Origin of the sequence: Bacillus sp. USDA818B3_A, assembly GCF_009928415.1 — a bacterium.
Taxonomy (GTDB): Bacteria; Bacillota; Bacilli; order Bacillales; family Cytobacillaceae; genus Neobacillus.
In genome coordinates, this window is the sequence record NZ_JAABNN010000002.1 from 634,386 (window position 1) to 687,907 (window position 53,522).

Annotated in this window: 49 protein-coding genes and 1 tRNA gene (1 of these 50 only partly in view); 14 read left to right on the forward strand and 36 right to left on the reverse strand. The window is 39.1% G+C overall.

Going from position 1 to position 53,522, the window contains the following annotated elements; genetic code table 11:
• The 9 genes from GXK58_RS05955 to GXK58_RS05995 form a co-directional block, all read right to left on the reverse strand.
• On the reverse strand, positions 1-552 hold the 5' portion of the coding sequence (locus GXK58_RS05955) for a rhamnogalacturonan acetylesterase (protein WP_160720752.1). It extends 129 nt beyond the left edge of the window; 552 of the gene's 681 nt are visible here — the first part of the coding sequence; the start codon lies at positions 550-552; the stop codon falls past the left edge of the window.
• A 15-nt stretch (positions 553-567) separates the two neighbouring features.
• On the reverse strand, positions 568-2,430 hold the full coding sequence (locus GXK58_RS05960) for a rhamnogalacturonan lyase (RefSeq protein ID WP_237389577.1): 1,863 nt from the start codon (positions 2,428-2,430) through the stop codon (positions 568-570).
• Between the two features lie 170 nt (positions 2,431-2,600).
• Entirely contained in the window at positions 2,601-4,688 is a 2,088-nt protein-coding gene (locus GXK58_RS05965; RefSeq protein WP_160720753.1) for a glycosyl hydrolase 115 family protein, read from the reverse strand.
• Positions 4,689-4,766: 78 nt separating this feature from the next.
• Positions 4,767-5,795: a glycoside hydrolase family 88/105 protein gene (locus GXK58_RS05970; protein WP_160720755.1), complete on the reverse strand. Its 1,029-nt coding sequence runs from the start codon at positions 5,793-5,795 to the stop codon at positions 4,767-4,769.
• 187 nt (positions 5,796-5,982) lie between these two features.
• A complete protein-coding gene (locus tag GXK58_RS05975) occupies positions 5,983-7,290 on the reverse strand; it encodes a Gfo/Idh/MocA family protein (RefSeq protein ID WP_160720756.1) in 1,308 nt (435 codons plus the stop codon).
• A gap of 122 nt (positions 7,291-7,412) precedes the next feature.
• Complete coding sequence (gene kduD, locus GXK58_RS05980; RefSeq protein WP_160720758.1) at positions 7,413-8,168, reverse strand: 2-dehydro-3-deoxy-D-gluconate 5-dehydrogenase KduD; 756 nt, start codon at positions 8,166-8,168, stop codon at positions 7,413-7,415.
• 98 nt (positions 8,169-8,266) lie between these two features.
• On the reverse strand, positions 8,267-9,097 hold the full coding sequence (gene kduI / locus GXK58_RS05985; protein ID WP_160720759.1) for a 5-dehydro-4-deoxy-D-glucuronate isomerase: 831 nt from the start codon (positions 9,095-9,097) through the stop codon (positions 8,267-8,269).
• Positions 9,098-9,132: 35 nt separating this feature from the next.
• Positions 9,133-10,218, reverse strand: coding sequence for a beta-galactosidase BglB (gene bglB / locus GXK58_RS05990; protein WP_160720760.1), 1,086 nt, complete (start codon positions 10,216-10,218; stop codon positions 9,133-9,135).
• Positions 10,219-10,369: 151 nt separating this feature from the next.
• Positions 10,370-11,029, reverse strand: a complete 660-nt coding sequence (locus GXK58_RS05995) for a rhamnogalacturonan acetylesterase (protein WP_160720762.1) — start codon at positions 11,027-11,029, stop codon at positions 10,370-10,372.
• A gap of 389 nt (positions 11,030-11,418) precedes the next feature.
• On the opposite strand from GXK58_RS05995, the gene GXK58_RS06000 reads away from it, so the two are divergent.
• Positions 11,419-14,022, forward strand: a complete 2,604-nt coding sequence (locus GXK58_RS06000) for a rhamnogalacturonan lyase (RefSeq protein WP_160720763.1) — start codon at positions 11,419-11,421, stop codon at positions 14,020-14,022.
• A 203-nt stretch (positions 14,023-14,225) separates the two neighbouring features.
• Here GXK58_RS06000 and GXK58_RS06005 read toward each other — a convergent pair whose 3' ends face one another.
• Positions 14,226-14,744, reverse strand: a complete 519-nt coding sequence (locus tag GXK58_RS06005) for a methylated-DNA--[protein]-cysteine S-methyltransferase (protein WP_160720765.1) — start codon at positions 14,742-14,744, stop codon at positions 14,226-14,228.
• 212 nt (positions 14,745-14,956) lie between these two features.
• Between GXK58_RS06005 and GXK58_RS06010 the strand changes: the two genes are divergently transcribed.
• Positions 14,957-15,835: a DNA-3-methyladenine glycosylase 2 gene (locus GXK58_RS06010; protein WP_160720906.1), complete on the forward strand. Its 879-nt coding sequence runs from the start codon at positions 14,957-14,959 to the stop codon at positions 15,833-15,835.
• Positions 15,836-15,958: 123 nt separating this feature from the next.
• On the forward strand, positions 15,959-16,390 hold the full coding sequence (locus GXK58_RS06015; protein ID WP_160720767.1) for a hypothetical protein: 432 nt from the start codon (positions 15,959-15,961) through the stop codon (positions 16,388-16,390).
• Between the two features lie 156 nt (positions 16,391-16,546).
• Here the strand turns inward: GXK58_RS06015 and GXK58_RS06020 are convergent, their stop codons facing one another.
• Positions 16,547-19,639 (reverse strand): glycoside hydrolase family 2 TIM barrel-domain containing protein, encoded by a 3,093-nt coding sequence (locus GXK58_RS06020; protein ID WP_160720768.1) that lies wholly within the window; start codon positions 19,637-19,639, stop codon positions 16,547-16,549.
• Between the two features lie 160 nt (positions 19,640-19,799).
• On the opposite strand from GXK58_RS06020, the gene GXK58_RS06025 reads away from it, so the two are divergent.
• Positions 19,800-20,648 carry a helix-turn-helix domain-containing protein gene (locus tag GXK58_RS06025; protein ID WP_160720770.1) on the forward strand — a complete coding sequence of 283 codons (849 nt, stop codon included), beginning with the start codon at positions 19,800-19,802 and terminating at the stop codon, positions 20,646-20,648.
• A gap of 57 nt (positions 20,649-20,705) precedes the next feature.
• Here the strand turns inward: GXK58_RS06025 and GXK58_RS06030 are convergent, their stop codons facing one another.
• The 7 genes from GXK58_RS06030 to GXK58_RS06060 all read right to left on the reverse strand — a co-directional run bounded on the left by GXK58_RS06030 (position 20,706) and on the right by GXK58_RS06060 (position 28,630).
• The gene (locus GXK58_RS06030) at positions 20,706-22,298 is read right to left on the reverse strand and encodes a glycoside hydrolase family 5 protein (RefSeq protein ID WP_160720771.1); all 1,593 of its coding nucleotides are present in this window, start codon (positions 22,296-22,298) and stop codon (positions 20,706-20,708) included.
• Positions 22,299-22,303: 5 nt separating this feature from the next.
• Positions 22,304-23,134, reverse strand: a complete 831-nt coding sequence (locus GXK58_RS06035; protein ID WP_160720773.1) for a carbohydrate ABC transporter permease — start codon at positions 23,132-23,134, stop codon at positions 22,304-22,306.
• Positions 23,131-24,012, reverse strand: a complete 882-nt coding sequence (locus GXK58_RS06040; protein WP_442862454.1) for a carbohydrate ABC transporter permease — start codon at positions 24,010-24,012, stop codon at positions 23,131-23,133. The genes GXK58_RS06035 and GXK58_RS06040 overlap by 4 nt, the downstream gene beginning before the upstream one ends.
• A gap of 94 nt (positions 24,013-24,106) precedes the next feature.
• On the reverse strand, positions 24,107-25,366 hold the full coding sequence (locus tag GXK58_RS06045) for an ABC transporter substrate-binding protein (protein WP_160720777.1): 1,260 nt from the start codon (positions 25,364-25,366) through the stop codon (positions 24,107-24,109).
• 76 nt (positions 25,367-25,442) lie between these two features.
• A complete protein-coding gene (locus tag GXK58_RS06050) occupies positions 25,443-26,567 on the reverse strand; it encodes a response regulator transcription factor (RefSeq protein WP_160720779.1) in 1,125 nt (374 codons plus the stop codon).
• Positions 26,542-28,329: a sensor histidine kinase gene (locus GXK58_RS06055; protein WP_237389581.1), complete on the reverse strand. Its 1,788-nt coding sequence runs from the start codon at positions 28,327-28,329 to the stop codon at positions 26,542-26,544. Before GXK58_RS06055 ends, GXK58_RS06050 begins: the two co-directional genes overlap by 26 nt.
• Before the next feature lie 228 nt (positions 28,330-28,557).
• Positions 28,558-28,630 (reverse strand) — tRNA-Val (locus tag GXK58_RS06060).
• A 170-nt stretch (positions 28,631-28,800) separates the two neighbouring features.
• On the opposite strand from GXK58_RS06060, the gene GXK58_RS06065 reads away from it, so the two are divergent.
• The 5 genes from GXK58_RS06065 to GXK58_RS06085 all read left to right on the forward strand — a co-directional run bounded on the left by GXK58_RS06065 (position 28,801) and on the right by GXK58_RS06085 (position 33,337).
• Positions 28,801-29,025, forward strand: coding sequence for a hypothetical protein (locus GXK58_RS06065; RefSeq protein ID WP_160720783.1), 225 nt, complete (start codon positions 28,801-28,803; stop codon positions 29,023-29,025).
• 102 nt (positions 29,026-29,127) lie between these two features.
• Positions 29,128-29,850 (forward strand): alpha/beta hydrolase, encoded by a 723-nt coding sequence (locus GXK58_RS06070; RefSeq protein WP_160720785.1) that lies wholly within the window; start codon positions 29,128-29,130, stop codon positions 29,848-29,850.
• Positions 29,851-29,952: 102 nt separating this feature from the next.
• Positions 29,953-30,462: a YjcG family protein gene (locus tag GXK58_RS06075; protein WP_160720787.1), complete on the forward strand. Its 510-nt coding sequence runs from the start codon at positions 29,953-29,955 to the stop codon at positions 30,460-30,462.
• Between the two features lie 9 nt (positions 30,463-30,471).
• Positions 30,472-30,918: a GNAT family N-acetyltransferase gene (locus GXK58_RS06080; RefSeq protein WP_160720789.1), complete on the forward strand. Its 447-nt coding sequence runs from the start codon at positions 30,472-30,474 to the stop codon at positions 30,916-30,918.
• Between the two features lie 112 nt (positions 30,919-31,030).
• The gene (locus GXK58_RS06085; RefSeq protein WP_160720791.1) at positions 31,031-33,337 is read left to right on the forward strand and encodes a UvrD-helicase domain-containing protein; all 2,307 of its coding nucleotides are present in this window, start codon (positions 31,031-31,033) and stop codon (positions 33,335-33,337) included.
• A 23-nt stretch (positions 33,338-33,360) separates the two neighbouring features.
• Here the strand turns inward: GXK58_RS06085 and GXK58_RS06090 are convergent, their stop codons facing one another.
• The 7 genes from GXK58_RS06090 to GXK58_RS06120 form a co-directional block, all read right to left on the reverse strand.
• Positions 33,361-33,615 (reverse strand): stage VI sporulation protein F, encoded by a 255-nt coding sequence (locus tag GXK58_RS06090; RefSeq protein WP_160720793.1) that lies wholly within the window; start codon positions 33,613-33,615, stop codon positions 33,361-33,363.
• Between the two features lie 152 nt (positions 33,616-33,767).
• Positions 33,768-33,887 carry a YjcZ family sporulation protein gene (locus GXK58_RS06095; RefSeq protein ID WP_160720795.1) on the reverse strand — a complete coding sequence of 40 codons (120 nt, stop codon included), beginning with the start codon at positions 33,885-33,887 and terminating at the stop codon, positions 33,768-33,770.
• Between the two features lie 108 nt (positions 33,888-33,995).
• Positions 33,996-34,352, reverse strand: a complete 357-nt coding sequence (spoVAE, locus tag GXK58_RS06100; RefSeq protein WP_160720797.1) for a stage V sporulation protein AE — start codon at positions 34,350-34,352, stop codon at positions 33,996-33,998.
• Between the two features lie 4 nt (positions 34,353-34,356).
• Positions 34,357-35,382 (reverse strand): stage V sporulation protein AD, encoded by a 1,026-nt coding sequence (gene spoVAD / locus GXK58_RS06105; RefSeq protein ID WP_160720799.1) that lies wholly within the window; start codon positions 35,380-35,382, stop codon positions 34,357-34,359.
• A complete protein-coding gene (spoVAC, locus tag GXK58_RS06110; protein ID WP_160720801.1) occupies positions 35,383-35,859 on the reverse strand; it encodes a stage V sporulation protein AC in 477 nt (158 codons plus the stop codon).
• 16 nt (positions 35,860-35,875) lie between these two features.
• Positions 35,876-36,343: a sporulation protein gene (locus tag GXK58_RS06115; protein ID WP_160720803.1), complete on the reverse strand. Its 468-nt coding sequence runs from the start codon at positions 36,341-36,343 to the stop codon at positions 35,876-35,878.
• A gap of 312 nt (positions 36,344-36,655) precedes the next feature.
• The gene (locus GXK58_RS06120) at positions 36,656-37,009 is read right to left on the reverse strand and encodes a DUF1360 domain-containing protein (protein ID WP_160720805.1); all 354 of its coding nucleotides are present in this window, start codon (positions 37,007-37,009) and stop codon (positions 36,656-36,658) included.
• Between the two features lie 140 nt (positions 37,010-37,149).
• On the opposite strand from GXK58_RS06120, the gene GXK58_RS06125 reads away from it, so the two are divergent.
• Positions 37,150-37,668, forward strand: coding sequence for a CotY/CotZ family spore coat protein (locus GXK58_RS06125; protein ID WP_160720807.1), 519 nt, complete (start codon positions 37,150-37,152; stop codon positions 37,666-37,668).
• Positions 37,669-37,783: 115 nt separating this feature from the next.
• On the opposite strand, the gene GXK58_RS06130 is transcribed toward GXK58_RS06125, so the two are convergent.
• The 3 genes from GXK58_RS06130 to GXK58_RS06140 all read right to left on the reverse strand — a co-directional run bounded on the left by GXK58_RS06130 (position 37,784) and on the right by GXK58_RS06140 (position 41,297).
• On the reverse strand, positions 37,784-38,446 hold the full coding sequence (locus tag GXK58_RS06130; RefSeq protein ID WP_160720809.1) for a CotO family spore coat protein: 663 nt from the start codon (positions 38,444-38,446) through the stop codon (positions 37,784-37,786).
• 116 nt (positions 38,447-38,562) lie between these two features.
• Entirely contained in the window at positions 38,563-39,327 is a 765-nt protein-coding gene (fabI, locus tag GXK58_RS06135; protein ID WP_160720811.1) for an enoyl-ACP reductase FabI, read from the reverse strand.
• Positions 39,328-39,446: 119 nt separating this feature from the next.
• Positions 39,447-41,297, reverse strand: coding sequence for a monovalent cation:proton antiporter family protein (locus GXK58_RS06140; protein ID WP_160720813.1), 1,851 nt, complete (start codon positions 41,295-41,297; stop codon positions 39,447-39,449).
• 65 nt (positions 41,298-41,362) lie between these two features.
• Between GXK58_RS06140 and prpE the strand changes: the two genes are divergently transcribed.
• The gene (prpE, locus tag GXK58_RS06145) at positions 41,363-42,103 is read left to right on the forward strand and encodes a bis(5'-nucleosyl)-tetraphosphatase PrpE (RefSeq protein ID WP_160720815.1); all 741 of its coding nucleotides are present in this window, start codon (positions 41,363-41,365) and stop codon (positions 42,101-42,103) included.
• Positions 42,104-42,160: 57 nt separating this feature from the next.
• Here prpE and GXK58_RS06150 read toward each other — a convergent pair whose 3' ends face one another.
• The 4 genes from GXK58_RS06150 to GXK58_RS06165 all read right to left on the reverse strand — a co-directional run bounded on the left by GXK58_RS06150 (position 42,161) and on the right by GXK58_RS06165 (position 44,980).
• Complete coding sequence (locus GXK58_RS06150) at positions 42,161-43,057, reverse strand: RluA family pseudouridine synthase (protein WP_160720817.1); 897 nt, start codon at positions 43,055-43,057, stop codon at positions 42,161-42,163.
• A gap of 15 nt (positions 43,058-43,072) precedes the next feature.
• Entirely contained in the window at positions 43,073-43,867 is a 795-nt protein-coding gene (locus GXK58_RS06155) for an NAD kinase (RefSeq protein WP_160720819.1), read from the reverse strand.
• A gap of 45 nt (positions 43,868-43,912) precedes the next feature.
• A complete protein-coding gene (locus GXK58_RS06160; protein ID WP_160720821.1) occupies positions 43,913-44,551 on the reverse strand; it encodes a GTP pyrophosphokinase in 639 nt (212 codons plus the stop codon).
• Positions 44,552-44,620: 69 nt separating this feature from the next.
• The gene (locus tag GXK58_RS06165; protein ID WP_160720823.1) at positions 44,621-44,980 is read right to left on the reverse strand and encodes a hypothetical protein; all 360 of its coding nucleotides are present in this window, start codon (positions 44,978-44,980) and stop codon (positions 44,621-44,623) included.
• A 157-nt stretch (positions 44,981-45,137) separates the two neighbouring features.
• Between GXK58_RS06165 and GXK58_RS06170 the strand changes: the two genes are divergently transcribed.
• The 3 genes from GXK58_RS06170 to GXK58_RS06180 all read left to right on the forward strand — a co-directional run bounded on the left by GXK58_RS06170 (position 45,138) and on the right by GXK58_RS06180 (position 47,114).
• A complete protein-coding gene (locus GXK58_RS06170) occupies positions 45,138-45,719 on the forward strand; it encodes a CYTH domain-containing protein (RefSeq protein ID WP_160720825.1) in 582 nt (193 codons plus the stop codon).
• 122 nt (positions 45,720-45,841) lie between these two features.
• A complete protein-coding gene (locus GXK58_RS06175) occupies positions 45,842-46,252 on the forward strand; it encodes a globin domain-containing protein (protein ID WP_160720827.1) in 411 nt (136 codons plus the stop codon).
• Between the two features lie 28 nt (positions 46,253-46,280).
• Positions 46,281-47,114, forward strand: coding sequence for a ClpXP adapter SpxH family protein (locus tag GXK58_RS06180; RefSeq protein ID WP_160720908.1), 834 nt, complete (start codon positions 46,281-46,283; stop codon positions 47,112-47,114).
• Positions 47,115-47,628: 514 nt separating this feature from the next.
• Here GXK58_RS06180 and pepF read toward each other — a convergent pair.
• The 4 genes from pepF to mecA form a co-directional block, all read right to left on the reverse strand.
• On the reverse strand, positions 47,629-49,449 hold the full coding sequence (gene pepF / locus GXK58_RS06185; protein WP_160720829.1) for an oligoendopeptidase F: 1,821 nt from the start codon (positions 49,447-49,449) through the stop codon (positions 47,629-47,631).
• Between the two features lie 143 nt (positions 49,450-49,592).
• On the reverse strand, positions 49,593-50,789 hold the full coding sequence (locus GXK58_RS06190) for a competence protein CoiA (RefSeq protein ID WP_160720831.1): 1,197 nt from the start codon (positions 50,787-50,789) through the stop codon (positions 49,593-49,595).
• 108 nt (positions 50,790-50,897) lie between these two features.
• Entirely contained in the window at positions 50,898-52,409 is a 1,512-nt protein-coding gene (gene cls / locus GXK58_RS06195) for a cardiolipin synthase (RefSeq protein WP_160720833.1), read from the reverse strand.
• A 63-nt stretch (positions 52,410-52,472) separates the two neighbouring features.
• The gene (gene mecA / locus GXK58_RS06200) at positions 52,473-53,141 is read right to left on the reverse strand and encodes an adaptor protein MecA (RefSeq protein ID WP_160720909.1); all 669 of its coding nucleotides are present in this window, start codon (positions 53,139-53,141) and stop codon (positions 52,473-52,475) included.
• Positions 53,142-53,522: the final 381 nt, after the last annotated feature.

Consider the following 53,522-nt stretch of genomic DNA (forward strand, 5'->3'; position numbering starts at 1 on the left):
ATGTACAGAGGGTTCAAACCATGTAAATAATTGCTTAGAACCCTCTGCACCTAATGATTCATATAGCGTTCTTGTCTTTGATAGTAAATCAATTAGCTGTACTTCCAGCCTTTCTGATAGTTGAATCATTGATAAAGGATAGTCCCCAAGTGAGTGGACTAAGTTATCCTTTTCGTCAAAATGTCTGCGATTTACGGATGTAATCAAGATTGGAGTAGCTCCTTTTTCCCTAGCACCTTTAATATATTCTTTCAGGTAAGACTGATACGTTGTAAAGGCCTCTGTTCCATACGGTTTTTGGTCATTATGCCCAAATTGAATGAACAAATAATCTTCCGGTTGAATCGATTCCAGAATCGTTTCTAACCGGCCTTCTGCAATAAAACTGTTTGTACTGGCTCCACCCTTTGCATGATTATGGACTTTTACCTCATCCGTGAAAAAGGATTGAAAGACCTGCCCCCATCCTGCCATGGGTGCTTCATGAGGCGGGCAGTTGGCTACTGTTGAATCTCCTGCTAAAAAAATTTGGACTGGCCTCTTCGAAACCATTTAGAACCCCTCCTATTACTTAATCACCTTTGATTTTTGTCCAGGCTTTACCTCATAAATCTGTGGTACCGGCGGCTTTTCCATGTTATGTCCTAGAAAAAATCCTGGATGCGGCGGTTGATTATAGGCCACATTCTGCCAGGCAATCGCTAATCGATAATTGGGGTCATGCATGAGTGTGTATATCCGATGATCTGTTATTTCAGTTGTAGTATAAATTCTAAGTGCTGTACTATCATCAGTCCGCCAAATGACTTCCTCGCGCCAGTCCCCCAGAATATCGGCCTGTAAACACGGATTCCCCTTTGTTCCATTATTTGATCTAGTTCCATTCGCTGTAAGTAAATTGACTAGTCTGCCATTTTCATAGTCCCATTTATCAATTTTCCCTACGCCAATTCCAGTTCCCATATCATAATCATGGTCGAGGAGTTCCCTTAACAGATCCCCATCCCACCAGATGGCGAAATTAAACGATTGTGGGTTTGCATCCGATATTTTTTCTCCAGAGCTGCTATATAGACCTGCCCCTCCTGTCTTCCAATGAGTGGACGACCAGACCTCAACTCCCTCGTACCTTGGATCAATATCGGCAGCCATTCCTCTGCCAACATCTTCAGCTGATGGAATTCCCCATAAAATCTCTCCCGTTCTTGCATCATGAATTTCCGTACCGTTTTCTTGTGGGTTCTCATGCACTTGGAAGATTTCTAAACCGGGCCTGCTAGGGATAAAGTTCCCGACGTGGATGGCATCTCCATGTCCTAAGCCAGTGGTATAGAGTCCTGTCCCGTCGTGGTCAATGACACAGGAGCCATAGATAATTTCATCTTTCCCATCATCATCCACGTCTGCAACGCTTACACTATGGTTTCCTTGACCGGAATATCCCCCATTACCAGGTTCAAGACTATCAAACTTCCAAATTTTCGTCAGTTCTGCCTCGCGCCAATTATAGGCGACTAATACTGCTCTGGTGTAATAGCCACGGCACATTACTAGACTTGGTCTTTCACCGTCAAGATAGGCAATGCAGGCGAGAAACCGGTCGACACGGTTACCTTCGTCATCTCCCCAATCAGAACCTTTTCCTCTTGGCGGGTCATACTCTGTTGTTACTAGCTCTTTTCCTGTGGTTCCCTCAAAAATAGTCAAATACTCTGGGCCTTCAAGAATGAAACCATCACGATTACGATAATCGGCATCAGCATCTCCAATTACGTTTCCTGCTCCGTCAATCGTGCCGTCAGCTGTTTTACAGACAATTTCCGCTTTCCCATCACCATCAAGGTCATACACCAGAAATTGAGTATAATGCGCACCGGCGCGGATATTTTTGCCTAAATCAATTCGCCATAAATGGTAACCATTTAGCTTATAGGCATCTAAGTAGACGTTTCCTGTATATCCCTTGTGGGCATTATCATGAGAATTAGTGGGGTCCCATTTTAAAATAAGCTCATATTCCCCATCCCCGTCCACATCACCGACACTAGCATCATTTGCATTGTACGAATAGGAGACACCATCCGGGGAGATTCCTCCATGTGGTTTATTTAGTGGAATGGTCAAATAATTGGTATCCCATACCTCTGCTTGTTCTGAAGGAGGCTGTTCCACACCATTCATTATGGGACAAACCGTATAAATTGCATTGCTTTCACCGTTAGTGTCCAAGTAATTGGTACTTGTGGTAATGGGTGAAGGATTCACTCTCCTGCCATTGCAGTAGAGATTAAAGGAAATATCTTCTGGATCCGTTCCGAACAAGCGCCACCCTACATAAACACCATTCTTAACCTTGACTGCGATTAGCCCCCTATTTAAGCTTTCCATTTGACGTAAAGGGAGAGATTGTTTTTTACAGTTATCTGTCATCCATTTGATCCTCCTGAATTGTTTATCATTGGATACCATAAGGGTATAGGAAGCAAGATTAATCCTTCAATTACATTTTTTTGGAATGTAACGTTTTAAGACGGTTTTAACATTTGGACTTTCTTGTTTTTTTGTACTTTTTTGTTATATCTCTCAACATAGTAAAACAATTATATTGTCTGTCTCTGGATAAACAATTCTTCCAGCCTAGTAGAAAGCTCATCATCGGATAATGGATTGCGATGAGTATTTTCCAAATAAATATATTTTTCTGTTTCCGGCATCAAATATTCTTTATACCATAAGAAGAAATCCGGGCTGTCTTCTTGCATTCTAATAAACTTACGTAATGCTTCTAGTGAATATAGAGTACTTTTTACATTGGTTAACCAATCTGCCCGATAAAAATTTTCCCACTTCCCGTGTTCCGCCCGTTTTAGTGCGAGAATACTTTCGTTATAATCGCGTATCGACTGTGATAATCGCACAAATGCAAGCGCGTACTCTTGCTTTTTAAAATGGAAATAGGCGTTACATAAGGCTATAAACCCTTTACATCCAGAAACGTGAAGTTCAACCTGCATAGTGAACTGGTCGTAAAAACGCTTCTGATCCTCTAAACTAAGTTCGTTACTGAAGTTCCGGCATTTCTGTAATAATCCTTCCCATCCCTTCAGCCCCGCTTCGCATTTGTTCTTAAACCAAAGGACTTGCTCATCAAAAGGGATTTCACCTGTTGCCCAAAATAGTTTAGGCAGAGGGATATCCGCTTTTCCTTGAAGCCAGTGCCCGATGATTTTCCTTGCGGGATGATGGTAAAATTCCTCTCCCGCTCTATCATCTTGATTCTCACCATATGGAATGGATTGGTCGAAATAGCTTTGATAGAGCTGTTCGATCTGTTTGCTGCCTGATTTATACAGACGCTTTATAAAACGCTCTAAGTGTAGTTCCTTATTCACTGTTCCTTTATTCCATAATTCACTCACAAGATCTAACGGATAAAGATGGGGCCGAATATTTCCGCTGTTTAATAATAGATAGGAATCTGCTCTAGCTTCAAAGGCTTTCTCCACTTCCTCAATAATCATTTCTGGCGGTGAAGGGAACATCGTTAAATGATTGGAGGCCTGCAGGTCATGAAAGGTGATATGATAGTAAATCCCATGTTCACCTGGATCGTTTGCAGTCGGTAAGGAAGGAATTCTGAGGTTTTCATTCCCTTGTCTGCGTGAAACCATTTTTCCGTATCCATTATCAGCCCATATGTAGATGACACCTTTAGGCACTCTAATATGCCCTTCTTTATACAGCTCAGCAATTTCACCATATAGGGCCATAGAACACACCGGCTGTTCGACCGATTGCTTAATCAATTCATATTGTCGTTCCACAACCTTTGAAATCATGTCTCCCCTTTTTTCTGGAGTGTCAAATTCCGGAGCATACTGCCAAAAGGGTGCGTCTCCTTGTCCGCGGAAAGAGAGGACCCAAATGGTTTTTTGATTTTTTTGTTTTTCAATCGCTTCTTTCCAAAGATTCTCAAAGAGCTCTGGATTTTCTTGATAGTTTGGTTTTTGGCCAGGATAGGCACGTAAAAACATTTCGGCTCCTAAGGGTTCTGCATGGTGATGGGTAACCCATAGCCCCATTTCTGACGCTAAATCGGTGTGAATCCCATGTTTTGGAAGATCTGTACCCGGAATTACCATATTCCCTCCACTGCGTAATAGAGCTTCAAATACTGGGTACCATACTTCTTTTGTTGGTGGATATTCTTCCTTCCAGCCTATTAAACATACCTCATCATTCACGAACCAGCCTCGATATCTAACCTTTGGTTTTTGAGAATCATAATCTTGAACAGGGATTCGGACCTCGGCTTTTTGCTCAATTGGCAGATCTGCCCAGAACCAAAATGGATCCACCCCTAAGTAGTGCTTGCTGTAATGTAGAAGTCCATATATAATCCCCAAATCATCATTCCCAATGATGTGCATGACCAGTTTCCCATTATAAAGATTGAACCGGAAACAATAACCTTCCGGCCACTCGGGACCATCATCGTCCTTTGAGGCATACCGAATAATCAGATCTGGAGACTCATTTAGTGATGCTGCTAATTTAGGAGGCTTGCCAAATACCTTTTTATGATCCCTTATGATCATATCGAGTGCATATTGGACTGGAGTCGTTATGTTTTCTGGCAGAAATATAACTGTACCTTCATCAATAAGAACATAAGAGTGATTAAACATATTTCTCCCCTAACTTTTTGATTATGTAAAAATACCTGTGGAAGGAAAGCCCCTCCCGCAGGTTGATTTTGTATAATCCTAATTTTTCAATTGCCGTTTTAATAATAAGGATAAATAGGCAAGCACCAGACCCTGCCCCCAACCTTGGACCCTCTTATATGGAACGCCTCTATAGCCTTCGGCGTCATCCATGACCGCGGTTCCGGCTGACACATTCATAATGGAACCGTCCTCCTTAATTTGCTTGAGGATCCCGTCAATTGACTTTTGAACATATTTATTGTAAAGCTTTCCTCTTGTAAGTAACGCAGCAGCAATCCCCGCCGAACCTGACGTTTCTAAATAGGATTCAGAATCAGTCACAATCGTATGCCATAGCCCTGAATCATCTTGAAGGCGAACTAATGCACTTAGTTGATCTCTGAGTGACCCATCAATAATCATAAAGGATGGGTGCTGCACCTTCACGAGTTCTAAAGCCCTTGCCATCGTATAGGCCGCCCAGCTGTTTCCACGCGCCCAAAAAATTCCGGACATATGGTTTTGAGCGATATTGTCCCAGCCATGATAATAAAGATTAGTCAGCTCATCCTGAAGAAACTGCTCATGACCATGATATTGCTTCAATCCGAAATCAAAGTAATCCTTCCGATCAAGCAAATGTCCGATTCTTAATAGAAAGTAACCAGCCATAAACATCGTATCGACCCATGCTTGTTCGGGGAATACACTCTTTTCACCGTTTACCGTATGCTGCAGGACACCATCTGCGAATCTTTCAGCATCATGTAATAGAAAATCTGCCATCTGGGTGGCATATTCTAAATATTTTTCCTCGTCTGTTGCTTTATATAATGTCAGGAGAGTATGTCCGATGGATGAGGCGTTGACGGTAAGCTTCGGCAGTCCATCCTCCAGTTCCTCATCGACCCATTCCTTAATAAACTGCAAATATTTTTTCTCACCTGTTGCTTCATAGGCTTCAGCCACACCGTAAAAGGCCACCCCTCCCGGCCAATCCCAGCTGAAATCCATTTTTGAGGTCCTATCCACGATGAGTTCTATAGCTTCTTTTACTTTTTCTTGATCAAATATCAGTTGAGGCATTTATATCCCACCCAAATCATTGATTTCTTCTTTTAAATAAACGTAAATTTATCTGTTATCAGCGGTTTTCAGAGACTTATCAGCGGTTTTGGCAATTTATCGGCGATTTTCTGAGTTTATCAGCGATTTTTAACTTTTATCGGCGAAAACGAAAAACCCCAATCTCAGCCCCATGAAATTCCACTAACTAAACTAATTGCGATGAATCACTCGTTTCCCTCAGCAATTCCTTTATACTAAATGGTCGATTCTCCTTACTCGAACGCCATACTCCCTCACCAACGGCGATAGAATAAGCTCCGGCTTCGGCTCCTGCAAGAATCTCATAAGGCCTGCTAGGATCTACGCCTAGAAAGAGATCTTCCTGAAGCACTGGGTCGCCCCCGCCATGCCCCCCTTCATTTTGCAAGACATGTATAATCTCCTTTGAACCGAATAGCGGATAATATTCGATGGTCTGTTCCGGGAATGGGAAAGGGATTCTGCTTGGCTCATGATATTCAGTTGTTTCAATTCTCCCTTTCGTTCCATTAATAGCCAGGCGATAACCCTCATAAGGAAGGGAAAAATTGACCGAGTAGCTTAAAAAAGCCCCCTTATCATACTTAACTGTGACCGCATATGTATCTTCAATTTCAATTTCATGGTCGAAGATACAGGAATCCGGCCGGTAATTCGTATAGCTTTGTGCTGATTTTTCAATCCCTTCCGATTTAATGTGATCGTCTTTCACCGCAAGGTTATTTCGGCGATTGGACCATCGCATGAAGTATTGGCAATTTTGTTTTTCCTGACAAGTACTGCAATAACGATGATCTGCCGGACTTGGATTTAATTCCCCATCCTTGCCATAATAATTTAAGGCACCATAGGCAAAGACTTGCTCTGGCTGTTGATCGATCCACCAATTGACCAAATCGAAATGGTGGGTGGATTTATGAATCGATAATCCGCCTGAACGATTGCGGTCGCGATTCCATCTTTTGAAGTAACTGGCCCCATGATAGGTGTCAATATACCAGTTCAAATCAACAGAAGTCACCCTGCCAATCTTCCCTTCTGAAATCATCTCTTTAATTTTTCGGTGAAATGGATTGTAACGATAATTGAAGGCTACAATAACTTTCCCATTACTTCTTGCTTCCGCCTCCATCACTCTTTTAGCATCTTGAGCATTGGTAACCATTGGTTTTTCCGTGATAACTGTTAAATCATTCTCTAAACCTTTTAATATGTAATCGATATGGGTATCATCACGGCTTGTGACAATAACGGTATCCGGATGGGTATCTTGAATCATTTGTTGAAATTGATCTGGATGATAAGCAGGAATTGAACTTAATTCAGGAAAACTTTCTTTTGTGATTTCCAATCGCCGTCCATCTGGATCAAGTAAGCCTACAATCTCGTTTTGCTGTGAAAATTGTGTCAGCACCGGTTGAATAAACATCCCTAAAGCTCTATTACTTAGGCCGCAAACTACGATTCTATTCATTATTTTCCCCTCCATTGCCTTTGGAAAATTTGTTTTTCAGCTAATCCCTATAAAAATTCCCATTATAATTTTGTTAGAAATCAAAATTATAATGGGTTTCCAAATGAATCATTCTTACGAGATTAAGAGCTTAACCATCCGCCATCTACTGCCAATATGTGACCATTCACATAATTAGAGGCATCTGATGCAAGGAAGATAACTGCTCCCTTTAAATCTTCTGGAGTACCCCAGCGCCCTTGTGGAATTCTAGAGGTAATCGATGCATTTCTATTTTCATCGCCGCGAATGGGTGCTGTATTATCTGTCGCCATATAGCCGGGAGCAATTGCGTTGACATTGACACCCTTCCCCGCCCACTCATTGGCAAACGATTTCGTCAAACCTGCCACCGCATGTTTACTAGCTGTATAAGCAGGTACACGTAATCCTCCTTGGAAAGATAGCATCGAGGCAATATTAATGATTTTTCCTGAACCTTTTTCAATCATGTGTTTGCCTGCTTCACGGCATAATTGGAAGACGGCATGCTGATTAACATTAATCACTTCATACCAATCCTCATCTGAGAAATTCTCCGCTTCAGCACGGCGGATAATACCTGCATTGTTTACTAAGATATCAATCTGACCAGCAGCGGATAATGCATCCATAACAAGCTGACTTGGTGCTCCTTGTTTTGATAAATCGATTTTAAGTTCATGAAAGGTACCGCCGATGGCTTCAATTTGCTCACGCGTTGAAGTCATATCACTCATTCCGGCACCAATAACAGTGGCCCCCGCTTCTGCAAGGCCAACTGCCATCCCCTGGCCAAGACCACGGCTCGCACCCGTGATCAGGGCCACTTTGCCTTCTAATGAAAATAATGATTTCACGTTTTGTCCTCCTTATTCTGTTTTTCGAGAGTAATCCTGTCTTATCCGAGAGTAATTCCCTCTCATCCGAGAGTAACTTTCCTTCATCCGAAAGTTACCTACCTTAAGTCTTCCATTTTGACGTGGTCCATGTCATCATAAGTGATGTTTTCGCCGCACATCCCCCAAATGAATGTGTAATTGCTTGTAGCTGTTCCAGTATGGATCGACCAGCTTGGTGAAATCGCCGCTTGTTCATTTTTCATTACTAAATGTCTTGTTTCATCCGGTTTACCCATGAAGTGGAACACACGAGTGTCTGGTTCCATATCAAAATATAAATAGACTTCCATCCGGCGTTCATGTGTATGACATGGCATCGTATTCCATACACTTCCTGGTGATAACATCGTTAAGCCCATTTGAAGCTGGCAGGATTCACATACATTTGGATGAATATATTGGTGGATTTTCCGTTCATTTAATGTTGATGGGCTGCCCGCTTCAAGCGGCTTGATTTCATTAATATCAATTTTCACTGTAGGATATTTATGGTGAGCAGGAGTGGAATTGATATAAAATTTAGCCGGATTATTAGCATCAATGGATCTAAATAAAACCTCTTTGGTACCTTTTCCTACATACAAGCCGTCATAGCGCTGCATATCATATTCTTCACCGTCAAGAATAACAAGGCCGTCTCCGCCAATATTGATAATTCCCATCTCACGGCGCTCCAAGAAATAACTTACTCCAAGTTCTTTATCCAGCTTGATCGTCAGTTCTTTTTCTGCCGGTGTAACACCGCCAAAAATCATTCGGTCTACGTGGGTATAAGTTAGATGTACCTGACCTTCCTCGAAAAGTGTTTCTACTAAAAACTCTCTTCTTAGTTCATCAGTCGTATATTTTTTCATTTCCTCCGGATGATGTGCATATCGAGTTTCCATTATTCATACTCCCTTTCTATTTTTCGATTTATTTACTAGATTCTGAAATACAAGTATTCTACTAATGCAAGAATTGCCATGGACTGGCCATAAGGCATTCCCGTTACAGGGATATCTTTATAAAACTGTTGCGTTTCTCCCATAGCCGTTCCAGCAGAAACATGCTGTAATTCTCCGTTTTCATCAATATTCTCAATTACTGCCTGTATGGCTTTCAGTCCCATGTCTACATACTTTTTATCGGTATAGCGCTTCCGGACAGCCTTTAATGAGCCAAAGGCAAAGCCAGCTGTACAAGATGCTTCCACATAAGAAGTTGGGTCATTCAAAACCGTATGCCATAAACCGCTTTCATTTTGAAGTGTTTCAAGAGCTTCAATTTGTCTGTTTAAGGTGTCTATTAATACCTGACGAACAGGGTCGTTTTCTGGTAAATCTACTAAATCCAGAAACTCAGGAATGGCAATTGTTATCCATGAATTCCCGCGGCCCCAAAGTGCTTCTGCAAAATTATGGTTTCCTTCAAAAGTCCAGCCGTGAAACCATAATCCAGTTTTCTTATCAAACAGATATTTAATATGTACCAAGAATTGTTTCTTCGCTTCTTCGATATATTCCTGCTTGTTCAGTAATAAACCTATTTTGGTTAATGGCAGGACACTCATCATTAACGTGTCGTCCCACAATTGTTGATAGTTTTCTGAGCCAAACACAACATGCTGAATTCCGCCATCCTTTGTTCGTGGCATGTCGTGATACAGCCAATCCCCCCAAGTTTCTAAATACGGAAGATAAGCAGGATTGTTTGTTTCTTCATACAAGTAGGCAAGTGTTAACATTTGCACCATTGTATTCACGTTTTTCTCGACCGGCGGTTCTTTAAACTGATCGTCGAACCATTTTACGATGATATGTAATACGTTTTCATTTTTTGTGAGTTTATAGTATTTCATCATTCCATATAGTCCAACGCCCGCTGTCCATTCCCAATAATTAAAGCTCTTATTATCTATTTTTCTGCCATCCGCAAGAGGAATGGCATACTTCCCGTCCGGGTCACTCAAGTTCACAAGATTATCAATGAGCAATTCAATTTTCCGTTCAATTTCAAGTCTGTGCATTTAACTACCTCCACTTATCGAATGTTATTTCAAAGGCTATCGGATAAAAGTGTTAAGGATTCACTTTTTATTATATGGGAACCTTATTTTCTGAAAAATTTAAAAATCAGGTTTCTTTTATTAAAAAACAGTGTTTCTTAAAACTATTTTTCTAATAATACACAAACTTTGAAATTGGTAACTCTGTCTCCTTAATGCATTCAGCGACAAGTTTCGCCATTTGTTTCGCACCTTTTTTCGTGAAATGAGTAAAATCTGTTTCATTAACCGATACCATAAAGAAAGGCAGGGTTTTGTCATAACCAATGGCCTCGAACAATCTAAGACTTTTTGTCATTAAGTCAATTAAAACGACATTCTCTTCTTCAGCAACTTCCTTCATTGCTTGGCAGTAATCTGGAAAATCGTTTATAAACCTTCCATTCTCTTTATGCAGTCTGGCAACCGGGGTAATCAATACTGGGTTAGCCTGACAGTTCCTAGCAGCCTCAATGTACATTTTTAGATAATCTTTATAGGTTGTAAATGGATCAGTATAACGTTCAGGTTTGCTTGCAGTGGCGTCATTATGCCCCATTTGAATAAATAAATAGTCACCTTCCTTCATTTTTTCTACTATTTTATTTAATCTTCCTTCCTCGACAAAAGTTTTAGAACTTCTCCCACCAATTGCATGATTGACGACATGAATATCTTCTGTTAGGTAATCCTGCAGAAATTCTCCCCATCCACCTTGTTCTTTTTCGCTGATCTCATAGGTTTGTACAGTTGAATCGGCAGCTAAAAATACTCTAATTTGATTTTCAGTCATAGAACACTCCTCATTCAGTAAGCTAAAGATTGTACTCTTAATAGTTACCATAACTAAAAACTGCCTGCCATTAGACATTTTTGCTTCTTTAGAATACCATATTGCACTTTTTTGCTAGATTCGTACCTTTTTGTAACCATACAATAATAGTTCATTTATACTGTGATATTAGGCACGAATCCTATTTTTCATTCCTTGACTTCACTGTATTTTCATCAAAATTAACTGAATTTTTTATTAGATTAACAGAATAATTAAAATATAATGAAGGTGGTTTTTTCATCATTCTTTATTTAAATGCATCGATACTTTGTTAGGAGGTAGATAGTTTTTTGTAAGCGTAAACATATTGACTGTCATTTCAAAGTAAATTTGGGAGGGGTAAAATTTTGAAAAAAAATTCCATTACTAAAAAGATCTTATCAAGTACAATCGCTATTCCACTCTTATTAACCAGTGTCTCAACTGTAACTGCAGCAGGAGTTCAGAACAACGCATTTCCCAGCACGTTTAAAGGCAAAGGGGTCCAATTAGAATACCTTGATCGAGGTTTAGTAGCGGCAGCAACGTCCGAGGGGGTATTTTTAAGCTGGCGTCTTTTGGCCAATGAGGTCAAAGGTCATTCTACTACCGGCTTAACGGGGGTTGATTTCAATGTCTATCGGGATGGCAAAAAAATAGCCACGGTAAACGACAGTACAAACTTTTTAGATAAAGAAGGTAAGGCAACTTCGAAATATTATGTTAGCTCGGTCCTAAATGGAAAAGAAATGGACCAAAGCTCATCAGTGAAAGCCTGGGAAAATTCTTACTATGATTTAGCTCTAAAAAAACCCGCTGATGGCGTCACACCAGCAGGTGAAAAGTACACTTATTCAGCCAATGATATGAGTGTTGGAGACGTTGATGGAGACGGGCAATATGAATTTTTTGTCAAATGGTACCCTTCCAATGCCAAGGATGTCTCACAGGTTGGCTATACAGGAAATACCTATATTGATTGCTATAAGTATGACGGCACTCTCCTCTATCGAATTGATATGGGTGTGAATATTCGTTCCGGTGCCCATTATACTCAATTCCTAGTATACGATTTTGATGGAGACGGCAAAGCTGAGATCATGTTTAAAACTGCACCGGGGACAAAGATTCTTAGATTCGATCAATCAGGTAACGTTACCTCGAAAAAATACATCACGATGCCGAAAAAAGACATTGATGCCGGATACAGTAATACCGATGATTATCGTATGAGCAAAGAAGATTATTATAATCATGTCGTAAAAATGTTCATGGACTGGGATAAGCAAGAAGAGGTAGTCAATGGTCATTGGCCAAAGACACTTGAAGAGTGTTTTGGAATTGAAAAGAAATATAACTACCCACTTTCCAAAGAAGATGCGGAAAGTTTGGCAGATTATTTCATGGATGTATATGCCCCAAGCAGAAGCGCCAATAACAAGCTAAGAAACTTTGAAGGATTTATTCTTGAAGGGCCAGAGTATTTATCCGTATTTAATGGGGAAACAGGTGCTGAAATGGATACCATCGACTATAAGCCTGGACGTCATGACGATGGTCTGATGTGGGGAGACTATGCGATGGCAAGGATTGAGCCGGGTAACCGTGTGGACCGATTCCTAGCAAGTGTTGCTTACCTTGATGGTGAAAAGCCTTATGCCGTTTTTGGCCGTGGTTATTATACAAGGACCAATCTTGTTACATATAGCTGGGATGGGAAAAAGATAAAAGAAAACTGGGCCGTTAACAGCGGATGGACACCAATGAGTAATCCCTTTAAAGACAGTCCACATGGTAAAGACGGTACGGATCCACAATTTGGATCAATTACTACACAGGGGGCTCACTCGTTAAGTGCTGCAGATGTTGATGGCGATGGAAAGCAAGAAATCGTTTATGGAGGAGCTACCATTGACCATGACGGGTCTCTGTTATACAGTTCAAAGGATACCTTGCCGCCACAAAGCTCATCACCTGGAACACTTGCCAGATTGGGACACGGGGATGCACTTCATGTAACAGACATTGATCCAAACAGACCTGGTTTGGAAACCTTTATGGTTCATGAGGGAGCAACAGGGGCTCCATATGGTTATTCACTCCGTGATGCTAAAACAGGTCAAACGATTTATGGTGGTTATACTGGTAAAGATACGGGTCGAGGTATGGCTGGGGATGTTGATCCATCGCATCCTGGTTTAGAAACATGGGCCGTTGGTTTATGGACAGCGGATGGGCAAAAAATTAGCAACACTGCACCAGGAACTAATATGAATATTAAGTGGGCCGCAGATATGACTACACAGATTGTGGACGGATCACGGGAAGTCACTCCTACAATTAAAGATTGGCAAAAGGGTATTGTGCTTACTGCAGAGGGGACAAGAACGAATAATGATACAAAGGGAAATCCTGGTTTAGTAGCGGATATATTCGGTGACTGGCGTGAGGAACTCCTTGTCCGAACTGCCGATAGCTCGGCCATCCGGGTTTACCTTAGCACGGAAGTTACAAATCATAAATTGTATACATTAATGCACGACCCGCAATATCGTGCGGAAGTGGCCAGACAAAATACAGCCTATAACCAGCCATCTTATACAAGCTTTTATTTGGCGAGTGATACGAATTGGGCCAATGTTCCTTTAAATGTTTATTGGACCCCGGGTGTCTTGTCAGTAATAGATAAGAAGGTGGAGGAATACAAGGTGACTGGAGAGTTAACAGGACCGATTGTTCCACAATTAGAAAACTCTCTAAAAATGGCGCAATTCCACTTGGAAAAAGGGTCAGTAGATATGGCACTGACTTTCATGGATAAGTTTGCTTCTGAGTTAAACAAGAAAGCGAATCAATCCTATCTATCATCCAATGCAAAGTTGAATCTAAGCCATGATGCAGGGGAAATGATTGACATGTTGGAAAAGGTGGATAAAAAAAATTCCAATATGGAGGAAAGTAATTCGCATTAAAGGATAGCCTGCTCAATTTGCGGAAACACGGCTCTTACTTGCGGATACTGTGTTTCAATTTGCGGATAAGCGGCTTTTACTTGCGGATACTGCGTTTCGATTTGCGGATACCCAGCCCTTACTTGCGATATATATGAAGCTTTAACTTGTTAAGGTGCTAAACAACTCATAATTTTAAGTTGTTTAGCACCTTTTTTAATGCATTATCCTTGTCGTTCTAATTCCAAAAGCCGGGTTTTCATCTCCAAGCCACCGCGATAACCAGTTAAAGCCCCATTCTTCCCTACCACACGATGACAAGGTACGGTTATTAATACAGGGTTCTTTCCGATTGCCGCGCCAACAGCCCTAACGGCAGCAGGCTTATTTATCGCATTCGCAATTTCGGAATAGGACCTAGTCTCTCCGAACGGTATCTCACATAATGCCTTCCACACAGCTAGCTGAAAAACGGTACCATTATAATCAAACGGAATGGTAAAGGACTTCCGTTTACCATCAAGGTACTCAGTCAATTCCTTCTCATACGCGATGAGCTTTTCCTGATCCTCAATAAGAGGGCTGCCAGGCAAATGTTTCTCTGCCCATGCTGTTAATTCATCAAAAGGTCCATTTTGCGAACCTACAAAGCAAAGACCCTTTGAGGTTGCCGCAATGTAAATTTTCCAATTACTATAATCGAACAATGACCAATAAATAATCGACTTAGTCTGAGATTTCACTTTCCCATTCCTCCGATAGATAATTATGTTAAAGTGTTATAATTCTATTATTCAAGCCCTAATAATGTTTAGGAACACTTATTTCGTATTATATCGCATCAATATCAAAAGAGTAGGGATAATCCTCTGAAATCGGGATATTAACATAAACTGTCACGGAGGTGATTTTTTTGACAAGTGTAAACCACTGGTTAAGTGTTGACGAAAAAATAATGATTAATTTACCGCCAGACTTTAATATAACTGCAAATCTAGGTTATCTAGCACGAAGCAAAAATGAATGTATGTTTGAAATTGACAATGGAACCATTACAAGAGTAATTAGAACATGTACAACCCATAGACTTGTCCAATTACATGTTAATGAGAAAAATCAGATGATTGTTCAATTTATTACCTCTTCCCCTCCTACTCCAGCTGAAGAGGTTGAGATTGTCCAATTCATTTATGAATGGTTTGATTTAGATCGGGATTTAATGCCGTTTTATAATATGGCAAAAGTTGATCCGCTCTTGAAGATACCTGTACAAGAATTTAAAGGATTAAGAGTAATAGGCGTGCCAGATTTGTTTGAGGCGCTCTGCTGGGGAATCCTAGGACAGCAAATTAACTTAGCATTTGCTTATACATTAAAAAGGCAGTTTGTTGAAAGATTCGGTTCATCCATTGACATAGATGGTAAAAAACATTGGATTTTTCCCTCTTTTAAACAAGTGGCGGGATTAACTCCAGCAGATTTAAAGGATATTAAAATGACAGTAAAAAAGAGTGAATATATTATTGGGATTGCCCAGTTAATGGACAGCGGAGAACTATCAAAAGAAAAATTAATGGAGATGAATTTTAAAGATGCAGAAAAAAGTTTAATTAAGATCCGTGGAATTGGTCCTTGGACAGCCAATTACGTTTTAATGCGCTGCTTACGTTTTCCTGAAGCTTTTCCGATTGATGATGTAGGGTTACATAACGCTATCAAGTTCTTAACAGGCTCTGAGAAAAAGCCCACAAAAGATGAGCTTAATGAGCTTTCATTAAAATGGACAGGCTGGCAGGCATATGCCACTTTTTATTTATGGAGAGTTCTTTATTAAATAAAAATTGCTCATTACGTTATTTTCTCTATAGATTATAGAGGATACTTAGTATGCATAATCGAAACCATATTTGTGAAGCCTTCTATTAATGAGTTATGTTGATGGAGGAATATGTTTTATATGTTTTCATTACGAGGGGATGCCCATAAAATTTATCTGCAACTAAAAAGGGCCTTGAACAATGAACAATCATTTAATTCCGTAAAGGAAATGAACCAAATCGAACAAATTCAGGACTTTTACATAACACTTGACAGCCCTACATTAAAAAAAATATATCTTTGCATGATTAAAGAGAAAAATGGCTCTGGAATGATTCCTATTCTTGTATCTGCTGGTCCTTGGCTGTTACTCCTATTCACGGAGCAATTACATAAATTTCTGTTTAAAGAGGGGAGCATGCTTTGGATTTTCTTTGTTCTCGCTTATATATCCATCCTTATCCTAAGTGTGATTCTTCATTTCCATGAAAAATCATGGGCTGCCGTTCATATCGAAATCATCCAAGAAATTTTACGAGAACGAAAACACGCACCTCAACTTGAAAGTTGATCATCATAAACCTAAAAAACAGACCATCATTTTGATGATCTGTTCGTTTTTTTATAAGTTATTCCTGTATAAAAATCCGACTAAAAAACAAACCCAGTTATAACCGTTCTTTACAGTTAATTATATCATTTTTATAGCCATTACTATTTTAAACACTTATAATACCGATATTGCAATCTTATAATTATAATAGCCCTTAGTTATTCGGTATTCAGGATGTATATTTTTCGTCCAGCCATTATCCCCGCCTACGCCAGCATGAATAGCATCCACATTTAGATAGATTTGATTATCTTTGAACAATTCATCGCTATAATTGGCACGGTCACAAGCTTCAATTGAGTAATCATGAATATCAAAATGAAATGGAACGGCTCCTGTTACGCATATACCATGGTCTTTGTCATCCTTAACTAGCAGGTATCTGACATCCTCCTTGCCTCCGCACTCGATAGGTTTAATATATGGTGTATATTGTTCAGCCACTGTACTAGTATATAAACCAATCAATGAGGCATCCTTGCGATCTTGATAATTCTCCCATGGTCCTCTGCCATACCAAGAAATTTGTTTTTTATCTTCAGGAAGAACAAAGGTCAATCCGATTCTTGGAATAGTTTCACTCAAGCAATTATTGATGACGTTTTTACTGATTTCTATTCCTTTACTTCCAATATGATATTGAGAAGACACCAACAATCTCCCTTCGTTATAGGAAGTTTCCGTGAAAATAAATATTTGGTTGTCTGTCACGGCTGTTTCAATACTTTGAACCTTACGCGTGAGTTCGTTCAGCCCCTCTTCTCTCCAATCAGAAGCATAATTATTTCCGTCTGCCTTTGTGCCTTCGTCTATTCCTGTCGCTGCCCGATAGAAATTGTCCTGACCACCAGAAAAGGTTTCTTCTCCCTGCAGAATCACTTTGGTAAACTCACATTTTGATTTATTAAAACAAATTTCTGTAAGGTCCCCTTGAATCAAAATTTGGTCTTCCGTTTCCACCATTGTTAACTTTTCACCTGAAAGACGAACATCTGTCCTTTTGAGAACGGACTCCTCTAGTGGAATTTGATAGAGATATACCACTTCTCCTGCCTTCGCATAAAAGGTATCCTCTTTTTGAGTAACCTTTATGTTAACAAAGGCTTCTCCGGTTATTTTTTCCGTATTTAACTGATATTCCAATGTCTCAGATTGTCCTGGAGCTGTAAAATATTGTTTCATCTCTCCACTATCGACAATTTTGCCATCACACTGCAGTTCCCAGATAAATCTTAGATGGCTAAGATCCTTAAATTGGTAGTTATTTTTTATCTTATACTCTCCAACGCCAAAATACGGATGCTTATAATAGAAAATTTTAATAGGTGACTGACCATTTTTCACTTCATAAGCTGCAGGTTTCCAACTTAAATCAGGGAACACTACCCCATTAAGGCACATATCTTCAACAGGATCCACTACATCTTCGCCAAAAGCGCCGCCATAAACATATTTTACAGTTCCGTCGTTACTTTTCTGTACCAATGCCTTATCCTGAAAATCCCAAATAAATCCCCCTTGAAAACGAGGATACTTATCTACCAAATCCCAATATAGTTTAAAGTTGCCATTACTATTACTTTTCGCATAAGCATATTCACACATAATAAATGGCCGCAAATCACTTGAATCTGCCATCGTATCCTCTATCCACGATACCTGAGGGTACATCGGGGCAATAATATCCGTGATATTGCTTCCGGGATTCATTGATTCATATTGGACATATCTGGTCTTATCATATTCTTTTATCCAACCGTACATGGCTGCATGATTGGCTCCCGCACCGGATTCATTACCTAGTGACCAAAGAATAACTGACGGATGGTTTTTATCCCTAAGTACCATTCTCGAGGCACGCTCGACATAAGCGGCTGTCCACTCAGGTGATGTACTCAACTGCCCGCCATATCCATGGGTTTCCACGTTTGCCTCATCTACTAAATAGATTCCAAGTTCATCACACAGATCGTACCATTCGCTTGCGTGAGGGTAATGACTAGTTCGAACGGCATTAAAGTTCAGCTTCTTCATGTTCATAATTTGTTGTCTCATATATTCCTTTGAAACAGTCCTTCCTGTTTCTGGACAAAAGGCATGCAAATTGACTCCACGAATAATCAGTCTTTTTCCGTTTACATAAAGGACACCGTCGTTACGAATTTCAATTTTACGAAAACCCACCTTTGTGCTCTCAATATCCGTTAATTTTCCTGTCCCATCTATCGTTTCCATAACTAGTGTATACAAATAAGGGTCTTCTGCTGACCATAAATTAGGATTCTCCACGGTAACGCTTGGAGTGGCGATAAACTTTGGATCGAGATAAAAACCACATTGTGCATAAGGCTGACTTTGAAAGGTAGTGATAAGGTTGTTCTCCGCGTCATAAAGACTTAATCTAACATAACACTCCCCATACCCTCTCACCGAATTATTTGGGGTAAGATTGACTCTCAAATCTGCTTGATCAAACGCTTCTCCATTAAATATGGTTTCGACCTTATAATCGAAAACACGTTGTTTCGCCTTAGCGTATAGTCTGACGTCACGATAGATTCCTGATAAATGCCAATAATCCTGATCTTCCAAGTAAGTCCCATCACAATACTGAAGGACCTTTACAGCCACTTCATTTTTCCCAGGTTTTATGGCATGAGTAATATCAAAGGCCGCATCCAGTTTACTATCCTGGGAGTAACCGATTTCAATCCCATTAACCCAAAGATAAAAACAGGATTCAACTCCACCGAATTCAATAAAGACGTCTCTTCCTTCAAAATAATCAGGAACTTCAAAATCCCTTCGATAATATCCCGTAAGATTATTTTCAGGTACAAATGGTGCATTTAATTCAACTTGACCTTCCGCGACTTCAATCTCAAATCGGGATTCAGACCCTTCTCTTTTAAAAGGATAGATCATATTGGTGTAGACTGGTTTTCCATAACCATGCAGTTCCCAATTCGAAGGAACGGGGATATCCTCCCAAGATGAGTCATCATAACCGACGGTTTCAAACCCTTCAGGTTCAACTAAAGGACTTTCTGTTAGGTTGAATTTCCACATGCCGTTCAGGCTTTGGACATACTTAGAAACAGATCGATCAGCTGTAAGTGCCTGCTCCACTGTTTCGTAGGCTCCATAGGGAGAATGCATCGGGTAACGATTTCTCTGTGTGATATACTGATTTTCCCAATCTCTCATAATCCTAATCTCCTTTTATCATATTTGGTATGGATAGTTTAATTCCTTGTGCTTATATATTTACAATTGTATATAAATAATGTTATTTATAAAATGTTAAATATGGTGTTTCTTTTATCCATTTTGGTATAAAACTATGAATATTTCTGGGGGAATTCCTGTGAAAATAGAGATGAGAAAAGATATAATCTACCGATGCATAGGGACCAATTTTTCAAATGGGATTCTAGCTTGCGGATATATGACCAAGCCCAACAAAGAACATTCTCAACATGATTTTCTGATTGATTACTATAGTTGTTTCATCCTCTTATCTGGCAGCGGGTACTACTACACAGAAGAAGATCACAAAATCCCTATTCACGCAGGGGATTTTGTGCAACGAATTCCTGGTGTCCGTCATTCGACAGAAGTCATCCCAGATGGCAGATGGCTCGAATTCTTTATCAGTTTTGGCCGAACAACCTATGATTATCTAAACAGTCTTAACCTTCTGCCTGACATTCCAGTAAAAAAGGTTAATTATGATGATGATTCCATACAAAGGTTCAATAGGCTCCTAGAACAATTAAAAGAGGCTGAAGATTCAAAGCTCCCCTCTTTGTCTCTATTGGCCCAGGAGATCGTCCTTTCCACTCTCTCTCCTATACAAAAAGCTTCACCTAAAGATTCCATGAGAGAAGCAATAGAAGAAGCTTGTCTCTTACTTTCTTTAGAGATGGAGAAGACCATCTCCCTAGAGGAGGTTGCTGCAGGACTAAATATGAGCTATGAAAATTTCCGAAAACAGTTCCGAAAATGGACAGGCACCTCACCCGCTCAATATCGAATTGAACAAAAAATGAAGCATGCCAAACTGATGCTTCATTCCGGTATGTCAATTAAGGAGGCCGCGCAACTCACTGGTTATAGTGATACGTATTCTTTTACCAAACAGTTTACAAAAACAGCAGGAGTTCCTCCAGGACGATATAAACAAGATTCCAACAATTATCAAATGGAATCTTGAATATCCAAAAATAAAAGAGGGAAAAGCTTTCCCTCTTTTACTATGAAAACTATAAAGTTATGACAAATATTGTGATTCTTCAACTATATTAATATCGATAAAATCCAATTGAACCTCTCCCTTCATGCATAGGAGGGACAATGAGTATCTATTAGAATCGAGATTTCTGAAAGAAGGGCTTTGAATGGTTGACCATTCACCCTTAACGTTTAATAAACATGTAAAGGTTTCACAACTCAGTTCAAGTACTCCGTCACCTCTTACGAAAATGGAAAATTGAATATCTTTATGGGATTTATCTGTCACAAATTCATAAATGAGGCTTTCTCCTTCCCGAATTTCCACGATTACATTTTCTTCTTTTGGTTCAGGTTCCCCTCCGTATCTGGCGTAATCTGGGACACCCGTTTTTCCATTTTCAAACTGAATCGATACAGGTTCGTTACATCGAAGCTCTGCACCTTTTTGCCGTGTGAGAATATTAGAATAATGAGTATAAAATTCACAATGAAGCCGAATCGGAACTTGTAAACGAAGACTATTAAAAACTGATTCATTCATCATTGGTGTTTGGATACTAAGTAGGAATTGATCAAATAAATGTGTAGCATCTTGTTGGGAAAGTTCTATCTCTCCATCAATGTATTCGGTAAGCTTGTTCCATCCTTCCGGGATTGAAAAGGTAACAGGTGAGTTGGTGCAATCCATTTTTTTGTAGGACCAAAAACTCCATGAAATGTCCAATCGGTCATACAAAGGGAAAATAGCCGAATACCACATTAGATTATTTTCTCCGCCTTCCCCCATGAATATGGGCAGGTTCACTTGATTCCTGTAATCCAAAAAGTAGACCAAACTTTCTTCGTCTGGAGGACTCCAATATTTATGGAATTGGAGCATCAGATTATCATCCAATTCTTCGGGTTTTAAACCGTCAAAAATTGAAAAATCTGTAGACCAATGAACTCCTTCCAGAATGATTAGATGATTCTTATCTACAGAGCGAATTTCATTTATCAATTCCTTATACAATGGAAGAACAAGCTCGTTATACTCGGAGAACCACTTTGGCAATGGTTCATTTAACAGGTCATAGCCTGCAATGATCGTTTCATTGACATACCGGCTAGCAATCTCCTTCCAAAGGGCAAGTAAATCTAGCTGATTTTGCCGATCTAAGAATAATTCAGGTTTATCATTAGCGCTATCATCAATATTTGTGCCGGTTTGTCCGCCAGGCGCCCCGTGCATATCCAGTATGATATAAAGGCCATATTTTTTGCACCATTCAATTAGACGGTCAATATGTCGAAATCCGGCTTCCTTCCACACATATTGATCGTCCTGATATTCGTATAGGAAGCGGGAATTTAAAGGAAGACGTACCGAATTATATCCCCTCGAAGCAATAAGTTCTATATCAAATTTTGTAATATAACTAGAAAAATAAGCTTCCCAAAACCTCTCTGCATATTCTTTTCCGCAAAGCTCTTCAATAAGTTTTTCCATTCGGCGGGGGCGGTCACACTTCGTATATAACTTCCACATATACCCCTCTGGAAGAAGCCATCCCCCTAATCCGAAACCGCGAAGAAGGATTGGCTCATCCCCATAATACAAGGATTTGTTATTCCTTTTAATAAATGTCATAGGATTCACCCTTTCATCGCACCATCTGCAATTCCTTTTAAAATGCTTTTTTGGAAAATGACATAGAAGATAATTACTGGGATTGCCGCAAGGATCAATGCGCTAAGGATTGCCGTCCAATCACTTTTGTATTGCCCAAATAGCGTGTTCGTTGATAACAGCAGTGTATATTTGTTGTTGTCTGATAATAGAATGAGCGGCAATAAAAAATCATTCCATATCCACAGGACATTGGTGATCGCAATGGTAACAGTAATCGGCTTTAGCAGCGGAATGATAATATAAATAAAGGTTTGAAATAAATTGCAGCCGTCAATGAATGCTGATTCCTCTATCTCCTTAGGGATACTCTTAACAAATCCATGATATAAAAAAATGGCCATACTCACTCCAAGACCAACATATACGAGAGCCAATCCTACCAATGAGTTGTTCATATGCAGCACTAATGTCGTTTTGTATAAAGGGATCATGATGGAACTGAATGGAACAAGCATAGAAAATACAAACAGGCCAAATAGAAACTTGGACAATTTCGTTTTGGTTCGTGCCAATCTCCATCCTGCCATGGCAGAAAAAAGAATCATAAGTGAAACACCAATAAAAGCCACCACAACTGTGTTAAGTAAACTGCGTAAATAACTCATCTTTTCAATCGTTCGTATATAATTGTCAACTTGTAATTCCTTTGGTAAAGATAATACATTGGTTAAAAGTTCGCCATTTGACTTAAATGAATTAACTAATGCCATTAGAAAAGGAAAGAGCCAAACTGCCATTAAAGGGAATAAAAAGGAATAGATGATTGTATTCACAACGATTCGTTTTCGCCTCATAGCTCAAGCTCCTTTCGTTTCATGACTCTTAGCTGAATTATGGTTATCAAGAATACAATCAGAAACAATACCGTAGATTTCGCGGTGGCAAAGCCATACTTCACATTTCCTTTAAATGCTTCTTCATAGATATTAAGTGCAACAGCTTGTGTCGCCCGTCCAGGTCCCCCACCTGTTAACGAATAGATGACGTCAAATACTTGAAAGGCAGCGTTCAAAGCCCAAAATGTACAAATCGTAATGGCATGCTGGATCATCGGAAATGTAATATTTTTAAATACTTGCCAGGAATTAGCTCCGTCTAATGTAGCTGCTTCCTTCAATTGAACAGGAACCCCTTGTATAGCTGCTATGTAGATGATCATTAAATAACCGACTGACCCCCACGTAGACACAATGATGATTGCTATAAATGAATAATGAGGATTACCAATCCATGACTTATCTAGGAATGCCATTCCCCAATTGTCAGCCAAATAAAACGTAACCCTGGTAAAAACAAACACCCACATATATCCACCGATAATCATACTTATCATATTTGGCATCAGATACGCGGTTCGAAAGAAGGCCCTCGCTCTTGACACTGATTCAATTAATACCGCTAAAAATAGGGCCAATACATTCGAAATCACGACAAACACGACAACATATTTAAGGGTAAATTGGATAGACGCCCAAAATTCCCTGTCTGTTATGATTTCTTGAAAGTTCAAAAAACCAATAAATTGATAGGTTTTACTTAGCCCATTCCAATCGGTAAGTGAATAGTAAATCCCTGAAATGGCAGGATATAGTTTAAAAATGAGATAGGTCATGAGAGCAGGTAATACATAAAGTAATAGAATTCTATTTTCCTTTTGTTTTGTAAACATCAACAAACCTCCCTTACAAAGGAAGAAAAGAGACGAACAAAAGCCCCGCCTCTTTTCATTTTGCGTACAATATTAGCATTTATCAGATGTCCCTTTTTTACTTCCTGGATTTGGCAAAGACTTCATCCATCCTTTTTATAAAATCATCCTTTTTAACAGTACCAACGTAGTATTCCTGCAGCAATTTACCCTGTTCCTCGGTAACTGCTGATGGAAGAATTAAATCTTGATAGGATTTTCCGGCTTCGACATATTGATAGGCATCTTTAACCCATGGATCAGTTTCAAACTTATGAATTGTTGAAATTGGGTTGAACCTCAAGGATTGAAATAGGGCGGAAGAATCTTTATCATCAAGGACATAATTGGCGAACTTTAGTGCGACTTCCTTTACTTTACTATCCGGGTTAACGGCTAATGTTGTAGATGTGGAAAGGTTGACTAACGTATCCGCTTTATTTTCATTGATTGGTAACGGGAATACGCCTAGTTCCATTTTAGGATTGGTTTCCATAATAGTTCCTGCGGCCCAAGTACCCTGTACAAACATGGCGGCCTTTCCATTTGCAAAATCCGCAGCACCCACTTCTGAGCCGGTTTCCATCGCCCGGTCTGTACCATTTTTCATAATTAAATCGATCGGACCAAAAATATCCTCCATCTCTTTATAAGACCCTTTTCCTTCATTCATTCTGTTAACCCAATCCGGCACTTCACCTGATACTTTTCCGCCTAGGGTAAGCGCTGTCATTAATTGCGGCACCCACTGTTCCTGGAAAGCCAACATAAATGGTGTATATTTATTTTCTTTTAGTGTTTTTGTAACCTGTTCCAACTCACTTAGCGTTTCTGGGGCTTTTAAACCTAACTTATTGAAGATCGCTTTGTTATAGAGAACACCCCAAGCTGTGCTTTCAATTGGAACAACGACCAATTTGTTATCATATGTGACTGTTTTCTTTACATTCTCGAAGAGTTTGGATGCGAGTGGTTCGTTGGAGAGATCTGTCAGGTGCCCAGCTTTGTAGTAGGTTGGGATATTATTGCTATGAATGGTGAAGAGATCAGGTGCGTCACCGCCGCTTAAACGAGCTTGCAGCACGCTGTCATACTGATCTGAACTCGGCATTTCCAGATTTACTTTAACCTTCATATTTTCTTCTTTCAGCATCTTTTTTTCAAACTGTTTTGTATAGGCTTCCCACTGGTCCATATATTGCGGAAAGCTCATCATGATATTCAATTCAACCTCTTCTGGAGCGGAAGAACCGGAACTCGAAGATTTCTTTTCGTTGTTACAGGCAGCCGTAACAAAAACCAGTAACATGATTAGAGCCATAGACATTATTTTTCTCATAAAACCGACCCCTTTCAGATTTAATAAAGATCTCTTTATCTAGCTCAACTATACGGAATCTGAAAAAGTTCGTCATTCAATTTTTATAAGCTGATTTATTGTAATTATTTAATGTCTCCTGCATTTTTCCGGGACTGGTACCGAAATGCTTTTTAAATACCTTATAAAAATAAGCCAAATCTGGATATCCTACGAGTCCGCCAATTTCCTTTAATGGAACTTCTGATTCGATGATGAGCTCTTTCGCCTTTTCCATTCTAAGGGCGGTAACATATTCAGAAAAACTAGTCCCAGTCTTCTCTTTAAAAACCTTACTGAGATATTCTTTGCTAATATAAAACTGATTGGCTGTTTGGTCCAATGTTACTCCTAAATGATAATTTTTCTTTAAATAAAGTTCAATTTGTTTAACATCCATACTTTTTCTTGATTTTATTAATAGGCTAATGATCGATGATGCCTTCGTATAATGTTGCTGAGTGCACCCAAGTACCTCCTCTATGGTGGAGTCTTGACTGAACACATAAGAAGGACCTTTCCCTTCAAATACTTCTTGTATGCTGTATCCCCTGTTGGTGATGAAACGTTGCAGCCAGTTATGAAAATCGAAATAAATACAGACAATTAGACTTTTCTCAACTCCTTGTCCTTCCTTCAATGTAATAAAATCAGCTAGTTCCCTAAATTTTTGCTCGAGTAATTTTGGGTTATCTGACCTCAGACATTCATAAATGGAAGTCCGGAAGTTCGTATACTCATCAAACCAGACAACATTCATAAATCCATTCAAATCCAAAGGCTGTCTCGTTTTATCTGTGGATTCCTTGTTTAGCTCTTCTACACAACGCTCTAATTGGAGGTTCAATTCACCGGGCTTTAGCGGCTTCAAAAGATAATCATTTACCTTTAACTGTACGGCACTTTTTGTGTATTTGAAATCTGCAAACCCACTGACAATCAGCACCTTTGCTTGATCTCCTTCCTCCCGTAATCTTCTAAGTAACTCAATCCCATTTAAATGGGGCATTTCTATGTCGGTGATAATAATATCGGGGTGGAGACGGGTAATTAGTTCATACCCATACTTACCATCCGATGCTTCAGCGACCACTTCCAGCCCAAGCTTATTCCAATTCCCCAGATGTTTAATGGTCATCCTGGTCCAAGGTTCATCCTCAATAAGAATAACTTTGTACGCCATCCTGATCGCCATCCTTCTTATTAATTTTCATATACAATGTAACAACTGTTCCATTTCCTTCTTTGCTTTCGATCGAAAGACCATATTGTTCCCCGTGATACAGCTTAATTCGGGAGTTAACATTAATTAAACCGATGTTACTTGCCGCACTTATGGCTTTCGGTGTCCCTAATTTCAATTCCGCTTGAATGGAATGCAAACGTTCAAATGAAATACCCAAACCGTTGTCATGAATGGTAATCACAGCCTCATTCTCGTATACTCTTTCGGCTGAAAACGAAATATTCCAATCCCCTGCTTTGTTGCGAAATCCATGTTTCAGACAGTTTTCTATGATTGGTTGGACGATTAACTTAGGAACCAACATATCCATTAAAGATTCCGGGATAGATTGCTTCACATGGAGCCGGTTTCCAAACCGTTGATTTTGGATAAAAAGGTAACTATTCAGGTAGATCATTTCTTCACCAAGCGGGACCATCTCTTCAGAGAAATTTAAAGAATACCGCATGATGTCACTCAAACCAAGAGTAATCGTATAAATCTCTTGAACATTTTTCTCTAAAGCCATACCTCCAATAACTTGCAGCGTGTTATACATAAAATGTGGATTAATTTGGGCTTGAAGAGCTCGGATTTGAGCATCCCTGGCGTCAATTCTACTTTGATAATCCTGTAGGATTAGGTTTTGATTCCGTTTGACCATTTCATTAAAGCTGGTATGTAGAATACCAATCTCATCGTACCGTTTAACAGTATTTGGTTTATTGCTAGAATCAAGAGTTTGAGTTTCCATTCTTTTTGAAAGGTTAATAATTGGTTTGCTGATTATATGTGAGAAGATAACGGAGAAGATAATGGCTAAAATAATATTAAAAATAGCGAAGAGGAACCCTATTAATAGAGTTTTTACTATGTTGTTAATCAAAACGTGGTTCGGTACAATCTTAACGACTTGTAATTTTCCATTGCTGACTGAGTGATAAAAATAAAAATTACCATCTTTTTGAACGAACTGATCTGGGGCATTTCTCATTTTTCCTAATAAAGCAGTGATGACTTTTGAAGATGGATCCTCCCCCTTGCCTCTATTCATCAAAATGATCTTGTCTGCATCATTTAGAAGAACAATCGATTCATCTTCACTCGTTTTTATCTTTTCGAGGAGATCGCCAAGCGCTTCAGGTTTGAGCCTTATGACCATTAAGGCCCTGGGAACATTGGTAATAAAATTGTTAATCCGGTGCATGGCCAAAATTTCATTATCCACTCTAATAAAGTAAAGGTTCGTTTGCAAATGATTGTCTCTTTTCCCCGTGAAAATCCTTTTCATTTGTTTCTCAGTAATAACGGTCCCTGAACGTAAGGCCACAAAAGTCTTCTTGGTGTCTAAGTCATGCAACTCGATCGAATTAATTTTTGGATCAATACTAATGGCAGTATAAAAAGCTGTCCTGATTCTCTCTTTAACTGTATAGTCTAACTCTTCCTCTTTCATTGCCCAAGATAACAAATCATTCCGTAATGCCTTGTTTACCTCGAACTCATAAAATTGGGCCATATATTTGTTAACGCTTAGCTGGAGTCTGTCTGCAAGCCAGCTTGTGCTCATTTTCCTGTTTTCAATAAGCTCTCTGTACGTATCGGAGTATACTGAATTTGCCGTGAAAGTGGTCAGGATGATCAGTGGGACGATGGAAATCACGAGCATTGCTGCCAATATTTTTTTTCGGATGGAAAGGGAGTAGAATAATTCCTTCATTTTCAAGCAAAAGCCTCCTTTATTTCTATGAATCTAGAACATAAAAAAACGCCTACTTTTTATAAAGAATAGATATTTATTCCTATTATAAGTTAACCTTATTATAATTCATGCCTTCTTCATTCTCAAACGGATGTGGAATAAAAAAAGATGACCAACATTTACTGGGTGATTTAACTTAAAAAAAGAAAAAGTCCTAACATCAATTAAATGTTAGGACTTTCTTAATGACCTGTGAGGGGTTCGAACCCCCGACCTCAACCCTGTCAAGGTTGCGCTCTCCCAGCTGAGCTAACAGATCTCTTATTTAAGTACAAATTTAATTATAATCAATATTCTAAGAAAGTCAATATTATTTTTTAATCCCCTCTGCAGCCAAACACAAAACAAACACTTGTTCTTATTTTTCATTGAATAAAGAACCTATGTTCGGGTATAATATACCTATAAACGAAAAAAGGAGTGACTACCATGGATGGACTATTAATCCGTTCAATTGAGGAACATATGCCAATCGAAATGATTTATCTTGCTAAAAACCAAGAGCTTTCTCAAAGAAAACTAATCGTAAAAGAAATAAACGATGACTACATCCGTGCCTACTGCTTACTTCGGAAACAAATACGCACTTTTAAACGCGAAAACATTCTTTCAATTATGCCGGAGTCCAGATTTCAAAAAACATACCTCCATTAATCCTACTCCTCCTCCCTCCCAGCACACCCTCCAATAAGAAATCCCAGCCCTTTTATGTTAAAATCAGTTGTATCCATAGACTTACGGGGAGGATGTTTTTCCATGAAATATCCAAGAGGCACGATCAAAGAATATACCCTTCAAAGCACAGAACTACAAGAATCCATGGAACTTCTTATCTATCTGCCTGCTAACTTTTCACCATTATATAAGTACTCGCTGCTGATTGCACAGGACGGGAAAGATTATTTTCAACTTGGCCGAATCGGACGATTAGCAGATGAGTTACTTTTTCAAAAAGAAATTGGAAACTTAATCATTGTTGGGGTACCCTATAAGGATGTAAGGGACCGGCGAAGAAAATACCATCCTGAGGGTGATCAAAACCAGCAATATATACGCTTCCTTGCCCACGAATTGGTGCCATTTATCGAACAGGCATTTCCAACTTATCAAATGGGTTCCACTCGGGGCTTAATTGGCGATTCACTGGGCGCAGCCGTTTCATTAATGACAGCCATAAAATATCCTCATACCTTCGGGAAGGTGCTGCTTCAATCCCCATATGTGGATGAACACATCCTTAACTTAGTTAAAAACTTTAATGACGGACAACTTCTTGAGATTTACCATGTAATCGGCACCCAAGAAACAGCTGTGCCCACTACGGATGGAAAAATAAAAGACTTTATTAGCCCGAATCGATTACTATCATCAGAAATAAAATTAAAACCAATTACATATTTTTATGAAGAGTATAATGGAAATCATACCTGGACTTATTGGCAGCCGGATTTAGAACGTGCCCTCAAAATGTTTTTTTAACATTTTTAGAGGTTTTTATATTATTAGAAAATTTGCTATAATTACACAAGAAAGCGATTTATTATTGTTTTTTCGAAATAATTTCATTATGGAGGTAACCACATGAAATTTGGTGTTGTCATTTTCCCATCCAAAAAGCTTCAAGATATCGTTAATTCTTATCGAAAGCGCTATGATCCGCATTATGCTCTTATTCCTCCACACTTGACGCTAGAAGCCTTTGAAGCAACAGAAGAAGATGCAAAGAAATTTGCTGATAAATTACGAGAAATCGCTGGCGCATCAAGCCCATTTTCTCTAAAAGCAACCAAAATCAGTTCATTTAGGCCTGTCAATAATGTAATCTATTTTAAAGTGGAACCGACAAACGAACTTATAAGCTTACATTCGGAGATCAACCGCGAAATAAATAATCAAAAATCAGAATTTGCCTTTGTCCCACATATTACAATCGGCCAAAAGCTATCGGATCTTGAGCATTCTGATGTCTATGGCTCATTAAGGATGACAAAAATAAATCATGAAGAAACCATTGACCGCTTCCATCTGCTCTATCAACTAGAAAACGAATCTTGGACCGTCTATGAAACATTTCGGCTTGGAAAGGAATAATAATACAACATGACTGTTAAAATCGTAGAAAATCAAAAAGAACTAGAAGATGCTTTTTCCATCAGAAAGACTGTATTCGCCGAGGAGCAAAATGTCCCTCTTGAAGAGGAGATCGACCAATACGAAGATGAGGCCACTCATTTTGTTATGTATAGTGAAACAAACGATCCAATTGCTGCAGGGAGATTCCGGGTAGTTGATGGATATGGAAAAGTGGAACGGATTTGTGTTCTAAACGAAGCCCGTAAAACTGGGGCAGGAAGAAAAATGATGAGCCAAATTGAAGATTATGCACGGAAACAGGACCTACACAAATTAAAATTAAATGCCCAAACCCACGCCATTCCCTTTTATGCGGGACTTGGCTACGAGGTTGTTTCTGAGGAATTTTTAGATGCAGGTATTCCTCATAAAACCATGATAAAACAGATTCCTACGGAAGCACTTGCCGAATAATGGCAGGTGCTTCTGCATTTACTGGATAATTAATCAAATACTTTCCGTACCTTCAAGCATTTGTTAAGATAGAACATGTGTTATTTTTTTTTTGAAATAGAGGTTTGAATATATGAAAACAGCTATCTACCAGCAGCAGCTTATTACACTCTCACAATTAGATCGGGATCAGTACCAAAAGATTTATTTAGCAGGCAAAAGTGGTGAGCTTGACTGCCCCTCCTGCAATGAAAAGGTAAAATTATTTCTCGGGATCCAGCAGGAACCACATTTTATTCATGTCCATTCTCCTGAAAAAAAATGCCTTGACCGCGACCCTATTAACGAAAACGAAACCGATGACGAACCATTGTTTATTGAGCGGAATGGGTTTAGAATTCCGCAAGGACGAACGATTACCGTTCCCAATACTAACCTAGAACTTTTTCAATCTGCCAAACCAATCGAATTCTCTGTACCTTTTACAACTGCAAACAAAAGTGGGATGAAGGAACTGCCCCCCTACTTACAAGTACTTGCTGACAGAGGAGTCACACTCGATGATAGTCAGGTCACTGCTGTCATGGAAACGGAAGGCTCATTATTAGTTCTTGCAGGGGCAGGGAGCGGGAAAACACGTGTATTAACGGCAAGAACCGCCTTTATGCTTTCTGTAAAACAAATCGATCCAAGTTCCATTATGCTTGTTACTTTTACCTCCAAAGCTGCAGCAGAAATGAAAAACCGCCTATTATCCTATCCGAATATGCAGAGAGGAAGAATAAATCAGCTGGTTACCGGTACCTTTCACAGTATTTTCTATCGGATCTTAATGTTTCATAATGCAGAGAACTGGTCCTCTAACAATCTGTTAAAGAGGGATTGGCAGCGCGATAAAATTCTCAAGGAAGCAGGAAAGGAACTCCAGCTTTCCGAAAAGGAATTTGCCTATGATCTAGCCCTGCAGCAAATTGGATTTTGGAAAAATTCTCTCCTGATGCCCAACCAGATTAAGCCTGTATCAGAGTTTGAAGAAAAAGCCGCTTTCTTATATAAAAAGTATGAAGAATACAAACAAAAAGAAGGGTTGTTTGATTTTGACGATATGTTAATCGGCTGTTTTCAGCTTTTTACTCAGTCGCCGGCTCTTCTGGAGTATTACCAAAACAAGTTTCATTATTTTTTAATCGATGAGTTTCAAGATATCAATAAAGTCCAGTATGAGCTCATTAAATTGTTATCAGGAAAAAATAAAAATGTATGTGCTGTCGGGGATGATGATCAGTCGATCTATTCATTCAGAGGCAGTGATCCAAGCTATCTAATTGATTTTGAAAGGGACTTTCCAAATGCAAAATTAGTCACACTTGGGCAAAATTACCGTTCTTCACATGAAATTGTCGCAGCTGCGAATCAAATGATTTCCCTAAATAAAAAGCGCCGTTTAAAAAGAATGGAAGCTCAATATTCTTCAGGTGTCCTTCCTCAGCTGTTTTTTCCCTATGATGAAGAAGAGGAAGCAACGATGATTGTAACAGATATTCAGGAGAAGATTACAAAAGGGGCAAAACCAGGAGACTTTGCGATTCTCTATCGCACAAATGTCAGCTCACGGGCTGTCTTTGAAAGATTAGCCTCCTCCACCCTTCCTTTTAAAATTGATCAGGATGCCGAGGCATTTTACGAACGTTTTATCGTTAGAAGCGCTCTTGCCTTTTTAAAAGTAAGTTTAAATGAAGACGACTCAAATGCAATGAGTGACCTCTTGCCATTATTATTTTTAAAACAAGCCATCCTAAAAGATCTTAAGGCTGAGAGCATCCTCAAGGATTGCACCGTGCTAGGGGCACTTTCCTATTTGAAGACGGCTCATGCTTTTCAAGAGAAAAAATTAAAAAAAGCAGTTGTCCTCATTCGCGGCCTCAAGCATTTATCTCCTTTAGCTGCGATTGAACAAATTGAAAAAGAGATTGGTTTTCTGGATTTCCTAAAAAAACGCGGGAATGAGTCGAACAAACTCGAAAAAGGCTCAGATGACTTAAAAGATTTAAAAGTCGCGGCAAAAAGTTTTTCCACCATTGAAGCGCTGCTTGATCATGCCCAACACATGTCTGCCATGAATAAAGAAATTAAGAACATGAGTAAGCATTTTACCGATGCGATTACACTTAGTACGATTCACCGTGCTAAGGGACTTGAATATCAAACCGTTTATATCTTAAGTGCAGTTGATGGCAGTCTGCCTCACGATTTTTCCCTGGAATCTTATCGTTCCGGAGATGAGTCTCCGCTTGAAGAAGAAAGAAGACTATTCTATGTCGCTATGACAAGGGCAAAGGAAGAACTGTTTATTTCAATTCCTAGTCATAGACGGGGGAAAAAGGCGAACCGCTCGAGGTTTTTGGCCCCAATCAATAAAAAGAGGAAGACCAATTCGTAAAGAACAATTGGTCTCTCCTCTTTTTATTTTTTATTCATCATTTGGGCAATTGTATTAAAGTCAAGCTGTTTGCCATCATTAACGATTGATTTGACAATTTGATCTTCCATGTCTTTACTTACTGGTTTATTGGCAATTTGTGATACCCTCTTAATGACGTTACGGACGGTTTTTTCATCTTTGAAATTTGCGTTTTGTAAGGAATTTGCTAAATCAAAAATATCTTTCATATTTACGCCTGTTTTCTTTTCAATGTTCTTAAAGAATCCATTATCCATGGTAAAATTTCACGCTCCTTCATAAACTACTTTATTCTATGAAGGAGGAGAAAAAAGGTGATGAAAAGGATTAAAACACAGGGTTTATGTAGACAACAGAAAGGGTTAGCACTTGCTCGTGCCAACCCCTTCCATCTCATTGTCATTGTCTATTAATAGAAGCTTGCACCAACAATGATTAAAAGGATGAATAGAACTACGATAAGCACGAATGTGGAACCGTAGCCATAACCACCACCACCGTAGCCGTAGCCGCCGTAACCGAAGCACATAGACTGTCACCTCACTTTCGGTAATCTCACTAATAACATATGAAATTACCTTATCATGCGTACTAGGCATGACAGCCTATTAGCAAAATTAGCTAAAAAATGAGTATTTCACCCTTTAGGCTTAAATATAAGTGCGCCGATAAACCCAAATATGATCGCAGCTGAAATTCCCGAACTTGTCACTTGGAACATTCCTGTTAATACACCAATAATCCCATGCGCTTTGGCATCCTGGAGAGCTCCGTGAACAAGAGAATTCCCAAAGCTTGTGATCGGGATGGTTGCTCCTGCACCGGCAAAATTAATTAACGGCTCATATAATCCCAGCCCATCTAAGACCGCACCAGCAACCACCAGTAAGCTCATTGTATGACCCGGTGTAAGTTTCGCCACGTCAAATAATAGCTGCCCCACCACACAGATCAATCCCCCTACAACAAAGGACCAAAAAAACATTGCAAGCATGGACTCACCCCTTTTCTCCGTTCATCTCAATTGCTACCGCATGGGCAATACATGGAATCGTATCTTTTTGTTGAAAGCTTAGTGGGGACAGCAGCGCTCCAGTTGCCACGACTAAAATTCGTTTATAAGTACCCTTTTTCAGTTCGTTTAGGATATGTCCGTATAAAACAGTCGCTGAACAACCGGCTCCGCTCCCTCCAGCCATAACAGGCTGGTCATCCTTATAAATCAATAATCCGCAGTCCTTAAATTGGTTTTTCTCCAATTTCAGCCCATTTTTATTTAATAATTCAAACGCAGTGTCATGGCCGATTCTTCCTAAGTCACCGGTTATGATTAAGTCATAATAAGAAGGATCCAATTGTAAATCCCTAAAATGTGCCATAATGGTATCGGCTGCGGCAGGGGCCATTGCTCCCCCCATATTAAAAGGATCAGATAACCCCATATCCACGACTTTACCAATCGTTGCAGACGTTGTGACTGGATGATTCTCACCAGGTTTATTTGGTTGAATAAGCGCTGCCCCTGCACCGGTAATCGTCCATTGGGCAGTCGGCGGCTTTTGCCCTCCATATTCAGTCGGATAACGGAACTGCTTTTCAACAGCAGAATTATGGCTGGAGGCCCCTGTTAATACGCAATTAGCTCCCCCGTAATTTACGACAAAGGAGGATAACGCCAGCCCCTCCATAGAGGTGGAGCAGGCACCAAAAAGACCAAAGTATGGAATCTGCATCGTCCTTGCTGCGAAACTTGTCGGGGTTATTTGATTGATTAGGTCACCAGCAAACAAAAACTGTACCTGTTCTCTTTGGATCTCCCCTTTTTTCAATGCTGTATTTATCGCTTCCTCAAGCAATAATCGATGGGCCTTTTCGTACGTTTCTTGTCCCATCCACAGGTCATCATACAACAGGTCAAAATCATTCGCTAAATTGCCATTAGCTTCAAACGGCCCACCTGTTACACCTGTTGCTGTAATCATTGGCCGATTGTCAAAAACCCATGATTGCTGCCCCTTTAACAATTATAAAACCCCCCACATCACAAGTAGCGTTTTAATTAATGCAACAACAAAAGCAGAGAAAACACCGAATAAAATGACTGAACCTGCCAGTTTGAACATATTTCCCCCTACGCCAAGGACGAACCCTTCCGTCCGATGTTCAATCGCAGCGGAAATGACTGAATTCCCGAAACCAGTTACTGGTACTGCACTCCCTGCACCGGCAAATTGGCCTATATGATCATAGACTCCAAATCCTGTTAACAACATAGAGAAAAAGACCATGGTTGCAACGGTTGGGTTTCCAACATTCTGTTCAGTAAAGTTGAAGAAATATATGTAAAAATAACTGACTGCTTGGCCAATCATGCAAATAAGCCCGCCAACTAAAAATGCCTTAAGACAATTTTTTAGAACCGGCCTTTTCAGTTCATGTTTTTGTTGAAGTTTCTGATAGTTTTGCTGCTGAGGGGTCATTTTTTTCTGCTTCTTAGCCATATTCGTACTTCCTTTCTTACTTCATATCTTCTGTCATTTTAACAATTTCCTTTAACCGCTTTTCAGCCTTAGAGTGAGACAACTCTCCTGATTTCATCTTTTCATTCAGCCTTACCGCTTCCAAGAAAATTTTATAATCACTCGATACAGTAAAGTTTTCCTTAGGATACTTATCTTCTAGCTTCTTATTTAGCTTTTTTTCGATTGTTATCATTTTAATTCTCTGCATATGCTTGACCTTATACACCACCAAGGTATCCTCTTTCCCCTCTACAACCGCAACGTCATACAGCTCCGGTAAGGAACTGACATCTCGTTTAATATCTTCTACATGATTATTATTTTTTTTCTTTTCCGTACTAAGAGGTGTCGGATCTGTCGTCTTCATTAGTGCTAGTTGGCTTTCCTTGACTGGCTGATCTTGATTACATGCTGTCAATCCTAACAAACCTATACATACAATCAGTTGATATCCTGCTTTCATCTGCTTCACTTTCCTTATCCGAGTTAAGTGTTAAATACTTGATTAGTTTTTTCGATATCCAGTGAAATTATGACTGGCATCCAAAATCAGGATAAATAAAAAAACTGCCAGAATTACCAGCAGTTTTTTTCTATTTTAATGTTTTTTTACTGCAGCCGCACCCTTTACTCCTTTTAGTAGAAGACGTTTTACGAACAGATTGTGATGTTTGTTTGCTCTGCTTTTTATTATTCATTCAAATCCTCTCCTCTTATCATTTATTGCTACTAATTAGAATATGTGCATCTCGTCAATCTTGTCTCCACGAACGATTTATTTTTCAATAAAATGTTGAACAAAAAGTTCTATTAAAGAAGCAAAACCGGCTACCGCCAGAATCAAAATAATTGGCCTGGAGATTTCTGGACAAACATAATGAAAACCGACGATAAAGGCGGCTGACCATACTCCTGTACACCAATAACAACTAAGCAGTTCACCTATAAACTTTTTAATACCAGATTTCTTTGGAACATAATAAATCTCAATTTCCCCGTCATGTTCTTCCGTCACTTCTTCAAAAAATGGTTCACGAACAAACTCGAAGATTCGATCAAAGACAAGCAGTCTCGTCAGCCGAAAGCTTGCCAGAGATAAAATACTCAAGGTTAAAAAGGTTATATTCATACCGGCTAATATCCTTTCTCTACTTAAATAGATGATTGACCAGCCTAATTTTTACAAACAAGGCGTTTGTCCGTTACCCAAAAGTGCACTCGGCAATATGTTATTACTGTAAGATAAAACGGAATAAGGAGGAAAAATAAATGGGTTGTGGAAAAAATAATAACAACTTCCATGATGAAAACTGTGTTTGTCAGGTAGTTCGTGCCATTAAGGATATTCAAGATAACGCTGTTGAAGCAGCTGAAGAGGAATGTACTGAGTGTACTAGCTGCTTTACAGAACCGCTTGGATCGATGGTGTCACCTGTAAGGAGGGACCCAGTTGATACAAGGGTATTTGTTCTAAGTACTGCAGATGGAACTCCATTTCATGCATTCTTAACGGACGAATGTGACGCATGTGTATCTATCTATTTCCGCGTCGAAGATGTATTCGATAACTGCTGTGCAACTCTCCGTGTGTTAGTACCAGGTCATCGTGATAACGATGGACAATTTGCACCTGTTAACCTGGTTTCAGGAGATAAATGCGGTATCGACCTTAAAAAGGTTTGTAAAGTAGACAGATTCCGCGCAAGCAGAGATTGTATCACTGTTGATTTAAGCTGTTTCTGTGCAGTACAATGTATCGCAGATGTTAACCTAGGGCTTTGCGATTAAGACTGCACCATACAGTTGAATTAAAAAGGCGGTTTACCGTTAATTTAATGAGTAGAGCAGGCGTATAACAAATGAGCCAGTCGTCAATCGGCTGGCTTTTTATTGATTTTAAAAATTACCGCTTAATCCCAATCATGACAACATTATTCATATGCTCTAATGGAATTGTTCTAATTGTTTGGTCGTGGAATCGTATGGTAACGTGCTGGTCAGTGTATTCTGTTAGATAACCTTGAAAGTTACCTTCCGCTGTATAAAAGACGCATGGTACAGGGGGAAGAACTTTTGGAAAGTTAAGAAGATAGTCTAAGCGTTCATATAGCCCCATCTCTTTAAATGGTTTCACCCTTTTTATTGGAGACCGCTGTTTTCCCTGTGGTTTAACTGGTGTATTTACCTCTTCCCGTTCAGATTTTGCAGGCAATTTAGTTTCCAGCTGTTCAGGTTTAACAGGTAATTTAACCTCCGGCTGTTCAGAGTTAACAGGTAATTTAGCTCCTGACTTTTCAAGCTTGACAGGTAATTTAGCCCCCGGCCTTTCAGATTTAACAGGTGAATTTACCTCTGGCTGCTCCTTTTCAGCTCTATCCTCATGAAGTAAATCTTTTTGAGCAAGGGAAATCGTATTGTTACTGTCTTCTTCCAGCGGCAGCTCCTCCTCAAGTAGTTCCTGTTCCCGCCGATTAGTATATACTTCCTGCATGTTTGTAGTTGAAGGAGCCCTATTAAACGTCTGATGAATGTATAACAGAGGGCTTTGATTTTTTTTTGTTGACAAGCATTTCCACCTCCTCATTACGTAATCCCACACGTTATATATATGCGATATGCCTATCCAGGTTCATTTTATGATAAATAAAAAAACCTGCTAAAAGATAAGCAGGCTTGGATGGTTTATAGAATATGGTAACCGGAGTCAACGTGGATATTTTCCCCCGTAATGCCGCGGGAGAAATCACTGAAAAGGAATACAGCAGTGTCACCGACTTCTTCAGGAGTCGTCGTTCTGCGTAATGGTGCTTTTTCTTCAATTTCATTTAAAATAGAATTAAACTCTCCAATCGCTTTAGCTGAAAGCGTACGGATCGGGCCGGCAGAAATGGAATTCACGCGGATATTATCCTTTCCTAAGTCAGCAGCAAGGTAGCGGACACTAGCATCTAATGAGGCCTTTGCTACACCCATTACGTTATAATTCGGGATGGCACGCTCACCGCCTAGGTATGTTAATGTAACAATACTGCCTCCTTCCGTCATTAATGGACGCGCCTCTTTCGCCACAGCTGTCAGTGAATAAGAGCTGATATTTTGTGCAAGCAGGAACCCATCTCTAGACGTATTCACAAATTCACCTTTTAAATCTTCGGTTTTTGCGAACGCAATACAATGTGCAACCCCGTGGATGGTACCGACTGCTTCCTTTATTTGTGCAAAACAGGTAGTAATCGCTTCATCATTTGTTACATCACAAGGCAGTACGATGGTTCCCTCTGCCTCTAAAGAGTTAGCTAAATCACGAACACTACTCTCAATTCTTTCTCCGGCATATGTAAAAATTAATCTTGCCCCTGCGGTATGAAGTGAACGGGCAATTCCCCAAGCGATACTGCGTTTGTTGGCCACACCCATAACAACAAATGTTTTTCCAGAAAGATCCATATTGAAAAAGTCCTCCCACTATAATTACATGATATTAGTACTTGGTACTAATTTTACACTACTTCACCAGAAATGAAAAGGTTCCAACCTTATTCTTTCCCAATCTCTTTACTCAGATCTCACCAAAATTCCAATTCTCTTTTTAATTCATCCACATATTCTGTTGAACCTGTTACAATCAAACGGTCATCCATTTGCAATTCAGTATCACCATGCGGAACAATGGAATCTTTCCCTCTAAAGATTCGGACAAAAATCACATCACCTGTAAAAGGAAATTGACGTATTGGCATTCCAGCAAAATTCCTATTCAACATGGTGATTTCATATAATCCAGTCTCTTGATTTGTTAAGATATTCATGACTGTCGGTGATTCAATTAATGCTCTTAACAGTGTTTTCGTTGACATTAGAGATGAAAACACTTCAATGTTTTGTTCGCGCAAGGCTTGCTCCAGTTCCGTAGTTTCAATTCTGGCAATCGCCCTTCCGACCCCTTTTTCCTTTGCTGTAATAGAGAGTTCTGCGTTTAATTCGTCATTACCGGTTGAGGTAACAACAATGTCCGAATCAAAAACATTTACTTGTTCAAGCGAGTCTATGGAGTAATCTTCAATTTCAATAATTTCAAATAGAGAATCAGCAATTTGTTTATCTGATTTTTCCATTTTCGGATGATACAACACCGGATCATAAAGTCCGGACTTTAACTCTTGCGATAAAGACAAAGTCACAGAGTTAACACCCAAGAACGCAACTTGGACCTTTTTATTAGCCGCTGCCTCCATGGGAAAGAGCTTTTTAAAAACCATCGGTGTAAAAATAGACGTGATGACCGCAACCAAGATCAAAGTACCACTCATCTGTGGTGTAATGACCTCCATCCTCTCTCCAATAGTGGCAGCAGCAATCACCAGGGATAGGGTTGAGGTAAGCAAGAAGCCGGACGAAATAACGGTTTTGGTATCATACCAAATTTTTAAAAGGTAAACCGGTACAAGTTTTGATAACAGCAGGCCAATCAATAGAAGCGGTATGAGTAAAAGCAGTTTTTTTTCGCTAAAAAGTGACCAAACATCAAGATTGACCCCAACCATCACAAAAAAGATAGGGATTAAAAAGCCGTAGCCAAAAGAATCCAGTTTATGCACCAATTCCTGATTGGGAGACAATAGTGAAACTAAAACCCCCGCTAGAAAGGCCCCAAGGATATTCTCTGCTCCAACGGTTTCCGATAAACCTACTAATACTATGATTAGCGTAAAAACTGCCCTAGTGCCAATCTGGACAGTCCCTGTGGACAATGTTTCAATAAATGTACGTGTTTTAAACTTCTTACCAATAACATAAAGGACAACCCCGGCAGCAAATAAAATCAAAAGAAGCCATGTATTCCCATGCCCGGCCTCATAAATTGAAACAAACACGGCTAATAATATCATCGTCACTAAATCAGCAATAACGGCAATAAGTAAGATAATTTGCCCTATGACCGTTTTCATCAAATGAGCTTCTTTTAATGTAGGAACGACTACTCCAAGTGATATCGTAGAAATAATTAACGTCATCAAAAAGGCATTGTCGATGAATCCTGCCAGGACAAATACATAAGATAATGCTAGGGAAAAGATAAAGATTCCTGCAAAAATAGCCGTAGCAGCGACAAATGTATTGGGCTCTGTTTTTCCATTTGGAAGGATCTTTCGTTTTTTACTGCCGCTAAATGCAGTAAAATCAATTTCCAGCCCGCTTAAAAACATAAGAAAAATGAAACCAAGCGTCGAAAGGGTAGACAGCCATGCATCCTCATGCACAATATTAAAACCGCTTTTTCCGATGATAAGACCCATAATAATCTCAGCGACCACTACCGGCATAAAATTTAATTTTAATCGATGCAGGATAATTGGAGTGATAAATGCGGTTGTTACAACGACAAGCAATGAAATAACTGACACATGTTGTTCCATTGTTTATACCACCTTCCATAATAGGAGTTATTTTAAAATAAACAAACTTACAGGGGATGGATCCTATGAAAATTGATATTATCGGTGATATTCATGGCTGTTTTAATGAGTTTAAAGAGCTGACTGAAAAGCTTGGCTATCGCTGGGATACGGGTCTGCCCGTCCACTTTGACGGCAGAAAACTCGGCTTTGTCGGTGATTTAACTGACAGAGGACCAGAGTCGATTAAGGTGATTGAAGTCGTTTGGCAGCTGGTTATTAATCGCCAGGATGCCCACTATACACCAGGCAATCATTGCAATAAGCTTTATCGTTATTTTCTTGGGAATAAGGTGCAAGTTACACATGGCCTAGAAACAACTGTCGCAGAGTATGAATCATTATATAAAAAAGATCAGCAGTCCATTCGTAAAAAATTTATCGAATTGTATGAAAAGGCCCCACTCTATTTAGTATTAGACAAAGGGAAGCTCGTTATCGCTCATGCCGGAATCAAAAAAGAATATATCGGCCAAACACATGGAAAGGTAAAGGAATTTGTCCTCTATGGAGATATTACCGGTAAGAAGAATCCCGATGGGACACCGGTTAGACTTGATTGGGCAAAAAATTATCATGGCGATGCTTGCATTGTCTATGGTCATACTCCTGTGAAAGAACCACGATTGATCAATAATACGTATAACATTGATACTGGAGCTGTTTTTGGCAATAAACTTACCGCTTTACGGTATCCGGAAATGGAATTGGTGTCTGTTCCTTCTACTATGCCATATGTGGAGGAAAAATTTAAATGTTTTGATTAATTTTACGTATATGTAATAAAGTTGAAAAATAACAAGGCTGACCGCAATAAATGCTGATCAGCCTTTTAACATGTTATTCATATCTTGAGGAAGTGAAGCTGAAAACAACATCTCCTCTTTATAAAACGGATGAAGAAATTCTATCCTTTTACAATGAAGGGCTTGCCGCTCAATTAACGAAATATCCCCTCCATACAAATCATCTCCGAGCAACGGATGACCTAAGAAAGACATATGGACTCTAATCTGATGTGTCCTCCCTGTTTCAAGTCGGAGCTCGATATGGGTAAATGCCTCATACCTCTTGATTAGCCGATAATGTGTACAAGCGTATTGACCGTCTTGACGTACTTCCCTCTCGATAATGCTGTCCGATTTTCGGCCAATAGGTTCTTTAATGGTACCATGATTGGCTGCCAGCACCCCGCCGCCTGCAAAAGCCTCATATGTCCTTTTTATCTGTCCCTGCTGCTGCATCTTACTGAATAGATGGTGAACATGACGGTGTTTGGCAATTAATACGATACCAGATGTATCACGGTCAAGCCTTGTAACTATATGAGAGGTGGCTTGAATTCCCTTTTGGTGATAATAACCGACCAAAGCATTGGCAAGACTGCCATTTGGATGTTCACGGGATGGTATTGTGTTCATCATGGCCGGTTTGTTTACTACCAATAAATATTCATCTTCATACAAAATATCCATGGGAATGTCTTCAGCGCGTACACCCTCACTAGGGATTTCAGGCGGGAAAAAGACCGTCAATGAATCACCAGTATTTAACTTATACCTGACGTTTACCTCTTCATCATTTACAAGAATAGTGCCGCCTTTAAATTTTATATCTGTCAGAGCAATTCGCGATATTTCCTCATGTTTCAAAAAATCCTTAATTTGTTCCCCTGAACTTCTCTCATCAATGATCCAGGTTAATTTGAAACGTGCTGCCATAAAAGGTCCTCCGGTTTAATCAGAGATAAATGAATCATGTACCCTTTTCCAAAAAGGAAAGGGTCTAAAGCGGGCAAAGCGGATCTTTTCTTCCGGCACTCTAAATTGGATTGATTTTACGTCCTTATGCAGCAGGGTTAAGTGATCAACCGTTATCTGAAAGTCAGATCTTTTTACCGGTTTCATCATGCACGTATGATGGGCCGGCAGTATAAGAGGTGAACCAACTGTCCGGAACACTCTGTTATTTATAGAGGCCATCTCAGCTACTTGAATGGCCGATATGGATGGGTGAATAATGGCACCGCCCAGCGCTTTATTATAAGCAGTGCTGCCTGATGGGGTGGATACACATAACCCATCACCGCGGAACCGTTCGAAGTGCTCTCCACGGATTTCCACATCCATTACAAGTGTGCCCTCCACACTTTTTACCGTTGATTCATTAAGTGCTAGATAACGGGACTCTTTTCCTGCATGCGTGTAACGGATAATGACTTCAAGGAGCGGGTACTCTACGACTTGATACGGAGTTTTGGCAATAGCAATCACCAGCTTTTCAATCTCATCCGGAATCCAGTCCGCATAAAATCCCAGGTGACCTGTATGGATTCCGACAAAAGCGGTCTTACTAAGCCGGCTTGAGTAGCGATGGAACGCATAGAGCAGGGTTCCATCGCCGCCTATGGAAACAACAATATCAGGTTGGTCTTCATCATAGATCAGATCAAAATCAAGTAAATAGGTTCTCATTTTATGCATGAGTATATTTGACTTTTGATCTCCTTTGGAAGTAATCGCAAATTTCATCTTATTTTCTCCTTACAAATAGTCATTCATTTGGCGGGCGTCACTTTAATTGGTTTCTTCTTGTGCCGATTCTTTTTTTCTTGTAAAAAATGCTTGAGCTTCTTGGATTTCCCCGCGAATTAAAGACATTTCCTCGTCAAGACGGAAGGCAGCTTCTGCAGCTCTTTGCAGTCTCATTTTAATATCAGTCGGAAAAGCCCCTTTATATTTATAGTTAAGCGAATGTTCAATTGTAGCCCAAAAGTTCATCGCCAGCGTTCTTATTTGAATTTCGGCGAGTATTTTTTTTTCACCGTGAATGGTTTGCACAGGATATTGAATCACTACATGATAGGAACGGTAACCACTTGTTTTTTCGTGAGAAATATAATCCCTTTCCTCTACAATTTCAAAATCGTTACGTATTCTTAATAAATTTACTACAGTATGAATATCATCGACAAACTGGCACATAATTCGAATACCAGCGATATCCTGCACTTCTTCTTCCAGTCTCTCAAGCGGAATCCCTTTTTGGTTTGCTTTATCGAGGATACTTGCTATTGGTTTTACCCGTCCTGTTACAAATTCAATCGGGGAATGAGCAGAATCCAACTCATATTGCCCCCTCATTCCTTTTAATTTCACTTTTAATTCCGATACCGCTTGTTTATATGGGGCTATAAATTGATCCCAATGCTTCATGATTTCACCTCGAAGAACAATTTGCTTAGAAAAGCGAAACGATTTCCATTTCTTCCTTTTCCAAACAGATTAGAAAAATTCCTCAACTTTCGTAACCAATTTATCACCATAGTTACTGTTGCCCTTTATGTTACTCAGTATATACTCAAACTCATCGTTAAAGTTTTTAAGTTCGATTTGTTCTTCATTGGCTCTAATGTGTACCTGTAGTTTTTGAGTACTGGCCGTCTTTAAAGAAGGCCATATAGACTCCGGCAGTACGATATATGTATAGTCTTCCTGATCTTCCATTAAATAGATGAATGTGTGATTGTCTGAATCAACAAGTATTTGTTCGGCAGGAATTAACCCGTTAATGGAATGATCTGTTGTTAATAGTAATGTATGGCCGCTTATCGCTGCCGTTTCAATGATTATTTTCTGTTTCATTTTTTAAACCTCCATCTTTCACCTTCCTATTTTAGCATAATTAGACCATTTCACCCAATGATTGTATTTTTAAAAGAAAGCCTTTCATCAGAAACTAGACATCATCCAAAGTTCATAGTTATGATTAAGTTATCGCTAGGCTGAAAGGAAGAAAAAGATGTCACAGAATATAGAAATTGAGTTTAAAAATATGCTTACCAAAGCAGAATATGAAGGAATTTTAGTTGAATTTAATATTGGAGCAAATCAAGTTTTCACTCAGGAAAACCATTACTTTGATACTCCTGATTTTGCATTAAAAAATGCCCGCTGTGCATTGAGGATTAGAAAAAAAGGGGCAGAATATGTGATGACTCTGAAACAGCCAATGGAGATTGGACTTCTTGAAACTAACCAATTGTTAACAAAAGCAGAAACCTCTGCAGCACTGAACCATGGCAGGCTGCCAAACGGCCAAATAAAAAATTTAATTGAGGAAGGTAATATTCCTTTTTCCAAAATTGAATTTTTTGGGTCTCTTATTACAAACCGAGCTGAATTTGCCTATAAAAATGGATTGCTCGTTCTTGACCACAGTATTTTCCTTCAGCATGAAGATTATGAAATGGAGTTTGAAGTAGAAAACTATGAAGAGGGGAAAATATCTTTTCAGGAGCTGCTAAAGCAATTTAATATTCCACAACGGGAAACTAAAAATAAAGTACGCAGATTCTATGAGCAGAAATATAAACAAAGTTAATCTTTAATTTACATAAAAACAATAGCCTGCCTTAAAATTTAGCCATTTCAAGCAATTCATTTGAGATATAAAAATGGCATTGTTAAAATATGAATACAATAAAGAAGAAAGGAGTTGTCAACATGATTGAGAAAAAGCTTACACCTTTTGAAAAAATTGGTGAAGAAAAGCTGTACCGACTTGTCGACACTTTCTATAGCCTTGTTGCACAACATCCTGACCTTGCACCCATTTTTCCGAATCAATTTTCCGAAATTGCCAGGAAACAAAAACAATTTTTGACTCAATATTTAGGAGGGCCTCCTCTTTATACAGATGAACATGGACACCCAATGATGCGTGCACGTCATTTGCCATTTCCGGTCACACCAACTCGTGCGAGGGCTTGGTTATCTTGTATGAACAAAGCAATGGATATGGTCGGACTAGAAGGGCAGTTAAGAGATGAATTTTATTCAAGGTTATACCTTACAGCCCAACATATGATTAACACACCAGATGATGGTGAAATTCCAGGTGAAAATCGTGAATAATCCTTCATCACCAGTGCCCCAGAAACCAATGAATGGCAATGATAAAAAACCAATTGAAATTTATATGTTTATTGACCCATTATGCCCTGAATGCTGGGCATTAGAGCCGATTCTTAAAAAGCTGCATATAGAATATGGCAGATATTTTTCCATTAAACATGTATTAAGCGGACGTTTAGCTAATTTAAATCTGAGCAGAAAAAAGAACTTTGAGAATATGGCTCAAGTTTGGGAAAAAACAGCAAGCAGGTCGGGAATGTCATGTGACGGCAGCCTTTGGTTAGAAAATCCCATAGATAATCCTTATATTGTCTCCATAGCCATTAAGGCTGCTGAATTACAAGGAAGACGAGCCGGTTTACGGTTTTTTCGCCGGATCCAGGAAATGATATTCTTAGAAAAACAGAACACGTCAAATCTTGAGGTGTTGAAGGAATGTGCTTATCGTTCGGGATTAGATGTCGAGGAATTTATGAAAGATATACATTCCGACAGTGCGGCCAAAGCCTTTCAATGTGATCTAAAAATAACATCCGAAATGGATGTAAATGAAATTCCTACGCTTGTTTTTTTTAATGAAAATATTGAAGATGAAGGAATCAAGATTGCTGGGTCCTACCCTTACGAAGTCTATGTCCAAATACTTGAAGAGATGCTGTCGGAAAGGCCTGTGAAATCACAACCCCCTTCCCTGGAATCGTTTCTGAAGTTTTTTAAGCTAGTCGCTTCTAAGGAGATCGCAGTAGTTTACAATATGTCTATCTCACAAATTGAACGGGAAATGAAAAAGCTTTTGTTAAAGCAGGTAGTCGAGCAAATACCTGCAAAGTACGGCACCTTTTGGCGATATATTGATGAATAAAGAAATGTCAATCATGACGATTGGCATTTCTTTTTGATTTTGTAAAAATGCAAAATGCCTTGCAGCTTCCGGAGCTGAAAGGCATTTTTCTATTAATACGAACAAAGGGGATGGGAGAAATTTTTCACGGTCAAACAAAGGGGTATATGTTTGTTGTGATCAACTTCACGTATAAAATATACCATGCGATTAGAGTCTATGACAATAAGTTTGTGCTTTATTTCACATAATTGTCAAAAAGTCATATATTCACGGAATGGACAATAGAATACTACTAATTGATACAAAAAGGTGGAATCTACTTTGGGTAAAATACCTTATATCATCCTGGCCCTATTTCTGGTGATTGCCTTTTTTCTAAACCTGCTTGCATTCATGCATATTTTCCCGATGCTATTAAGTGCCCCGATCCTGTTTACTTCTATCCTAATATTTATAGTGTATCTAAATGATCGTAAACGATTTAGAGGATTTTAAAAGGGATGGAGCTATTCTTGGCTCCATCCCTTACTTTTTAAGATAACAACTTCTCTAATTCATTTAACTTTTCTTCAAATACTTTACATGCATCCTCTATTGGCGCAGCACTCGTCATATCTACTCCAGCTTTCTTAAGTACTTCGATTGGATAGTCCGAGCTTCCCGCACTTAAGAATTCTTCAATATAACGTTTCACTGCCGGCTCGCCTTCCTCGAGAATTTGTTTGCTTAATGCTGTCGCAGCACTAAATCCGGTAGCATATTGATAGACATAATAGTTGTAATAGAAATGAGGAATTCTTGCCCATTCTAATCCGATTTCCTCATCGATGATTATATCTTCTTCACCATAATACTTCTTGTTTAATGCATAATATGCTTCGGTTAATGAATCCGCCGTCAACGCCTCATTATTCTGTGCCTTTTGATGTATTAAATGCTCAAATTCAGCAAACATCGTCTGGCGGAACACAGTCCCTCTAAAGCCTTCTAAATAGTGGTTTAACAGATAAATTCTTTTTTGCTCATCATCAATCGTTTTTAACAAATAGTCGTTAAGAAGTGCCTCGTTACAGGTTGAAGCTACTTCTGCTACGAAAATGGAGTAATTGCCATAAGCATACGGCTGATTCTTTCGAGTATAGTAACTATGCACGGAATGGCCAAATTCATGAGCTAGTGTAAATAAATTATTTACATTATCCTGCCAGTTCATCAAGATATATGGATGAGTCCCATATGCCCCGGATGAATAGGCGCCGCTGCGTTTTCCTTTATTTTCGTGGACATCCACCCAGCGGTTTTCAAACCCTTCTTTAAGAATGTTCGAATATTCTTCCCCTAATGGAGCAAGCCCTTTAATTACAAGGTCTTTTGCATCCTCATACTTGATTTCCATTTTTACATCTTTAACTAGCGGAGTATATAAATCATACATATGAAGTTCCTCAAGTCCAAGGACCTTTTTACGAAGCTTCACATAGCGATGCAGCAGGTGCAGATTTTCCGTCACAGTCGTTACGAGGTTATCATAAACACTTTCTGGGATGTTGTTTCCCGAAAGGGCCGCATGCCTTGCAGAGTCATACTTACGAACTCTGGCATTGAAATTATCCTTCTTTACATTCCCGCTTAAGGTACTTGCAAAGGTGTTTTTAAATGCCCCATACGTCTTATAGACGGCTTTAAAAGCGTCGCTTCTTACACGTTGATCAGCACTTTCCAAAAAGCGGCTGTAACGCCCATGAGTCACTTCAACTTCTTCTCCGTTTTCATCTTTAATAGTCGGGAACTCTATATCTGCATTGTTCAACATACCAAATGTATTGCTGGATGCATCCATCACTTCACTTGCTTCTGCTAATAATGCTTCCTGCTCCGCACTAAGCACATGGGGTCTTTGTAAATTAATTTCTTCGAGTGCATGTTCATATAACTTTAATTCGGATTTCTCTTTTAAGAAACTACTTACTTTCCCCTCGTCAATTGATAAAATTTCTGGCACAATAAATGCAAGCTGGCTTGCTGCTTGGGCGTAGAGATTTTTCATTCTATCATCCAAGCCTTGATAAAAAGAATTGGTTGTATCTTGATCGTAACGCATATGTGAATATGTATAGAGCTTGCCGATTCGCTCTAATAGCTGGTCCTGATACTGAAGAGCTTTATAGAGCGTTTCAGCACTTTCAGCTAATTTACCTTCGTATTCCTTGATACCAGCAATTTGATTTTTAACCTCTTGATATTCTTTTTCCCAATCTTGGTCACTTGCAAAAATATCTTCTAATTTCCACGTATCGTCAACCAGTATTTCACTTCTTGCTGGCAGCTGCTTTACTTTAGTTTCACTTGCCATTACTCTTCCTCCATTCATTCCATTTGGAAAAACTTACTACTAAGTTATTCTCCTTATTTCCCTTAATTCCTTTTAAGCAAACGAAATTCGGTCCATTTATATTATAGCCTTATCAAGAATAGAGTATGAAAATTACCCCCTTATTACCTGAATAAAATATGATTATTTTTCTCTAAGAAGAACTGTTTTGACTGTTCCCTTTCACTATTCGATCGGGGGAGAATAATCATTCTGGTTAATCTAAAATTCACTTCATCCTCCTTTCTAGAAAGGATCTTTAATTTTTCAAGCAGCTGTAAATACTCTATGAATGCTGTTATAGGCTGAATATTTCTTAGTTGAGGCAGTGTACGTGTGGTAATCTGTTTTTTATAAATTCTCTTCTGAAAGGAAGCGTTCACTTCTTTTAAGGTAATGTAATCACCGGGTTTTTTATTAGCTATTAAATCTAGAAAAATATAGGTTTGCCAGATAAACGGAGGAGTTTCGAGAAGAAAGGAGTGTGTAACAGGCAGGCCAATTTCAGGGGGCAGGAGAAAGAGGTTTAATCCATGATGATAGATTTCTTGTAAAAACAGCTTGTTTCTGACATTTGGATGGAGCGCCCAGTTAAAAATAAATTTTTCCATTTCCTTGTTCCAGCGGGTTAAGGAAAGAGAATGGTTTTTTATCGGCTCTAGGATGGAATTAAGTTCAATGGATTGAATGGGTAAGGTTGACATATCCACAAAAGAATTCTTTATTGAAAAGGGAGTAATAGATTCGACTAATAGAAAGAGTTGTTGCTCAGTGGAGTAAGCGGGGATATAAAGTCTCCCAGATGAAGATGGTCTTAAAAAGGAATAATGGAAGTTTGACAAGGCGAGGAGATCTTTCCGTCTTTGTTGGATGTGTTTGCCTGACATAATCCATAGAGGCTTATAACCATTATCAAGATACGCGTGTGTTCTCTTATTGAAAATCTTATCCGGTAATGTAGAACATTGAAACTCCAGCGCATACCTCTGACCTTTATATTTGAACATAATATCAGGCCGTTGCTGAATTTGACGATCATAAAACTCTAATTCTGCCGGAATTTTTTGTTTCATTAGCCACTGAAAAAGCTGCCGCTTCCCTTCTAGATGTTCTAGTGTTTCATTCTCAAAGGTATTTCGGCACTGACTTCCGTTAATATGAGCAAAATGAAATATTCTATGGTCTCCCAGCTTTAATACCACAGACTCGTTACAAATCGGACAAATAAATTTCTCTTTTTTTCGCAGCAAGATCAGAGTCTCCTTCTGGAAATTCAATCCGAGACAAACTTTCCTGCCTGTTTTAGTGATTGCAGTTAACACAATTTTCCCCCTTCCTTTTATACTTTTAATTATTCGACTCTGAGCTCGGAAACACCTTTTATTCACAAAGAAAACTCGTCGTATTCCGACGAGTTTCTACAAATCCTATTAAAGCAAGGGCGAGAGCAGCCGAGCAGTCGATTCTAAAATTCGAAAGCCATAATGCCTTTGTTGAAAGATATCCAAATCAAGCTGCCTTGCAAATTTCAGGTCGTTAATATATTCCTTCACAAGTTCTTCTGTACTATTAGTCCGGAATAAAAACGCATTTACTTCAAAATTCAAATGGAAACTCCGCATATCCATATTAGCTGTGCCAATTGAAGCTAGTTCGTTATCTACAATAATAATTTTACTATGCATAAATCCGCGTTCATATTCATACACCTTCACACCTGCTTCAAGCAGTTCTGGAAAATATGATCTAGAAGCATGGAAAACGATTCGTTTGTCAGGCTTATTTGGCACAAGCAACCTTACATCAATTCCACTAAGTGCGGCCACTTTAATAGCAGAGAAGATATCTTCATCAGGAATAAAATAAGGGGAAGCAATCCAGACAGATTTTTCTGCCGATGCAATCATGGAGAAGAAGATATTTTTAATAACACTCCATTCATTATCTGGTCCTCCAGCGATAAGCTGTACACCACCATGGCGTTTATCATCGAGTTGGGGAGATAAATACTCTGCTGTAAGGAAACTATGATTGGTCATGTAATACCAATCTTGTAAAAAGATTAGCTGCAGCGTCCGGACGGCTTCTCCATTAAGCATTAAATGGGTATCACGCCAAAAGCCAATTTCTTTGTTTCGACCCAGATATTCATCACCAATATTCAAGCCTCCAACAAAGCCGATTGTCCCATCGATGACAATAATCTTTCTATGATTACGAAAATTAAATTTATTATTTAAAAACGGCAATTTAACGGGTCCAAAAGATATGGCTTCAATTCCTGCATTCCTCAAATCACTAATATATTGTTTAGAGAGCTGCCAGGAGCCGACGGCATCAAAGAGAAAGCGGATTTTCACCCCTTCTTTTGCCTTTTGAATTAGCATTTCCTTTATTTCCTGGCCAATATGATCATGGCGGACAATATAATATTCAAGATGGATATGATGTCTTGCTCGTTTTAATTGTTCAATAATATTCTGGAAAGTCTCTTCTCCATTCGTTAAGACTTTTGTAGCCGTATCAAAAGAAATGGGACTATTGCCCAACTTTTGAGCCAAGTGAAATAATTTTCCTTGATGCTGGCCCATTAAATTTCGTTTCTCCTGGCTTCTAGGATCGTCCTCCCCTTCGACCGTAAGAAACGCCTGTTTATCAAGAAAATACTTTTTTCTGAACATCCTTTCCTTCCGATAATTTCTGCCAAATAATAAATAAAAAATAAAGCCAATTAACGGAAAACTCCCCAATACCACTAACCAAGTAAGTGTTTGTGTCGGGTGACGATTCTCAAAAAATATGACAAAGCTGATAAAAATGACCGACAGCGTAATTAAAACACTCAAGAAACCAAAGATACCGCTTTCCAGTTGGTCCTTAAAGAAAAACAATAGTCCGGATATAATTGTTAAAAACACTAGCACCCTTACCGTGTTTTTCAAAGTACTCACCTGCCAAAATTTTCAATTAAAAAACCGATTTCATATCTGAAATCGGTATAATAGTTAGCTAAAATATTTTCGTATTTCTGTGAAAACATGGTTTGGCATAATTTCTTTGCCATATTCCTGTATTCGATGGATGGTCAGTTGTGTTTCGTAGCCATACTCCAGTAATACACTGAGGATGTCATCGATTTCATCTTCTTCATATACATCTTCTGGAAATTCAGTGTATAAGTAATATTTGCCATCAAAATGATAAAGCTTCGTATCTAAATTATCTAACCCTTCTCGATTCGATAAACTAATTATATCCTCAAAATCCTTAAAGGCAAGCAGGAATTCCAAATTCTCCTCCTCAAGCATTAGTTCATCGTCATCAGAATGATGAGTAAAATGCTGATCTAAGAGATCTTCAATTTTTTCTTCACCTGGAATGTCCTTCATTTTGTCATTAGGAATAGGGAGTTCAAACTTTTGTCCGTCTTTTGAAAGTTGGGCTTTCGTAACCAGAACTTCTAACCCTTTATCAAGTGCTTGGACTTGGATCCATAGCGGACCTTCGACTACAAAATCTTCCTCACCATGAACTTCATCCATCATTTCCCAAAAGAGTTCCTCACTGCGTTCGCGATTGTACCAAATCTCTTCACGATCAAAGCCTCTTTCCTCAATATCACCATAGGAAATGTAGAATTTCACAGTATAATCATCAATTCGTTCAATCTCCATCATAACCTCTCCCTTCCGTTTCCATATTGAAGGGACTAAATACCCCCAAGCAGATAATACTATTATGATTTACTTCAAAAGAGGAAATACTCTTGTACTTTCATTTTATGACAAAAGTACATTTATGGGAAATAAAAAACAATAAAATCTTAAAAAACCGTTAGTTTGCCTAATGTTTAATATAAGATATTCCTCTTATATTATCAAAATGATTGATAATTTACAAATTTAATGCTATATACATTTACATCCATAAAAAAAGTGGCTTGAAAAATTCGAGGGCAATGAAAAAGCCCCTTATTTTAGGGTGTGTGTTTAAATTGGGCTGTTGATTTCCGCTCCAGGCGGCTTCGCTTTCCGCGGGCGTGCCGGGGAGCCTCC

What these genes read in the sequence shown, in the direction of transcription:
- GXK58_RS05960 (WP_237389577.1), bottom strand. Translation starts at nt 2,430, where the DNA reads ATGACAGATAACTGTAAAAAACAATCTCTCCCTTTACGTCAAATGGAA.
- GXK58_RS05965 (WP_160720753.1), bottom strand. Translation starts at nt 4,688, where the DNA reads ATGTTTAATCACTCTTATGTTCTTATTGATGAAGGTACAGTTATATTT.
- GXK58_RS05970 (WP_160720755.1), bottom strand. Translation starts at nt 5,795, where the DNA reads ATGCCTCAACTGATATTTGATCAAGAAAAAGTAAAAGAAGCTATAGAA.
- GXK58_RS05975 (WP_160720756.1), bottom strand. Translation starts at nt 7,290, where the DNA reads ATGAATAGAATCGTAGTTTGCGGCCTAAGTAATAGAGCTTTAGGGATG.
- kduI (WP_160720759.1), bottom strand. Translation starts at nt 9,097, where the DNA reads ATGGAAACTCGATATGCACATCATCCGGAGGAAATGAAAAAATATACG.
- bglB (WP_160720760.1), bottom strand. Translation starts at nt 10,218, where the DNA reads ATGCACAGACTTGAAATTGAACGGAAAATTGAATTGCTCATTGATAAT.
- GXK58_RS05995 (WP_160720762.1), bottom strand. Translation starts at nt 11,029, where the DNA reads ATGACTGAAAATCAAATTAGAGTATTTTTAGCTGCCGATTCAACTGTA.
- GXK58_RS06010 (WP_160720906.1), top strand. Translation starts at nt 14,957, where the DNA reads ATGATTAATTTACCGCCAGACTTTAATATAACTGCAAATCTAGGTTAT.
- GXK58_RS06015 (WP_160720767.1), top strand. Translation starts at nt 15,959, where the DNA reads ATGTTTTCATTACGAGGGGATGCCCATAAAATTTATCTGCAACTAAAA.
- GXK58_RS06020 (WP_160720768.1), bottom strand. Translation starts at nt 19,639, where the DNA reads ATGAGAGATTGGGAAAATCAGTATATCACACAGAGAAATCGTTACCCG.
- GXK58_RS06030 (WP_160720771.1), bottom strand. Translation starts at nt 22,298, where the DNA reads ATGACATTTATTAAAAGGAATAACAAATCCTTGTATTATGGGGATGAG.
- GXK58_RS06035 (WP_160720773.1), bottom strand. Translation starts at nt 23,134, where the DNA reads ATGAGGCGAAAACGAATCGTTGTGAATACAATCATCTATTCCTTTTTA.
- GXK58_RS06045 (WP_160720777.1), bottom strand. Translation starts at nt 25,366, where the DNA reads ATGAGAAAAATAATGTCTATGGCTCTAATCATGTTACTGGTTTTTGTT.
- GXK58_RS06050 (WP_160720779.1), bottom strand. Translation starts at nt 26,567, where the DNA reads ATGGCGTACAAAGTTATTCTTATTGAGGATGAACCTTGGACCAGGATG.
- GXK58_RS06055 (WP_237389581.1), bottom strand. Translation starts at nt 28,329, where the DNA reads ATGAAGGAATTATTCTACTCCCTTTCCATCCGAAAAAAAATATTGGCA.
- GXK58_RS06065 (WP_160720783.1), top strand. Translation starts at nt 28,801, where the DNA reads ATGGATGGACTATTAATCCGTTCAATTGAGGAACATATGCCAATCGAA.
- GXK58_RS06070 (WP_160720785.1), top strand. Translation starts at nt 29,128, where the DNA reads ATGAAATATCCAAGAGGCACGATCAAAGAATATACCCTTCAAAGCACA.
- GXK58_RS06075 (WP_160720787.1), top strand. Translation starts at nt 29,953, where the DNA reads ATGAAATTTGGTGTTGTCATTTTCCCATCCAAAAAGCTTCAAGATATC.
- GXK58_RS06080 (WP_160720789.1), top strand. Translation starts at nt 30,472, where the DNA reads ATGACTGTTAAAATCGTAGAAAATCAAAAAGAACTAGAAGATGCTTTT.
- GXK58_RS06085 (WP_160720791.1), top strand. Translation starts at nt 31,031, where the DNA reads ATGAAAACAGCTATCTACCAGCAGCAGCTTATTACACTCTCACAATTA.
- GXK58_RS06090 (WP_160720793.1), bottom strand. Translation starts at nt 33,615, where the DNA reads ATGGATAATGGATTCTTTAAGAACATTGAAAAGAAAACAGGCGTAAAT.
- GXK58_RS06095 (WP_160720795.1), bottom strand. Translation starts at nt 33,887, where the DNA reads ATGTGCTTCGGTTACGGCGGCTACGGCTACGGTGGTGGTGGTTATGGC.
- spoVAE (WP_160720797.1), bottom strand. Translation starts at nt 34,352, where the DNA reads ATGCTTGCAATGTTTTTTTGGTCCTTTGTTGTAGGGGGATTGATCTGT.
- spoVAC (WP_160720801.1), bottom strand. Translation starts at nt 35,859, where the DNA reads ATGGCTAAGAAGCAGAAAAAAATGACCCCTCAGCAGCAAAACTATCAG.
- GXK58_RS06115 (WP_160720803.1), bottom strand. Translation starts at nt 36,343, where the DNA reads ATGAAAGCAGGATATCAACTGATTGTATGTATAGGTTTGTTAGGATTG.
- GXK58_RS06120 (WP_160720805.1), bottom strand. Translation starts at nt 37,009, where the DNA reads ATGAATATAACCTTTTTAACCTTGAGTATTTTATCTCTGGCAAGCTTT.
- GXK58_RS06125 (WP_160720807.1), top strand. Translation starts at nt 37,150, where the DNA reads ATGGGTTGTGGAAAAAATAATAACAACTTCCATGATGAAAACTGTGTT.
- fabI (WP_160720811.1), bottom strand. Translation starts at nt 39,327, where the DNA reads ATGGATCTTTCTGGAAAAACATTTGTTGTTATGGGTGTGGCCAACAAA.
- GXK58_RS06140 (WP_160720813.1), bottom strand. Translation starts at nt 41,297, where the DNA reads ATGGAACAACATGTGTCAGTTATTTCATTGCTTGTCGTTGTAACAACC.
- prpE (WP_160720815.1), top strand. Translation starts at nt 41,363, where the DNA reads ATGAAAATTGATATTATCGGTGATATTCATGGCTGTTTTAATGAGTTT.
- GXK58_RS06150 (WP_160720817.1), bottom strand. Translation starts at nt 43,057, where the DNA reads ATGGCAGCACGTTTCAAATTAACCTGGATCATTGATGAGAGAAGTTCA.
- GXK58_RS06155 (WP_160720819.1), bottom strand. Translation starts at nt 43,867, where the DNA reads ATGAAATTTGCGATTACTTCCAAAGGAGATCAAAAGTCAAATATACTC.
- GXK58_RS06160 (WP_160720821.1), bottom strand. Translation starts at nt 44,551, where the DNA reads ATGAAGCATTGGGATCAATTTATAGCCCCATATAAACAAGCGGTATCG.
- GXK58_RS06165 (WP_160720823.1), bottom strand. Translation starts at nt 44,980, where the DNA reads ATGAAACAGAAAATAATCATTGAAACGGCAGCGATAAGCGGCCATACA.
- GXK58_RS06170 (WP_160720825.1), top strand. Translation starts at nt 45,138, where the DNA reads ATGTCACAGAATATAGAAATTGAGTTTAAAAATATGCTTACCAAAGCA.
- GXK58_RS06175 (WP_160720827.1), top strand. Translation starts at nt 45,842, where the DNA reads ATGATTGAGAAAAAGCTTACACCTTTTGAAAAAATTGGTGAAGAAAAG.
- GXK58_RS06180 (WP_160720908.1), top strand. Translation starts at nt 46,281, where the DNA reads ATGAATGGCAATGATAAAAAACCAATTGAAATTTATATGTTTATTGAC.
- pepF (WP_160720829.1), bottom strand. Translation starts at nt 49,449, where the DNA reads ATGGCAAGTGAAACTAAAGTAAAGCAGCTGCCAGCAAGAAGTGAAATA.
- mecA (WP_160720909.1), bottom strand. Translation starts at nt 53,141, where the DNA reads ATGGAGATTGAACGAATTGATGATTATACTGTGAAATTCTACATTTCC.